Here is a 57,671-nt window from a genome sequence, read left to right on the forward strand (position 1 = left end):
AAGGGAATCTCAAAAATAAAGTTTAAAATTAATTTGGAGTTGTAGAAATAAGTTCAGAATTTTGCACCCCGATTGATTGAGAGAGTAAGAAAAGAGAGTTGAAGAGAAAGCATGAGGCGAAAATAAAAATCGAAAAAAATTAGGAGTTGTAAAAATAAGTTCAGAATTTTGCACCCCGATTGATTGAGAGAGTAAGAGAAGTAAAAGAAAGAGGAGTTACGAAGAGCGACTGAGGAGATAAGGAGAGTGAAAAAAAATATGAAAAAATATTTTTTTAAATTCAAAAAGAGTCGTAACTTTGCAGTCCGTTTCGCCTTATAAAAAAGAAGGAGAACGGAAAAAGTAGAAAGGATAAAGTAATTAAAAGTAAAACAGTAAAACGGATTAAGTTGTTCAAAAAGAGTTTAAAATTTTTAGGAGCTTAGTTTTAGTTTTAACAAGTCGGAAGGTTTTAGGACTGGATGAATAAAGTTCATTAACTTGTTGAGAATGCAAATGCGAGACCAAAGTGGTCAGGCAAACAAATTCATTTACAATGGAGAGTTTGATCCTGGCTCAGGATGAACGCTAGCGGCGGGCTTAATACATGCAAGTCGAGGGGTAGCAATACACCGGCGCACGGGTGCGTAACGCGTATGCAACCTACCTGTATCAGGGGGATAGCCCGGGGAAACCCGGATTAATACCGCATAAGTAAGTAGATTGGCATCAATCAGCTTTGAAAGATTTATCGGATACAGATGGGCATGCGTAAGATTAGATAGTTGGCGAGGTAACGGCTCACCAAGTCTACGATCTTTAGGGGCTCTGAGAGGAGAATCCCCCACACTGGCACTGAGATACGGGCCAGACTCCTACGGGAGGCAGCAGTAGGGAATATTGGGCAATGGACGCAAGTCTGACCCAGCCACGCCGCGTGCAGGAAGAAGGCCCTCTGGGTTGTAAACTGCTTTTGACTGGGAAGAAAAGATCTCTTGCGAGAGAAGTTGACGGTACCAGTGGAATAAGCCACGGCTAACTACGTGCCAGCAGCCGCGGTAATACGTAGGTGGCGAGCGTTATCCGGATTTATTGGGTTTAAAGGGTGCGTAGGCGGCTGATTAAGTCAGCGGTGAAAGGTAGCAGCTTAACTGTTTTACATGCCGTTGATACTGGTTAGCTTGAGTTAACAGAAGGCAGATAGAATTTCTGGTGTAGCGGTGAAATGCTTAGATACCAGGAGGAATACCGATTGCGAAGGCAGTCTGCTGCAGTTACACTGACGCTGAGGCACGAAAGTGCGGGGATCAAACAGGATTAGATACCCTGGTAGTCCGCACAGTAAACGATGATTACTAGTTGTTGGCGCAAGTCAGTGACCAAGGGAAACCGATAAGTAATCCACCTGGGGAGTACGCCGGCAACGGTGAAACTCAAAGGAATTGACGGGGGTCCGCACAAGCGGTGGAGCATGTGGTTTAATTCGATGATACGCGAGGAACCTTACCTGGACTAGAATGTGAGGGAATTATTCAGAAATGGATAAGCCAGCAATGGCCCAAAACAAGGTGCTGCATGGCTGTCGTCAGTTCGTGCCGTGAGGTGTTGGGTTAAGTCCCGCAACGAACGCAACCCCTGTTGTCTGTTGCCATCAAGTTAAGTTGGGGACTCAGACAAGACTGCCTACGCAAGTAGAGAGGAAGGAGGGGACGACGTCAAGTCATCATGGCCCTTACGTCCAGGGCAACACACGTGCTACAATGGGCGATACAGAGTGTTGCGAGCCAGCAATGGCAAGCCAATCACAAAAAGTCGTTCACAGTTCGGATTGGGGTCTGCAACTCGACCCTATGAAGCTGGAATCGCTAGTAATCGGGTATCAGCTATGACCCGGTGAATACGTTCCCGGACCTTGTACACACCGCCCGTCAAGCCATGGAAGTTGGGTAGACCTGAAGCGGAAGGTAAAAGATTTCGTTAGGGTAGAACCAGTAACTGGGGCTAAGTCGTAACAAGGTAGCCGTACCGGAAGGTGCGGCTGGAACACCTCCTTTTTAGAGATACTTATCTTAAACAGATAAAGAATCAAAAACGACTGACACAAGGATTGAGCATTTGTATTCTCACAAACAAGTTATGTAGAAGTGAAGGAACGGAAGTTTACAGAGTGTAGTGGTTGTAGAGAGCAAGACTACAACAGACTAAGCTGACTGCGAACTCCTGAAAAAAGGGGCTTGTAGCTCAGGTGGTTAGAGCGTTACACTGATAATGTAAAGGTCCGTGGTTCGAGTCCACGCAGGCCCACCAAGGTTGAATGGCGAATGAGTGAATGACGAATGAGTGAATAATATTCACGATTGACCATTAACTAATTCACGATTAAAATAAATGGGGGTTTAGCTCAGCTGGCTAGAGCACCTGCTTTGCAAGCAGGGGGTCAACGGTTCGAATCCGTTATCCTCCACAGAAACTAATAGCGAATGAAGAATGAGCGAATTAGTGAATAGTAAAAAGAGTAAAAATAAAGAAATCGGCTTCGAGTCGGATATAGTTCTTTAAAACAGGTATTTTAATACCACTATTCTAAGGATAAACAAATAAATTACCTTAACAAACTAGCACAGCTTGGTAGTTATTAAGGATTTGTTTTGAACTGGGTAAAGTTATTTGACATGATGGAAGAGAGAAGAAAAGAGATAAAGTAGGAGCTACATAAGGGCGTACGGAGGATGCCTAGGGTCTCAGAGGCGAAGAAGGACGTGATAAGCTGCGATAAGCTACGGGGAGAAGCACATTTTCTGTGATCCGTAGATTTCCGAATGGGGCAACCCAATAGTTTGAAGAACTATTACCATACTAAGTATGGAGCTAACTCGGTGAACTGAAACATCTAAGTAACCGAAGGAAAATAAAACAACAGTGATTCCGCAAGTAGTGGCGAGCGAACGCGGAGAAGCCCAAACCATCCTTGTTACGGCAAGAGTGGGGTTATAGGACTGCATTTAGGAGTATTATCTAAGTTGAATGATTTGGGAAAGTCATCCAGAGAGTGTGAGAGACACGTAAACGTACCGATAATACAACGAGCAGTATCCTGAGTAGGTGGGGACCGGTGGAATCCCCTCTGAATTCGGCGGCACCATCCGCCAAGGCTAAATACTCCTGAGACACCGATAGTGAACGAGTACTGTGAAGGAAAGGTGAAAAGCACGGGGAGTACCCGGGTGAAATAGAACCTGAAACCGTACGCTTACAAGCGGTCGGAGCAACTTCGTGTTGTGACGGCGTGCCTTTTGCATAATGACCCTACGAGTTACGGTCACCGGCAAGATTAAGTATTTCAGATACGTAGTCGAAGCGAAAGCAAGTCTGAATAGGGCGAATAGTCGGTGGCTGTAGACGCGAAACCTTGTGATCTACCCATGGTCAGGTTGAAGGTTGGGTAAAACCAACTGGAGGACCGAACCAGTTAACGTTGAAAAGTTTTTGGATGAACTGTGGGTAGGGGTGAAAGGCTAATCAAACTGGGAAATAGCTCGTACTCTCCGAAATGTATTTAGGTACAGCGTCGAGGTTGAGTTATATCGAGGTAGAGCTACCAATAGGATGCGGGGGAGTCAAATCCTACCAAATTCTGATAAACTCCGAATGCGATATAATATACTCGGCAGTGAGGGCTTGGGTGCTAAGGTCCGAGTCCAAAAGGGAAAGAACCCAGAACTACAACTAAGGTCTCTAAATCTATACTAAGTTGAACTAAGGAAGTCTGATTGCAGAGACAGCCAGGATGTTTGCTTGGAAGCAGCAATCATTTAAAGAGTGCGTAACAGCTCACTGGTCGAGCGAGGCGGGCATCGATAATAAACGGGCATCAAGTATAGTACCGAAGTTTAGTCAAGAATTTATTCTTGGGTAGGAGAGCATTCTGTTCGCGGCGAAGGTGTACTGTGAGGTATGCTGGAGCGGATAGAAAAGCAAATGTAGGGATAAGTAGCGATAATGTATGTGAGAACCATACACACCGAAAGACTAAGGATTCCTCAGCTACGTCAATCAACTGAGGGTTAGTCGGGTCCTAAGGATCATGCGAAAGCAGAAGCCGATGGCAAACAGGTTAATATTCCTGTACTGGTGATGGTGCGATGCGGGGACGGAGTGTGGGAGTTTGTACGTCCTGACGGAATAGGGCGTTGAGGGGAGGCTTAGGCTGAACCGAACAAGTGAACATGCTTCCAAGAAAAGCCGCTAAGCTTCAGCCATTTACCACCCGTACCGTAAACCGACACAGGTAGTCGAGGCGAGAAGCCTCAGGTGCTCGAGTGAGTCACAGCTAAGGAACTCGGCAAATTAACCCTGTAACTTCGGGAGAAGGGGAGCCTCAGCAATGAGGCCGCAGAGAAATGGCCCAGGCGACTGTTTAACAAAAACACATGGCTTTGCTAAGTTTAATGACAAAGTATAAGGCCTGACACCTGCCCGGTGCTGGAAGGTTAAGAGGGGATGTCATCGCAAGAGAAGCATTGAATCGAAGCCCCAGTAAACGGCGGCCGTAACTATAACGGTCCTAAGGTAGCGAAATTCCTTGTCGGGTAAGTTCCGACCTGCACGAATGGTGTAACGATCTGGGCACTGTCTCAGCTGTGAGCTCGGCGAAATTGTAGTAGCGGTGAAGATGCCGCTTACCCGCCACGGGACGGAAAGACCCCGTGAACCTTTACTATAGCTTAACGTTGAATTCGGGTAACTGATGTGTAGGATAGGTGGGAGGCTGTGAGCCGGTGTCGCTAGGCATCGGGGAGCCAACGTTGAAATACCACCCTTTGGTTATTTGGATTCTAACTCGCGCTGCGAGGACACCGTTTGGTGGGTAGTTTGACTGGGGTGGTCGCCTCCAAAAGAGTAACGGAGGCTTCCAAAGGTAGTCTCAGCACGCTTGGTAACCGTGCGTTGAGTGCAATAGCAAAAGACTGCTTGACAGTGAGACCAACAAGTCGAGCTGGCTGGAAACAGGGGTATAGTGATCCGGTGGTTCTGTATGGAAGGGCCATCGCTCAAAGGATAAAAGGTACTCCGGGGATAACAGGCTGATCTCCCCCAAGAGCTCACATCGACGGGGAGGTTTGGCACCTCGATGTCGGCTCGTCACATCCTGGGGCTGGAGAAGGTCCCAAGGGTTCGGCTGTTCGCCGATTAAAGTGGCACGCGAGCTGGGTTCAGAACGTCGTGAGACAGTTCGGTCCCTATCTGTGGTGGGCGTTGGAAGATTGAGAGGGTCTGACTTTAGTACGAGAGGACCGAGTTGGACGTACCGCTGGTGCATCTGTTGTCCTGCCAAGGGCATGGCAGAGTAGCCAAGTACGGACGGGATAAACGCTGAAAGCATCTAAGTGTGAAACCCTCCTCAAGATGAGTCTTCCATTGAGATTCGTCATAGACGATGACGTTGATAGGCTACAGGTCTAAAAGTGGTAACACCCAGCCGAGTAGTACTAATGAATCGAGGGCTCCTATATTTTTTCATCTCTTTTTTTCTCTCTCCATTTAAGTCATAACATATAACTTAACATTAAAGATATTAGTTGTAAAAGTTCTGAAAAGAATCAAACAACACAAGAAATTCATGGCGTCCATTGGACGGGGCCGGGGTTGCGTACAACTTCAGTTCTTCTCATCGAGAACCAGTAAAGATTTCATGGCGTCCATTGGGCGGGTGTTCACCTCTTCCCATCTCGAACAGAGTAGTTAAGCCCCGCACCGCTGATGGTACTGAGTTCATCCTCGGGAGAGTAAGTAGATGCCAGGATTTTATTACAAAAGCCTCTAAGAGCAATCTTAGAGGCTTTTTTTATGACCAAAAATCCAACAAACGGCCTTCTTGGCGTCCATTGGGTGGGACCGAGGTCGTGCACGACCGAGACGCGTAGTCTTCACCTCTTCCCATCTCGAACAGAGCAGTTAAGCCCGGGGACGCCTAGTCCGCACCGCGACTACGCGTCCCGTGATGTTACTGACAGTGCGACTGCCGGTTTATCCTCGGGAGAGTATCATTCCATGATGGAGTAGATGGACTGGCCGTCCGCCCAGGATTTTATTATAAAAGCTCCAGATAGCAATATTTGGAGCTTTTTTTGTGGTCAAAAATCCAACAAAACGGCTGTTTGGAGAGCCGACTCTACACAATCATTCTCTATTTTTTCTCAGCGATTGCTTTAATAAGCTAATGATATAGTCAATATCTTCTAAGTCAGACAATTTTATTTCATACGAGCCATTACCCCAATGCCCAACATTTGATACGTCTCTTGCGATTTGCTTTTGGTCTTGCAAGTCACCACTTTTAAGATTCAAGTAAATTTTTAAGCCTTTGCCCTGCAAAACTATATCACAGAAAATGTTATTGTCAATTTTGAAACCAATTGTCTGTTTTTTAGGCTGGGTTGTAACATTGTCTTCAAGTGCAATGAGCCTTTCTTTTATTTGTTCGTATAGTTCTCTTGTTTCAAAATCAACTTTTTGCAAATGATCTTGTTCTGTAAACACCTTTACTTCTTTATTAACAGCTTCAACTGTTTGGTCATTCCTTGAAATGGTCTTAATGCTCTCCTTTGCTGAAGTTTTTTGAATTTGCTCAAATGAGATAGTATCATTCTCAAAACGTTTAATTTCCCAGAGTTCAATTGGTAAATCTTTGAAGTTTATCGCTTCTCTTTGATAATTTGTAAATTGTGGAGAAACAAAAATTACTTTTGATTACGACCAGTCTACATCTGTCCGTTTAAGAATTGTTTGCTGGGTTTCGTTAAATTCAAGGATAAAGTCAGCTTTGTTGTTAAGCATTAGCGACAAGTAGGCATATCCTTGGTCTATTACACTAAAATTCTTATCTCGTTTGTATTCGATAATTACAAAGGCTTTAGTTTCTCTATCAAATGCTAAAGTATCTATGCGAAAATTATTAAGTGAAAATTCAGAACGAATAAAGTCTAATTGCAAAAGTGATTTTAAGTTTTTCTCAACTAATGTCTGAATGTCTTTCTCAAACTTGAAAGAAAGTTCTTTAATAAAATCCAGTCTTTGTCCTATTTTATAAAGTGGCATTTATATTATTGATTATATTGCTTTTTTTAAGTACTTTTATTAAACAATCTGCAAACGATTTACAAAATCGTTATACATTAAGCAACCGGATACTCATCAATCCCCAAAGTAGTCAGTTTAGGATTGATAGTTTTAGGGCAGATGATGACCTGAAAGAATTTGGTTCTCATGGCATCAAAATCGCAGACAAACTTGTTTTTTATTTTTAAGGTGCGATAGACTGCCGTATAATTCACCTTTTTTTGCTCCCAACCATTAATGGCAAGATTCGTCTGTACACATTCAATCGCTCTCTTTAAGTTAGAGAAGTAAACTGTAAAGGGTTCCCGCTTCCGCACATCATTCAATGAACCGATATAATGAATGGTTACTTCGTAGATAATTGCCTGCCGCATGAAATACTAATTTTAAACCTTAATAATTACTCTGAATAGAGCCAATTTTTAAATTTATTCAATAAAACGCTTTTTGTGAAAAATTATCTAATAATTTTTCTGAACCACAATAACACCCCATAATTGGCGTTATTTATTTGTATTTCATTTAGTTATAGAGAAAAAGCCCGAACATTTGGATTTGTTGGGCTTTTTCTTTTTTAGGACGATTTACAGCGCCTATATTCTACTTCGTTTGATTTCTATTAATCTAACTCTTCAATAAATATCTCCTGCTTTATCAATAAATTCCCGACTTATCCACATATTCACATATTTATCCACAAATGTTGATTAACTCTTACCCATGGCATAGGCACTTATATTCTTTTAAATTTATACCCATTTTTTGCTAATAAATTGAGAACTTTGCTGCCTCATTTTAAAACGGCTTTTATTGAGCCATTTTTTAACAAAACCAATTACAAATGACGCTTTTTAATGTGTATCCCCTTTACGACATTGAGCCCGTTAAAGCTCAGGGTTCTTATCTATGGGATAAGAACGGACAACAGTATTTAGATTTATATGGTGGTCATGCCGTTATTTCAATCGGCCATACCCATCCTGTTTATGTCCGAAGGCTTACACAACAATTAAAGAACATTGGTTTTTATTCTAATTCGGTAAAAATTCCTTCACAAGAAGAATTAGCCGACAAATTAGGCAAAATATCGGGTCTGAAAGATTATTATTTATTTCTCGTCAATTCGGGAGCAGAAGCCAATGAGAATGCTTTAAAATTAGCTTCTTTTTATAATGGACGGAAGAAAGTGATTGCTTTTACGAAAGGCTTTCATGGACGTACATCGGCGGCCGTAGCAGCTACAGATAATCCGGCGATTAAAGCACCAATTAATTTTGACGACCACGTGCAGATTCTACCTTTCAATGATGTAGAAGCAGTAAAAAGAGCCATTGATACCAATACCTGTGCGGTAATTGTAGAAGGTATTCAAGGCGTAGGGGGTATTCAGGTAGCAAGCGATGAATTTCTGAAAACTATCCGTAAGGCTTGTGATAAAACCGGAGCTATCTTTATTCATGATAGTGTACAATGTGGATATGGGCGTTCGGGTAAGTTTTTCAGTTTCCAGCATAGTGGCGTGAAACCCGATATTATCTCTACAGCTAAAGGCATGGGTAATGGTTTCCCGATTGGTTCTATTCTGATTTCTCCAAGATTTCAGGCGAAACATGGGATGTTAGGTACTACTTTCGGAGGTAACCACCTGGCCTGTACAGCTGCTAATGCGGTTTTAGATGTAATCAAGAAAGAAAAACTGGTGCAGAACGCAGCCACAGTAGGCGATTATTTCTTTGAAAATCTGAAAGGTTTCAGCGGTATCAAAGAATTGCGTGGTAAAGGATTAATGATAGGCATTGAGTTTGAACAACCCGTTGAGCCTATCAGAAATGCCTTATTGTTTGATCAGAAAATATTTACAGGCGTGGCCGGGAAGCATACTATGCGTTTGCTCCCAAGCCTTGCCCTTACAACCAAAGAAGCAGACATCTTTTTAGATGCCTTAAAAAAAGTATTGGCTAAGGTTTAATAGCCTCAATTGCCAATAAATAGAGCTTCATGGTTTGTGCGTCGCTGGCAATCCAGGCATTATACTCCTGGATTGCCTTCAGACGTAATTCTTCGGTGCAAAATCCATCTTTTACTACCTGATTCCCACGTGTTTCAGCTACCACACTCCAGATTCCGGCATCACCGCTAAAACTATCTTCTTCCCGTCTGCTTACTTCATGCTGTTCTACTATATTTATTAATTGTAAATCGAGCTCTTTATAAATAGCCACAAGATTATCAGCAATTGCATTATCATAGCCTGCATCTTTTCTCCAATTCAGAAAAGCCTCATAAAAATCTGACATCGATTGCGGAGGCTGCGGTGTCCACTCTATTTTTGTATGGTTATAATCTAAAATAGAAATCATTCCACCCGGTTTTACCAGATTCTGCATTTGCGCTACTACTTCCGCAGGATTATTCACCCATTGCAGCGTACGGGCGGCAATTACCAGATCAAATTTTTGTTCAGCATCATAGCTATTAATATCTGCTACTTCAAACGACAGATTGCTCAGATAGGCGTAGTTCTTCTGTGCCAGTGCTATCAGGTGTTCGCTAAAGTCGATACCCACTACACGTCCGCTTACACCTACCCGCTCGGCAACGCCTGCGGTAATTGAGCCGGAGCCACAACCTACATCGAGTACCGACATTCCTTCTTTCAGCAGGTTTAGCAGCGACGAATAGCTGTTTTGGACTGTCCGGCGATCAAGCACTTTGTGTGCACCTTGCGGCATTTCTGCTCTTGTTTGAGATGTCTGATTCATGAGTTATTTGATAAATGGTTGATAATGCTGATTGAAATACGAGGTATCATTTCAAAAATGAATACATTTGTTCATTCAAATACCCTTAAAATTTATGGATATTGTTCTGCTGATTGTTGCTATTATTTGTCTCATAGTTGGCTTAATAGGAGCTGTATTGCCCTTACCGGGGCCTCCTTTAAGCTTTGTCGGTATATTAGTTTTACATTTTACCAAATTTGCTCAATTCAGCGAAACCCTTCTCTGGACCTTAGGTATCCTTACTTTAGTTGTTACTATTTTAGATTACCTTGTGCCTATCTGGGGTACTAAAAAATTTGGCGGTTCCAAATACGGTACATGGGGTAGCATGATTGGGCTTATTATTGGACTGTTTTTCGGTCCTTTTGGTATTTTTATCGGTGCTTTTTTAGGTGCCTTGGCTGGTGAACTTATCGGAGGTTCTACCTCACAACAAGCTACTAAAGCAGCTTTTGGCTCTTTTTTAGGTTTCCTGATAGGTATTGTTATGAAAATCGCTCTTTGCGTGGTCATGATTTGGTATGCAGGCAAAGAATTGTGGCATTATTTCGGGTAAATATCGGGAACGCACCGAAGGATGTTCCCGATAAATCTATCATTCACCACGCCTCAACTCCCATAGCATCAATCCCTCCTTAGCCTCTACATACTGAAAACCAGCTTTTTGTAGTACTTTCTGCGAACTAAGGCCATCAATGAATGTATGAGCAATAATGGCTTTAAGGTCAGGATTCTTAAAAGCCCATTGTGCCAGACACGCTAATGCTTCGGTAGCATAGCCTTTTCCTCTATGGCTCAAATCCATTCCGTATCCTGTTTCACATTCGCCTTTTTCGTTAGGTAGGCCACTTACACCAATACCTCCTACGGCGATATTTTCTTCTTTCTGCACAATTAGCCAGTTGGTAAACCATACATAATTGTCAGGATTTTTCTCAACAAGGGGAGTCCAATGATTTTGCAGTGCCTCATCAAATTCATTTTGGAAGAGCGGCTCTGTTTCTACTTTAGCAGCTTTTAGTCCAAGATTTTCAGCCAATACTTCGGGCTGCGTGTAAATACGTAATTGATGTATATTTAATGGAATGAGTCTTAAACGCTCAGATTCGATATAAAACATGATTTGGATAGTCTTTTTATTTGAAAAAAATAAATTAACAGAACAAGTGAAGACTTGTCTTGATGATTGCCGATTTGTTTGTCTTAAACAATATCAGGCAGTCGACTATCCAGAAGTGAAGTACTAAATTTCAGAGGCAAATAGTTAGGCTACAAATATAGTAAAATTTTACCATTACCTAAATAACTGAAAAATAAGTTGTATAACTGAAAAATACGTTATATATTTGATTCATGGAAGAATTAACAAAAACCGAAGAACGCATCATGCACATAATCTGGGATTTAGGCAGGTGCTTTGTAAAAGATATTATAGAGAAAATAGATGATGAGCCTAAACCGCCTTATAATACTATTTCCTCGGTGGTTCGTATTTTAGAGAAAAAAGCCTATGTGGGTTTCAAAGCCTATGGCAAAACCTATGAGTATTGCCCGATTATCAGTAAAGATGATTATGGTAAATTTTCGTTTAAGAAAGTCTTTGCCAATTACTTCAATAATTCGGCTGAAAGCCTATTGTCTTTTATGGTAAAGGAAGAAAAACTAAACGATGCAGAAATTGAAAAACTCAAGCAATTTATAGACAAACAATAAATTCCTATCAACCTTTATTCCAAAATGCTATGCTGTTTCTGATTTATCTTCTGAAAGTATCAGCCTGTCTGGCTGTTTTTTATGGATTATATTTTTTTGCATTCCGCAAATTTACTTTCCATACCCTGAACCGCTTTTATTTGCTTAGTACGCTTTGTGTGGGCTTCCTAATTCCTCTTATTTCTTTTGAAACTACCAAGGTAGTAAAGGCAACGCCCGTTACAATTGTTGAAAACATTCCACTTGCCAGTGCACCTGTTTATTCTCCTGCCTATGCACCGGATTATGATAGCCAAAAAATAGCAACTGTTAAGCCTGAAAAAAAAACCGATTGGCGTTTTTATATACTATCTGGCTATATAATGGTTGCTATGGTATTGCTGTTATTCTTCTGCACGAAGCTATTTAAAATCTATCAACTTAGCCGAAAGGCTGTAAAAGCAGCTAATTTAAGGATTGTTCAAAGTGACGGACAATTAACCAACGCCTCATTTTTCAATCTGATTTTTCTGAATACCAATGGACTCTCAGCTAATGAAAAAGCACAGATAATTGCTCATGAATGTGTACACGTCCGGCAGTTACACTCCATAGATGTTTTATTGGTAGAACTGTGTAAAATTGCTTTATGGTTCAACCCTATCATTTATTTCTATAAAAAATCATTGATAGAGATACATGAATTTGAGGCTGATTTGAATACCATTCAGCAGTTTGACAGTAAGAATTATGCACAATTGTTGCTTAAATTGGGTATCAACCATCAGGTTGATTTAACCAACCAATTTAGTTTACGTCCCTTATCTACACGCATTCAGTTTATATTTAGAAAACGCACAGGTGGAGTAAAAAAAGTATTTTATATGCTTGGTTTGCCTTTATTGGCCTTAGGTATTTTCTCTTTTGCCCAACGCCATGAAAAACTGATTTATAAAGCAACAAACAAAGCGGCGGAGAAAATAAATAGTAAAATAGAACGCTTAACAGAAGAGTTACAATCAACAGAAAGTGATACCATACTTACTCAGCCAGAAATAAAGCCTCTGGCATCAACTGCGCCAGTTGATTCTGTCGGTTACAAATTAATCATTAACCCTTTTTTACTAAAAATCCCGGAAGTTCAGTTTCCTGATTATGCGAAAAACCCTATGATAAGTGGTGTGGTAACCCTTACGGCACAATTAGAGCGTACTCCGGCATATTATTCTTTTGATTTTTTCAAAAATGGAAAATACATTACAGCCGGAGTTTCAGCCGATAGTATTCAATTTTTCCAGAATGAAAAAGAATTACGCAATGGTCAGGATTTTGAATTGATCTATGAAAAAGGAACTATCACAGGTGTTAATTTTAAAGAACATACCAGAAGCGAGACTTTAGGTATTACTATTAAGATAACAAAGAATGACCCATATAAGCCTTTAAAACAAGGCGGAATTCCATTACAAATCAGGCCAGCACCCGATTTGAAAAGCCCCTGGCGATATAGGATAAATCTTGCCACTCAGCAGGATTTTAAAACCGATACGCTAAGAACCTATATGCCTGCCAATTTCCTGGGGAAAGAACCATTGGTAATTATTAATGGTCAGGAGTATCCTTCAAGTATATTACACAAAATCAATCCCAAATCTTTTGGTTGGTCTTATTTAGCCACGCCGAATGAAGCACATGCTTTAGAAAAATACGGTGAAAAAGCACGAGATGGCGTGTTAGAAGTTAGAACTACAGATGACTTTTTATTTAAACCAGAAAAAGAGAATCAATTGGCACTTGAGAATATTAAACGGGAAATGGATGCACGTAGAATTTATAAAAATGACAAGATAGTGAGAGTGCGTCTATTAGACGACGAAGGTAATGAATTTGAAAGAGTTATCATTAAAGGTTTTTTTGAGGATAAAAATATATCAGTTGATATTCCGATAAATGGTAAAATACACTATGAAATTGATGGCAGAACCGTTAGCGAATCAGATGTCATTAATTATAATGGTCTTTTTCAGGGAAGTGGTATAAGGTATGGCAAAATACCTGATAAGAATGGTTATCATGCAAACATCAGTTTAAAAACAAAAAGATAGAACATTGTAGAAATTTTTCCCATATCTGTGCAAAATGCTCTAATTTTCAATACTTATTTAATTTGTAGTTGCTAATTTGCAAATGGGTGATTATCAATTAATTACCAATAGATGATATTTAGACTGGTATATTTCTTTGATTGATTATTGAAAGTTTTTAACATTAAAATTTTCAAAGTCATGAATACGACTCAATCATCTATCAAAAAAATTATAACATTGTCGGTTTGCGGAGCGATGTTAATGAGTGCCACAACTTCCTGTAATTCATTCAAGAAATTAACTAATGAACAAAAAGGGGCTATTATAGGCGTAGGTGCCGGGGCTGCCGCAGGTGCGGCCATTGGTAGCAAAAGCAAAAACCCTGCTGTATATGCCATTGTAGGCTCTGCGGTGGGTGGGGTAGCAGGGGTGTTTATCGGAAAATATATGGATAAACAGGCTGCTAAAATGAAGAAAGACCTGGAGGGTGTAGCAGAAGTAGAACGTGTCGGGGAAGGTATCAAACTTACGATGGAATCAGGTATTCTTTTTGGCGTTGATTCTTATTCTTTAAATCAGATGTCTAAAGAAAATCTGGCAAAGCTGGCAGCGACATTGAAAGAATATGAAGATACCAATATTTTAGTGGCCGGGCATACCGATAATACAGGTAGTGAGGATTATAATATGAAACTATCTGAAAGACGTGCTGATGCTGTTGCCAGTTTGCTCAATAACCTGGGTGTAAAACGTAGTAGAATGTCAGTAATCGGTTATGGGGAATCAGCACCGATAGTGGATAATACGACCGATGCAGGACGAGACAAAAACCGCCGTGTAGAGTTAGCGATTGTAGCTAACGAAGATTTGAAGAAAGAAGCGGCCAAAGGCAATTCAAATGCTGTAGCTAACAATAATAAGTAATACATAGGTAAATTTATTTGGCGTACGTTTGTGACGCCGAGAGCAGAGCAGTATACTTAATAATAGGCTACACAGGCATAAATTGTGTAGCCTATTTTGCATTCAGCGTCATAGAGAAACAACTGGAATAGGTTTTTAACATTTTATAAGTAACTTGAATTATAAACCATATTTCCATGCTTCCAGAACGTTTACCATTTAACATCAAGCTGCCCCTTGCGCTTATTTCCATTACTGTGATTGTATATTGGCTGAGTATTCTTGAATCAGTACTTGTGCCATTTGTTATTTCAATCATTCTTTCCATTTTACTATTTCCTCTATGCGACTGGTTAGAGAAAAAACGAATAGGTAGAGTATTGGCTATTACTATTACATTGGTTTTGTTTACTGCTTTAATAGGTGTCATTATCTATCTGGCTTCTACACAGATTTCAGGCTTTTCTGAAATGATTCCTCAGTTACTTGATAAATTAGAAAAAGCCTATAATAATCTTCAGAAGTGGATGGCTGAAAAATTCGATCTATCAGTCGAAACCCAGACCAACCAGTTGAACACTTATGCCAATCAACTACTTGAGAGGGGAGGCTCTGTGGTAGGTACAGCCTTAACCACTACTTCAAATATGTTGGGTAATTTGTCTATTATGCCTGTATATATGTTCTTTCTGCTGCTTTATCGTGATTTTTTCAAAGATTTCTTTTACCGCGTATTCAAGAGTATAGAAAAAGAAAAGGTAGATGAAGTACTCGGCAAAATTTATGATGTTATTCATAGTTATCTGTCGGGTGTTATAATTGTAACTATTATAGTAGGCACACTCAATACCATTAGCCTGCTTTTGTTAGGTATCGATTACGCCATATTCTTCGGTTTTCTTGCTTCTGTATTACTTATAATTCCTTATATAGGTATTCTTATAGGGTCGCTTTTACCTATCATTATCGCTTTGGTTACTAAAGACTCTCCGATGTATGCCGTAGGCGTAGCGGCCTCTTTTTTTGTGATACAGATGTTAGAAGGCAATTTTATCACACCCAATATTGTAGGCTCAAAAGTCAGTATTAATCCTTTAGCGGCCATTTTAGGATTATTAATGGGAGCAACGCTATGGGGCTTGGCCGGAATGGCTTTATGTTTACCTTGTATAGCTATTATAAAAGTAATTTTTGATTCTGTACCAACACTACAACCTTACGGTTTTGTCATGGGAGAGCCTGCCATTTCAAAAGATAGTACAGAAGAAAAACGCAAAAGAGTCCATAAAATTGAGAAAAATATTGTAGATACTATTAGCGGGAAAAAGACTCTTTTTAAGAAAAGTAGTTCGTCTAAAGATAAAAAACAGGTATAAGCAATATCCGGAATAATAAATATCTTTTCCCAAGTTGTAGAAAGATTTCCTCACGTAAAATAAATATTTTTTCGTAAAACGTTGATTATGAGGATGTTATAAATTTGGCATGTTAATTTTTCATTTATAATCAGAAATAAATTAATAAAGTACACACAACATGAAAAAGATTATCATAGTAGCAATTGCTTCTCTTATCAGTACAACAACCTTTGCACAAACAAAGGGATTTACAGCAGGGCTAAGATTAGGGACGAATTTATCGCAGGTTAGAGGAAACGACTTATCATTTACCTCAGGCAATACAGTATTTAATTTCAGAAATAACGAGAATAGAGCATTTGGTTTTGTAGGCGGGTTATTTATGAGATTTGGAAAAACAGTTTTCTTACAACCCGAAATTCTGGTTTCTCAAAAAGGAGGTAAATACGATTTGATTACTGATAACGGCAATACTACTAAGACCATAGACTTTCGAATGACTAATCTTGATTTACCTTTATTAGTTGGTGTAAAGATTGGAGATGTACTAAGAATTAATGCCGGCCCAATAGCTACTTTTAACATAGGTGATAACGGACGCCTGGGAGATGCAATTGAAGATGCAAGAGGCGAAAGTGCCGAACGAGTGTACAAAAAAGCAGTATTCGGGTATCAGGCCGGGGTTGGTTTTGATATTGGTCAGCTTAATTTCGACGTACGCTACGAAGGCAACGTAAATGATATAATTGATGTAAAATATAAAAACGCTGAAACCGCCAGTAAGTTTGCTGCTAAAGGAAACTCTTTTCAGGCAACTATCGGGTTTCATTTTTAAGAACAATCTAAACTGCAACAATCCTGTAGAGGGTTGATATATAAATCAGGTAATACAAAACAACCATTTAAATTATTATTGTAATGAAAAGAAAAGTAATATTCGCTTATGCGTTAATAGCAATCGGAACATTAAGTTTTACTTCATGTTCGAGAGAAGAAAAAAGAAATGCCGCAGATGGTGTACAAGATGCACAGGATAAAGTAGAAGCAACTGCCGATAATGTAGCGAGTGATATTAAAGACGGTGCTAACCAGACGGCCGAAGATATTAAGCGTGAAAAAGATGAGATGGCTGTAAAATTGGAAGAACAGCGAAAAGAATTGAAGAGAGAGATAGAAGAGGCAGAAGACAACATTAAAACAGCAAGTGCTAAAGAAAAAGACCGTTGGGAAGAAAGACGTCAAAAATTGAAATCACAACTGAATGATATTGATGATGATATAAAAGATATAAGAAGCGATATGAAAGAGGACTGGAAAGATTTCAAGAAAAGAGTCAATCAGAAAATAGATGAGATTCAGAAAGATATTGAATAATAATAATAGGTGGTTTAGATTAGTAGCAATGGTTAGAAAAGCAGCGGATTTTATCTGCTGCTTTTTTTCTTTATAGGAATGTTAATGAGGCTATTTTTGAATGAAAGTAATCCTTGCTTTCGGAGCCTGAGCGAAGCAGCCGCTTCGCTCAGACAATGGATAGTGCATCTCAATCAGGGATAAGACTTCTATCCACTATTTTCAATAAACAATACCTATAAAATGCCGTAGTTAATGATTAATTAGAGTATTTAATGGTCAAATCACCTTGCCTGGGGTTTAAGTGAAACGGCTGCTGCGTAGTTGAAGGCCTGTGGTAAGAAATGTATAAAGATTAAATAATTATCCAATATCGCTGAAAAAAATAGAACGAACGAAAAAATACGCAGTTTGTAAGAGTAGCTCATAATAACCTATTCATATAAATACACACAAGAAATAAGCGAGAATGATAACTTTTATCATTCTCGCTTATTAATATATAATAGTAATGAGCTAAGCCCTTCGTATTAGCCCGACTATAAACAGTACTACCAGAGCACCTATAACAGCAGTAATAATCTGGCCAATAACACCTGCGCCTAAAGAAACTCCTAAAGCACCAAATAGCCAGCTACCTACTAAAGCTCCGACTATACCAACAATAATGTTACCGATAAGACCGAAACCAAAGCCTCGTTTGATTTCTCCAGCCAGCCAGCCGGCAATAGCACCAATAATGATTGCGTACAATAATCCTTGTCCTTCCATTTTTATTTGTGTTAAAAGGGTTTAAAATAAATTGTGTATAAAACAATTAGATTTACTGGATTTGGACACTTTATATACAAAGAAAGGTCACAAATTTGTGTGGATTTAGTAAATCAATGAATTGAATTCCTATAAATGATAAGTTTATAATGAACTGTCTATTGACGCATACGATAAAGGCTTTTCAATAAAATTATGCGCACCAATTTCTAATGCTTTATCTTTTAATTTTCCTATCGCAGTAATCATCACAATTTTACTATTTGGAAATTGTTTTCTGAATTCAGGCAATTTTTCAATGCCTAAACCATCAGGAAGGTTATTATCTAAAAAAATCCATTGCGGTTGCGGGGTAAGAGTACTTGCTTTCTCAAATCCATCTTGCAATGTATGTGCATGAAAAGATTCAATTCCTTTCTTTTTCAAATACATTTTTATCAATAAGCAGGTATCTATTTCGTCATCTACTATCAGGGCAGATAATCCATTTTCTTCTGAGCTTTTCATTTTTGCACCATTTGCATCATAATATATTCAATATATAATAAAAAACCATGCCAGCAGATTTTTCATGGGTTTTTTGTTGCACGTCCTGCGAGTCCCACAATATGGGCAAAAAGTTCTACAATTCAATGAGGATAATAAGCTAATCTATCCCTTAAACGCTTGGAATAAGATTTTTAACTACTATAACATATTGAAAACTATTTAAACATTGAACTATTATGAAAAGTACTTCAAAAATCTTATTAGGAGTTATCACAGCAGCAGCGGCTGGAGCAGTAATCGGAATGTTGTTTGCTCCGGATAAAGGAAATGAAATTCGCTCAAAAGTGAAGAAGACAGCCAACGAATTAGCAGATGAACTATTAAGTGCCATTCGTCGTGGAAAAAGCCAGTATCAAGATGCAAAAGACGACTTACGTAATAAGGCATACGAATTGAAAGGAAAGGCTCAACAAAAGTTCGATGAGGTGGCTGACGAAGCAGATGAGCAATACAACGCTACTAAAAAGAAGCTACAAGTAAGCTAAATCCCGAAGCCATTTTTATCTGATGAGTCAGGGCTACATTGAGTCCCTGACTCATCTTTCACTTTCAAAAAAGTACTTACTGCTATGGAAATCTACGACGACATCAAAGAAAAAACAGGAGATATATTCGATGATTTAACCAATCATCTGGAAGCACGCTGGAATTTAGGTGTGCTTAATGCTGCTGAAAAAACTGCTGAAGCTGTTTCATCTGCCGCTTCTGCCATCATCATAGGTGTAATTACCATATTTGTACTTTTCTTTTTGAGTTTAGGATTAGCCTGGATAATAGGCCAGAGCTTGAATAACCTTGCTTATGGTTTATTTATTGTAGCAGGTTTTTATGCTATTGTAGGGTTTATTGTATATGCTCTAAGAGATACGTTTATTAAGATTCCGGTTATTAATTCTTTAATTCATAAATTTTACTATGAAGACTAAAATCAAAAATATTAATGACCTGAGAGCCGAACGAGCAAGACTCAAAAATGAAATTGAGTTATCGAAGACCAAAATGAGAAGCAGTATTGATGCTATCAAAGAAGAGTTGAGTCCGGCTCGTCATGTGGTCGATTTTCTGGGTAATTTTCTGACAAACCGTAACAAAGGCCTGCTGAATGTAGGTGTAGGGCTTGGGGTAGATACAGTAATCAGAAACGGGATATTAAGAAGTGCACCGTGGCCATTAAAAGTATTGGTGCCTTTCTTTCTGAAGAATTTTGCCGGTAACATGATTCATAATAATAAAGACACTATTATGAAAAAAGGCATAGAGTGGGTGAGAGATATAACCACAGAAACCCCTAAGCCCATTCTGACAGAAGTAAAAGGCGTATATATAGAAGATAAACCTTCTTTGGTTGAGAAAGCCCTGCTATGGGTAAAAGACGTAACCGAAGAAAAACCCAAGGAGGTCAGAGAAGAGCCTAAGGTAGATAAACCTTCTTTTGTTGAAAGAGCTTTACTGTGGGTGAAAGATGTAACCGAAGAGAAACCTGCACCCGTTCAGGTAATTCATGTAAATGGGCATACCCCTGCTAAAGTTTTGTCGGAATAGAAGCGATATTAAACCAGAACTTGTTTAATTCGCCGATAACTTTCATCAGACCCTCAAATGTTGAGGGTTTTGTTATGAAACAGTTTGCCCCCAGAAAATAGCAGTTTTTTATATCTTCAGGTGAATTAGAGGTGGTTAATATCAGAATAGGAATACTTCTGAATTTCGGATTTTCTTTAATTTCTTTCAGTGCCTCTCTTCCGTCCTTTTTAGGCATATTCAAATCTAACAGAATAATACTCGGCAATTTTTTTGTTGTATGCAAAAAGTCGAGTAGTTCTTGTCCGTTATCAACAAATGATAATGGCGCATCTATTCCGCTCTCTTCAAAAGCCGATTTCAACAAAAATTTGTCATCTTCATCGTCGTCAGCGATGAGGATTGATAATACGCTCATTTTAAGGTTTGTTATTTTGTAGGGAAATATAATATAAATCTGGCACCTTCGCCCAATTGGCTTTCAGCAAAAATAAAACCGTTATGATTGCTCATAATTCTACGGCAAATGGCCAATCCGACTCCGGTACCTTCATAATGGTTTCTTGCATGAAGGCGCTGGAAAATAACAAATATTTTTTCAGCGTATTCTTCTTCAAAGCCAATTCCATTATCACTAATTACTATTTTATGGTAATCAAGTTCTTTTCTTATTTTTTCAATACCTTTTATTTCACCACCTTTTACCAGACTATAGCTGATATCTACCACAGGTGTTCTATCCTGGGCTGAAAATTTTAACGCATTGCTGATGAGGTTCAGAAATAACTGGTTTAACTGAAAAGAAACGCCCCAAATATACGGCAATTTTTCTACATTTATCTGCGCTTTTTTCTCTTCAATTTTCACTGATAAATCGTTGACTACCCTGCCGACAGTTTCCTGCAGATTCACTTCCTGGAAACCTATTTCCTTCCGGTTTACCAGTCTTGAAAAATCAAGCAGGTCATTAATGAGTGTTTGCATTCTTTCGGCCGAATACGTAATCTTTTCAAGGGTTTCCTTTCCATCTTCATTCAACGAATCACTATGTTTTCTTACCAACCGGTCGCTGAATGCCCTGATTTTTCTGAGAGGTTCCTGTAAATCATGTGAAGATACATACGCAAACTGCTCCAGATCTGCATTCGAACGATTCAATTCGTCAATCTTATTTTCTAACTGGTGCTGGAATTTTAATCTTCTCTGAAGCTCAAGGAATATCAATAAAAAGCACACAATTAATAAAGCAAAAGAGAAAACAGATAGTAAGAGTAGAAAAGAGGTAGTTTGCTTATTAGTTTTATTTTTCAGGGCTTTTCTTTGTTCTAATAATTGTTTTTCAGTAGCCTGAAAACGATTGACTATAACCCTGATTTTATCCATTTCTTGTTTACCTGCCAGAAATGTTTCTTTATCTAATTGATTATTCTGCTCTGCCTCTCTGACATTAAGTCTTAATAAACGGATTTTTGTTAGTATGGCAACTCTTAAAGTATCCAGCCTTTTTACTTGTAAAGGATTATCTCTTATCTGAAACTGCAATGTTCGGTAAACCTGATTTATCCGGCTTTCAGCTCTATAGTATGGTTCTAAAAAAACTCTTTCTCTGGTTAAGATATAGCCTCTTTGCCCGGTTTCAAAATCTTTCAGAATAGAAATAAGTTCTTCACTTTTTCTTAATATCTCATGGGTATTTTCTACTGATACAGCATAGGTAGTTGAGTCTTTGATTTTCTGATAGGAAGTCCAGCTTAATATAGCTAATAGCACAATGCAGACGATAAACGAAGAAAAAATAAACTGTAGACTTTTTTTCATGATAGAGTGGTATTGTGCCTGGTAAAGGGGTTAAATTAAAAAATATGTAGAATTTAATCTACACATTGTGGATTTTTTTACATTCTTTGCAGTTATAAAACTTTAAGAAATATAATTAGAAAAAAATATTGATTTTCTAATGTGTTGATAATCAAAATATTATAATTAGTTTTTTTGTTTTTTTCTGACTTCTCTATATGTGGGCTATAAATTGATATATATACGCTTATATAAAACAGTATGCCATGCTAAATCTCAGCCAGACCCAGAAACAGACTTTAAGAATTTCTCCGTCTCAGATACAACTGCTTAATTTTTTGCAGCTTTCCACTTTGGAACTTGAAGAGCATATAAAAACGGAGTTAGAGGAGAATCCTATGTTAGAAGAAGCAACTGCCAGCGATGATAGTGCTGATTCTGACGATTTTGACAGAGATGAAAAAGACCTGCTTCAAGGCAATAACTCTGATTATCTTGATTGGGACGAGTATGATGATGATACGCCCAACTACAAAACCCAACTCAATAACTTTAGTAGCGACGATGATTTTTATTCTGCTCCCATTGTGCAGCAAATATCATGGCGTGATGATTTGAAAGAACAATTGCATGTGTTAGCTTTGAACGAACGCCAGTTGTTAATAGGTGATTTTATTATTGATTCTTTAGACGAAAACGGTTTTCTGAAATATGATTCAGAAGCCATAGCAGATGATGTTTCGTTTACTAATAATATTTTTGTTGATACACCTGATGTAGATGCCATGATTAAGGTTATCCGTCAGTTAGATCCTATTGGTATAGGCGCCTCAAATCTGCAGGAATGTTTGTTGATACAGCTAAATCATAAAAGAGAAGAAGGACATGATGTAGATCTGGCTTATGAGATAGTAATGAATAACCTTGATGATCTGGCTGTACGCAACTACGAGAAAATCATGCGCTCACGTGAGATATGCACCGAGAAACTGAAAGAGGCCATGAACATTATTACTTCTTTAAATGCCAAGCCTATTTCAGAAGAAAACACCAGTTCTATCCTTGTTAAAGATAATATCATACCTGATTACCTGGTCTACTACGAAGACAACAAAATAGAAGTGTCATTAAACAGCAATCAGATTCCGCCATTAAAAGTCAATAATTCTTTTCAGGATTTATTACAGGGTAGTACAGATAAAGCCGCAACACACTATATCCACACCAAGGTTTCGGCAGCTAACTGGTTGATTGATGCGATTCAGCAAAGAGAAACTACTATGCTCAAAACCATGCGGACATTGGTAAAATTACAGGAAGAATTTTTTAAATCCGGAAATGTTCAGAAACTGAAGCCTATGACACTGAAAGACGTGGCAGAAATCATTAATATGGATATTTCGACTGTATCAAGAGTAACCAGCGGAAAATATGCACAAACGCCTTTCGGTACTATCCATCTAAAAGATTTATTCTCGGGGGGGATTTTCACAGAATCAGGCACTGAGGTATCCAACCGTGAAATTCAACAGACATTGGCTACTTTAATTTCAAATGAAGATAAGAATACGCCGCTTAATGATTTTCAGTTAGCCGATTTGCTGGCAGCAAAAGGATATCCTATTGCCCGTCGTACTGTAGCAAAATACCGCGACCATCTGGGTATCCAGTCGGCGCAATTAAGAAGAATTTTATAAGACTATTTTATTCAGAACGTACATACTAAAACAACCATATATTATTTATGCAACGTATCCTTGTTATTGATGATGACACTGATATTTGTCTTTTGCTTCGCCGTTTTTTAAGCAAAAACGGTTATGAAGTAGCTATAGCCCAGAATGGACAAACCGGATTAAGTTTATTGGAAGACTTTTCGCCGGATTTAGTGATGACAGATTTTCGTTTAGGAGATTTAGACGGAGGGCAAATTTTAAGAAAAATCAAAGAGCGGTTCCCCGAGGTACCTGTGCTGATTATAACCGGCTACTCTGATATCAAGATTGCCATTGATGTAATGAAACAAGGGGCTTTTGATTATATTACCAAACCGCTTTTCCCTGATGAAATCCTGCTTACAATTAAGAAAGCATTAAGTGGAGAAAAACCAGACGGCAGCATGCAAACTACTGCTGAAAAAGAAAATGGCGCTACTAAGTCCACTAATAAATCCACACGATCAAAACCGGATTCAAATTACATTTTTGGCAACGGTCCTGAGTCTAAAAACCTGTATCGCCAGATAGACCTGGTAGCACCTACTAACTATAGTGTAATTATCTATGGTGAGAGCGGTTCAGGAAAAGAGTCTATAGCACAGGAAATCCACAAAAGAAGCAAAAGAGCCAATGGCCCTTTTATAGCCATGGACTGTGGAGCCATCTCAAAAGAATTAGCTGCCAGTGAAATGTTCGGGCATGAAAAAGGCTCATTTACTGGTGCTTTAAACCAGAAAATCGGGCATTTTGAAATGGCTAATGGCGGTACGCTTTTCCTGGATGAGGTAGCCAACCTACCCTATGATGTACAGGTAGCCTTACTCCGTGTGGTGCAAGAGAGAAAACTACGCCGCATAGGTGGTAATAAAGAAATTTCGGTAGATGTAAGAATACTGGTGGCTTCAAATGAACGTTTGATGGAATCGTGCCGTAAAGGAAAATTCAGAGAAGACCTCTATCATCGTTTCAATGAATTCAGTCTCGATGTGCCACCATTAAGAGACCGTAAGGCTGATATTTTAGAGTTTGCACAGTTTTTCCTTGAAACTACTAATGCCGAATTAGGGAAAGATATAAAAGGTTTTGACGAAGACGTGAAAGCCGCCTTTTTAAGCTATCCGTGGTATGGCAACTTACGAGAAATGCGTAATGTAGTAAAAAGGTCAACGTTGCTTTCTGACGGAGATTATATTGAGTCGAAGTCTTTGCCATTTGAAATTATTAACTATTCAAGACTATTATTCTCAGAGCCCACGCAGCCTGTTATTAGTGAAGATATAGTTCCAAAACAGGAAGAACCCGCTAAACCTAATCTGAAATCGGCAGCATTGGATGCCGAATATGAAATGATTTTGCAGGTGCTAAAGCAGGTGAATTATAATAAAAGTAAAGCCGCACAGGTACTGAGTATTGATAGAAAAACGCTTTATAATAAAATGAAGAGCTATAACCTTTAGGTAAAATGAAGATATAACGATAGCTTAATTATAATACTAAAACTTTTAACCCAAACTCTCTAAAATTTAGTAATAATGATTCAAATACAAAAAGACAGAAAGAGTATAGTGATTTTGATGGCTGATGATGACCCGGATGACAGAAGCATGACTAAAGAAGCCTTAGAAGAGAATTTTTTATTGAATGAACTCCGATTTACAGAAGATGGTGCAGAGTTGATGGACTATCTGAAACGAAGAGGAAAATATAGTGACCCTGAAAGTTCACCACGTCCTGGAGTAATATTGCTCGATTTGAACATGCCAAAAAAAGATGGACGTGAGTGTTTAAGAGAAATAAAATCCGATGACGACTTAAGAAGTATCCCTGTAATTGTTTTAACTACCTCAAAAGCTGAAGAAGACATTTTGCGTACCTATGATTTAGGCGTAAATAGTTTTGTTACCAAGCCGGTTACGTTTGTTGAACTGGTAGAGGTAATGAAAAATTTAGGCAATTACTGGTTTGATATTGTTCAATTACCAAAATATAACACATGAAAGATTTCGACATAATCAGGGTGTTAATCGTGGATGATGATGAAGATGACTTTTTCCTGACAAGCGATTATCTAAATGACATAAGAGGCAAAAAATTTTCCATTGATTGGGCAAAAAATTTTGATGATGCTGTTGGTAAAGTAAAATCGTGCGAGTATGACATTTGCTTTTTTGACTTCCTTCTTGGTGCAAAAACCGGGCTTGATTTATTAAAGCGAGCCATTCAGGAAGGATGTCAGAGCCCCATTATCTTACTTACCGGCAAGGGCGACCATAAAATAGATATGGAAGCCATGAGACTCGGGGCGGTAGATTATCTGATTAAAAGTGAATTAGACTCTGAAAAACTTGAGCGTTGTATCAGATATTCGCTTGAACGTGCCGAAACTCTTAAAACACTTCAGGAAAGCGAGCAGCAATACCGCACTATATTTAATCATGTCAGGCAAGGTATTATTGTTACGCAACCCAAAGATGGTAGCTTTATTTATTATAACCCGGCCACTTTAGAAATGCTTGGTTATGAAGCTGAAGAGCTTAATAATATGAGTACGGCTAAAATCTTTGAAAAGCCTGAAATATGGCATTTGTTTAACGAAAAACTTGAGGAGAAAGGGAATATAGACAAATTTGAAGCTATTTTTATTACTAAGAAAAACGAAAGGAAAATTTGCCTGATTGATGCCCAGAAACAAAAAAACAGCGAGGGGAAAGAGTCTTTTTTAAGTATCATACATGATGTAACAGCCCAACGAAAAGCCGAACGTGAAGCCATGATGATGGAAAAAATGGCGGCAACAGGGCGTTTGGTGCGTACATTAGCGCATGAAGTTCGTAATCCACTCACTAACATTCATTTATCGGTAGAGCAACTGGAAGGTGAGCTTCAGGATGAAGATTCTAAGTTGTTCTTAGGTATTATCAAACGAAACGGTCAGCGAATCAGTGATTTGATAACTGAATTACTCAATAACTCAAAACCATCTGAACTGGCATTCAGTAAAATGTCGGCGCATAAAATTCTTGATGAAACTCTTGAGCAGGCAATAGACCGTATTAATCTGAAAAATATTAAGTTAGAGAAACAATATGGTGAAGATGCGTTATTGAACCTTGACGCCAATAAGATAAAAATTGCATTGCTGAATATTATCATTAATGCAGTAGAAGCGATGGACGAGGGTAAAGGGCAATTAACAATCAAGAGCTATATTGCTAACAATTACTATTATGTTTCTATCAAAGATAATGGTACGGGTATCAGCCCTGAAAATATGAGCCGTTTATTTGAACCATACTTTACAGCTAAAAACAATGGCATTGGCTTGGGGCTTGCTGCTACACTCAATATTATTCAATCGCATAAAGCTACTGTTGATGTTAATTCGGAGGTAGGAAAAGGTACAGAATTTATTATAACTTTCTCTTTAAATTAATCAAATGGTTATCTGATAACCATTTGATTAATTCATTTATGTTTACATATGATCATGTACCAGTGGCTGTCTTTTTCTGAATGTGCCTCTGAATAACTCAATAAATACGCTGATGGCTACCATAATAATTCCGGCCCAGGCACTTAACACAATGTATTCATAATATATGCTATCACTTTTGCGTTCAACAATAATTCCGCTTAATGCCCAGATAACCGCCAGACCAATATAGAAGTTGTTAAAACGTAAGATAGCAACTACTCCTATCAGCGAACCTATCAATACCATCATAGAAGCCCACGATTCTTCGCTCATGCCAAATCCTCGCCAGCCGTAGTTTACCAATAAGGCCGTGATATTGGCAATAGTAGCAATACAAATCCAGCCTAAATATAGTCCGAAAGGAGCTTTTATAATAAAACTCTGAGTATTGGTCAGATAAGGTTCTAATAACCTTATCTGGGTATCTATGTATATCAATCGGCTTAGTAGCAGAAGCATTAATAGCACACTTACTACAAGCAGGTCGTAATGCCACGCTACTATCCAGGTCATGTTAATAATACAAGTCAGAATAAACGCAACATTGATTTTTCTTACAATCTCACCTACATAAGGGTCTATCTTCGATTTAAACAAAGAGGTCATCTGATAAATACAGAAAACAAATAGCAATAAGTAAATCACGCTCCAGATAGAAAATGTGAGCCCTGCCGGAACAAATAAATTGGGATATTGGTCTGATACCTCGCCTGTATTTTTGCCATTAATCGGTAAAAAGTTGGCCAGAAAGTTTACAAATATCATTCCTAAAAAAAACAGAAAATTGAGTATTTGTAATGTTCTGATTTTAGTTGCATTGAATTTAGTTTCCATAGTTCTAATGAATTTTTGGTTGTTTTACTTCTATTTCCTTTTTTTCTAATAAAACAGCGTTCCTGTTCGGTTGTATGGGTGTTCCGTAATGACGCGTATAGACTTTGGTAAATTCTGCCCCTAAGAAGAGTATAGTTGATGAATAATATACCCAGAGCAGAATAATAATTACAGAACCTGCCGCACCAAACGTAGTAGTGATGCTCGACTGACCCAGATAATAACCAATCAGAAATTTACCTATCATAAACAGTATAGCTGTTACACCTGCGCCTAAAAACGCATCTTTCCAGGCTATTTTTCCATCAGGCAATACTTTGAATATGGTGGCAAACAAGATGGTGATAACAGAGAATACAATTACCAGATTGATGAACATAAACAGATATACTGTTATGTTTTCAAAAAATAACTGCAAGCGTTGGCTGAAAATATCTAAGAATGTATTTACTAATAAAGAAACTATTAATAAAAAACCTAAAGAGAGTATCAATGAAAACGACAGAAGCCTGTTAAAGAGATATTTCAATATACCGGATTTTGGCTTGGCTTTTAGAGACCAGATAAAGTTGATGGAGTCTTGTATCTCTGCAAAAACCCCGGTTGCCCCAATGAGAAGAGTTACAGTACCTATAATAGCCGCAATGCCGGATTTTTGTGAAAGCCTGGCGTTTTTAATGAGTTCTTCTACCTGTGCAGCAGCAGCTTTACCAATCAGCCAGTTAATTTGTCCATACAACTGACCCTGTATGGCTTCTCTGCCATAAAATATACCCGCTACCGAAATAATAACTACTAACATAGGCGCCAGTGAAAAAATAGTATAATAAGATAAGGAGGCACTCAGTTTGGTTGCGTTATCGGTGCTGAATTCAGAGAATACTTCTTCGGCAAAAGAATAATATTCTTTTAGTCTTGCTTTTAACAATTTCATAAGTGGCTGTGGCTTAAATTTAAATCTGTTCTAATAATACAACTGCACTATAATTGGTATAGTATTACTTATAAATAATATATACCATCTGTCAATCTTATAGTGAAAACCACAATTGGGGTGTAAATTCCACACTAATTTTCCCAAAATGCCACATTTTCCACACTTTTTATTGAAAAAATATATTTTTTTGCTCGAAAAAATATATGGTACAAACTTTTTAACTATTAAGACATAAGAATCGTTTCATCAAATTATTGAAATCATGACACCCATCATCTTCATAATCGGAATAATTACCATGTTCAGTATGGCGGTGGTTTTGCTCAGAATTGTGAATAACAATACGCAAAACTGGGATGGCAGAACAACAGGTTCTCGAAACCATGAATTCAATAATTTCATGAAACGAGTGAAGTTTACTTCATCAAAAATGAAGCAGGCTTAATTAAGATACACACAACTTTATAGTCATGAAAGCGCACATTGGTTTACCCGAGAGCGATATTAAAAAAATTGTTGATTTATTACAGGTTATTTTAGCAGACGAACACGTGATTTTGACAAAAACCCGTAATTATCATTGGAATATCAAGGGTCCTCGTTTTATGGAGTTACATAAATTTTACGAAGATCAATATAAAGTTTTAAGAGATATAATAGACCAGATTGCAGAGAGAATTACCCAGTTAGGCCATCAGTCTAACGGTTCAATGAAAGATTTTCTGGCAACGACCCGATTAAAGGAGGGTCCTTACGAAGACAAACAAGATGCTCAGATAAGCAATTTGTTAGCAGACCACGAAGCGTTTATAACAAATATGCGTAAAGACATTGAAGATATAGATGAAAAACTGGGAGATGCAGTTACGACTGACTTACTCACAGGTTTCATGGGGCAGCATGAAAAAATGGCATGGATGCTCCGCGCGTTTTTAGGGTAGTGTTTAGGTTAAAAAAGGTGGTACAAAAGGGGCAATATTTGCCCCTTTTGTATTTGTAGACAGTCTGAAATATTCCTGAATATTGATATACAAAAAAGGGTGCTTACCAACTGGCAAGCACCCTTTTTTATGGATATACCTATGAATTATTACAAATGTATTACTTCGCCATAAGCTGCTGCTGCTGCTTCCATAATAGCCTCTGACATAGTTGGGTGCGGGTGAACCGATTTGATGATTTCCATTCCGGTTGTTTCCAGTTTACGGGCAACTACTGCCTCTCCAATCATTTCAGTTACGTTTGCCCCAATCATGTGGCAACCTAACCATTCACCGTATTTGGCATCGAAAATTACTTTTACAAAGCCTTCAGGGCTACCTGCTGCTTTGGCTTTACCCGATGCCGAGAATGGGAATTTACCCACTTTTACTTCGTATCCGGCTTCTTTAGCTGCTTTCTCTGTATAACCTACTGAGGCAATCTCAGGCGTACAGTAAGTACAACCCGGAATATTTTTGTAGTCCATTGGTTGTGGGTGGTGTCCGGCTATTTTCTCAACACAGATAATACCCTCTGCCGATGCTTTATGTGCTAATGCAGGGCCTGGTGTTACGTCCCCAATGGCATAGTAGCCCGGTACATTAGTTTCTGACCATTGGTTAACTGTAATTTTACCTTTTTCAGTAGCAATGCCTACTTCTTCCAGGCCAATGTTTTCAATATTGGCTACAATTCCGGCTGCTGACAATACCATGTCTGTTTCAATTTTGATTTCTCCGTTAGGCGTCTTTACTGTCGAAACACAACCATTGCCGCTTGTATCTACTTTCTCAACACTTGAATTGGTATAAATTTCAATGCCTGCTTTTTTGTAAGCCTTAGCTAATTCTTTAGAAATATCTTCGTCCTCAACCGGAACAATGTTTGGCATAAACTCTACAATGGTTACTTTGGTACCCATGCTTGCATATACATACGCAAACTCAACCCCAATAGCCCCTGAGCCTACTACCAATAACGAATCCGGTTTTTTCTCAAGGCTCATCGCCTTGCGGTATTCGATGATTTTTTTGCCATCAATCGGAATATTCGGTAATTGACGAGCCCTTGCACCAGTAGCAATAATGATGTATTTACCTTCTACATCAGATTTTTTACCTTCGGCATCGGTTACTTCTACTTTTTTACCAGCCTTTACTTTGCCTGTTCCGTAGATAACATCAATTTTATTTTTCTTCATCAGAAACTGAACCCCTTTGCTCATGCCATCAGCTACGCCACGAGAACGTTTGATAACTGCTTCAAAATTGGCATTCGATTCGCCTACTTCAATTCCATAATCTTTTGCGTGTTTAATATATTCAAACACCTGGGCAGACTTCAACAATGCCTTTGTTGGAATACAACCCCAGTTAAGGCAGATACCCCCAAGGTTTTCTTTCTCAACAATGGCAGTTTTCATGCCTAATTGTGAAGCACGGATAGCGGTAACATAGCCGCCCGGCCCACTCCCAAGTACTACAACATCATACTGTGCCATAATATATAATTTTCTGGTTATTATAAATTTTGATGCAAAATTAGACAAAATAGCTTATCCGCAAAACCCTTTTTGATTATCTTCATCAAGCCCAAAGCCCTATAAAAGATTCAATCTCAGTGCTCAGAATTACTATTTCGTTTATAGCAGAACAAACAAAAATGTGTATTAAATCCCACTTAATTATAAATAAATTTGAGAATATAGCCTTTCTTCTCATCACCCTCCGAAGAGATATATAAATCGCCTGATGGTGTAAAACAAATACCTTCCGGTTGAAAAAACATTTTGTCATTCAATGCTATCAAATCTTTCTTCGTTCCTTCCTTGTCCAGAATCAATAGTTTTTTGCCTTGCGAAGCAATTATATAAATATCTCCGTTCAATGGGTGCACAGCTATACCCGATGGATGAAAATCTGTATCCCCATTTTTGCTCTTTACCATGTCTTTTGTAATGACAAATCTGACACTTAGTTGTTCTCTGGCTAAATCATAACTATAGATACGCTTCACCTTATCTTTGGCTTTTATATGTTCTTTGGTAGCTAAAAGCAGACTATTGGTTGAAGCATCGTAGCTTAAGCCCTCATATTCTACCACGTCAGCATTGCTACAATCAATTTCTCTTTCTGCATGAGTAGTCATAGCAAAAACCTTAATCTTACCATTGCTTTTCATGACAAACACCTCATTGCCGACAAACTCTATGCCTTCATAATCTCCGGCTTTTCCAAAATCTATTTTATTAACAATATCTTCTTTGCTTAGGTCATAGATAAATATTTTGCCTTGCTCATCATTCACACATATCAGTTGATTGTCTTTATAGTAAGATAAACCTGATATTTCTTTCAGACTCCTGGGTAGTTTCTTCTTTTGTACAGGGTTAGTAAAATCATAGCTTTTTGAGGCCTCTGTTTCAGTTGCTTTTTCTTCATTGGCTTGTTTTTTTGATGGGCCACAGGCATTTAACAAGAGTATGGCAAGCGCAATGATGATAAGTGTAATAAAGAATAACTTAGTCATAGAAATTTTATGGAGAGAAAAGTGAGTTTTTCAGAAAATCTTCTCAAATTTAAACCAAAGATTTTCTATCATTTTCATTCAATCTTTTTTAATTTATGCAAGCTATTACTACGCCTAAATTTTTATTATCAGGCATTTTATTGGTTTCGGGTATTTATCTCATCTCTTGTCAATCAAATTCCTCTGAATCTGCCCAAAGAGATATTCTCAAAGAAGTAGTAGATACAACGGTATCGCCTAAAGATGATTTTTTCAAATATGCTGTCGGCACTTGGTTGAAACAGAACCCTATTCCCGCTTCAGAAAGTAGTTGGGGTATAGGTAGTATGGTACAGGAAGAGACTTATGCACGTTTAAGAAGTATCAGCGAAGAGTCGGCTAAGAAATCGGGTAGTGCGGGTTCAAACGAGCAGAAAATCGGAGATTTCTGGTTTATGGGTATGGATACCGTAGGCATAGAAAAGCAAGGTATTACCCATATAAAAGGCGATTTAGACCGTATTGCTGCTATTACTGATTTACAAGGGGTTCTGAATGAAGTAGCGCTTCAACAAACCTATGCCATAGGTACTTTATTTGGTGCTTATGTATTTCAGGACGAGAAAAATAGTGAAGAACAATCCCTGCATTTATACCAGGGAGGCATAAGACTACCCGACAGAGATTATTATTTCAACACTGATAGTCGTAATACCAATATCCGCAAAGAGTATAAAGCGCATGTACAGCGTATGTTTAAGCTATTGGGGAATGACGAGGCCACTGCTACTAAAAACATGACTAATGTATATGCCCTGGAAGAAACTTTAGCCAAGAACTCTCGTAAAATAGAAGATTTGAGAGACCCTTACAAAAACTACAATAAGATGGATCTGGCTGCATTAGATAAACTGGCACCCTCTATGAAGTTTAAGGATTTATTTGTGAAAATGAAAATGCCACAGGTAAAAACTGCCATTGTAGGTCAGCCCGAGTTTTATACAGCGGTTGATAAATTGCTGAAAACTACACCGATAGAGACATGGAAGGCATACCTGACCTGGAATTTTGTCAGCAACTATGCGAGTGAATTAAGCAGCCCATTTGCCAAAGAAGATTTTTATTTCTATAGAACAGTATTGCGTGGAGTAAAAGAAATGAAACCTCGCTGGAAACGGGTATTAGATTTAGAAGAGAATTTATTAGGAGACGCTTTAGGACAGCTTTTCGTTAAGAATTATTATTCTGATAAAACCAAAAAACGTTATGAAGAACTGGTGAAGAATATTTTCAGTACCTATGAAGAGCGTATCAAAAAATTAGACTGGATGTCAGACAGTACCAAGAAAAAAGCATTACTAAAACTATCAACGGTGATGCCTAAAGTGAGTTATCCTGATAAATGGAAAGATTTCTCAAACTTAGAAATTAAAAGAGATTCATACGTACAGAATATTATGAGAGCCAGCCAATGGTGGTATCTGTATAATATCAATAAAATTGGTAAGCCTGTTGACAAAACAGAATGGGGTATGACACCACAGACTTATAACGCTTACTACAACCCATCGAATAACGAAATTGTATTGCCTGCGGCTATTTTCTTTGTGGCTGGTTTTACAGATGAGCAATTAGACGATGCCATTATTTATGCCTATGCCGGAGGCTCGACAATTGGCCATGAAATTACGCATGGTTTTGATGACCAGGGTCGCCAATTTGATGAAAAAGGTAACCTGACTGACTGGTGGACTAAAAAAGATGGCGATGAATATAATAAACGTGCCAAAGGAATTATAGCGCAATACAATGATTTCGTAGTATTAGATTCGCTTCATGTAAGAGGGGAGGCTACTCAAGGCGAAAACATTGCAGATTTAGGAGGACTTATTTTAGGGTTAGAAGCTTTCAAAAAAACAGAACAATACAAATCAGGTAAGAAAATAAATGGTTTTACGCCACTTCAACGCTTTTTCCTGGGTTGGGCGCTGGCATGGATGGGCCAATCAAGAGACGAGGCATTGGCTAATAAAATCATGACTGACGTGCATGCACCCAGTTTCCTTCGGGTAAACGGGCCTGTGGTAAATATTGATGAATTTTATGAGGCTTTTGATATAAAACCAGGCGATAAGATGTATCGTGCGCCTGAAAAAAGGGTGAGAATCTGGTAATAATCCTCACCCCAACCCCTCTCCTTGAAAAAGGAGAGGGGCTAAAAAAGCCTCTCTCCGCATGGTGAATTTAACAATTTTCTCCACCTATTTCGCAGGCATCCCCTGATACTGCTACTGGTTTTGTTTCTTCTATTAATTTTTGCAAGGCATCCTGAAAAACTTCTGTTGGTTGCGCTCCGCTTAAACCATATTTATTATTCAGAATAAAAAATGGTACTCCCGATACCCCCAGATTCTGGAAGTGTTTAATTTCCTGCGTTACCCAATAGCTAATCTGGTCGTCGGCCAGAATATCTTCTGTTTTTTCACGTGCCCAACCAAAGTCTTCCATAAAGGCAATGATATTTTCTTTATCAGAGAAATCAACACCGTCAGTAAAATACGCTTTGAAGATTTTTTCTTCCAGGTCATTTTGTGTCCCTTCTTCTCTGGCTACATGCAATATTTTATGTAAAGGAATGGTATTAATCACCTTTGGCATTTTTTCAAATTCAAACTGAATCCCTGCTTTTTCGCCTACCCCTTCTACTCTCTGGTGCATTTGCTGAATGCGTTCCGGGCTTCCGAATTTATTGGCAAAATATTCTTCACGAGGCAAACCTTCCTGCGGAATAGTTGGGTCTAACTGAAAAGGATGCCAGGTAACCTGAAAATTCTGACCTTCTATGCCAGCCAAGGCCTTTTCTAAGTGCTTTTTACCAATGTAGCACCAAGGACACGCTACATCAGAAACTATATCTATCTGAATTGGTTTGTTTGTCATTACATTGTTTGTTTTAACAATTAAACTATACACACAAAAGAATAGTTCAAATTGTATTTTGCTGTGAAATGTATCCGTTTGATAATATTTTTTATGCTTTTTTATTAAAATAACAGATAAAAAATGGCCTAAAACGCTGAAACTAAAAAATTATGGTTTAAATTGGTATGTTTTTGCTTTTCTAACCAAATCATTCTTACAGACCCCCCATGAAAAAATGCTTACTTTTAAGCTTGCTATGCGTTTTTGTTACCCACATCACTTTAGCAAAAGCCGGAATGCCATGCGATAATACAATTGTATTGAAAACACCGAAATTTTTACAGCCTGCCAAGCAAACAAAAAAGTCCGCCTCCTTTCTTACGCCTTTTTCTCCGCAACGTTTTTCAGCTCCTCCTGCATCACTTGCTTTAACAAGCACAATGATTTTAAAAGATGAAATTGAGCCCAATAATGATGTAATAACTGCCATGCCCTTAGGAGGGAATGATGTAAAGGTAAAAGGATACATTAATCCGAATGCAGATATTGATTTTTATACTTTTACTGCCAATGCAGGCGATAAAGTGTATGTGGCTACCCAGACAGCTTTTTCTTCACCGGGTAGTACGGATAGTATTTTAGATATTATTTCAAGCGATGGTTTTCAGGTATTAGAAACCGATGATAACGATGGTTCTTTTGGTTCTAATTCATCAAGTATTGCAGGCACTGTTATTCCTGCTACCGGAACTTATTATATCAGGGTGAGGCATATTTCTACCAGTATTAAATTACTTCCTTATTACCTGTATTTTCGTTTACAAAGCGGTACTCCGGTAGCCGAGACTGAGCCAAATAACAGCACTTCTACAGCCAATGTTTTTCCAAATTCAGGATGGGTAAGTGGCGCTTTAAGTTCAGATCAGGATTCTGATTATTATTCTATTTCTCTAAATGCAGGCGATACTATTTTCATAAGTCTTGATTTTAACCCTGAAAGAGATGCTACTACGTGGAATGGCCAAATTGGTTTTGGAGAGTTCAGCCTTTTTTACCTGACGGCCGCTGACCCGAATACACAATCACCCAATTCGGAAGGTTTTTTTCTTACTGTAAAAATAAGTGGTACCTACTATATTGTAGTAGCTCCTGATGGGAATACTTTTGGTACTTATCAGTTAAGCGCAAGTGTATTGCCAGCGTCTAATACAGCTGTTTCAGTGTATAGCAATACTACTGTTAAAGCCATTCCTTCGGGTCCGGCTTCCATTACGTCAACTATTAATATTCCTGCCAATAAACGGATTGAATCTTTAAAGGTTTCATTGAATTTATTTCATGGAAATATAGCGGATTTAGATGTGCGCCTGACTTCTCCTTCCGGAAATACAGTGATTCTGTTTACTGATATAGCGGCTTTTTCACCAATGGATATAAAGTTAGATGATAATGCCGCAATTCCATTAGGTAGTTTTCCGATAGTGAATAATATTGTTTATCAACCACCTAAGGAATATCGACTGGAATGGTTTAAGGGACAACTAACACAAGGTACCTGGACCTTGACTATTGCTGATGATACGGCTGATAATGCAGGACAATTGAATAGTTGGGGGATTGAAATAGAAGAACAAGAACCTGTTATTGGCACACTAACAAGTATTTATACGAATGATTTTGAAACCAATGACGGAGGTTTCATTCACTCTGGTGCGCAAGATGAATGGGAACGAGGAACACCAACATTTGCACCTATCACTACCGCCAATAGTGGAACCAAGTGCTGGAAAACAGATTTAGATAATACCTATAATTTCAATGCTAATTTCGACCTTATTTCGCCTAATATTTATATTCCGGCTATAGGAAACAACAATGCCTATTTATCATGGGCGCAGAAATTTCAGTTTGCAGGCACTGATAATGCAGATACCCATGCTTATGCTTATGTAGAAATACAGGAGGTTGGTACCGTTAACAGAAAAAGAGTCTGGGAATGGTTAGGGCCAACTATGGTTGGAAATGTAGGGAGTCCGAGCGTTACTATCAATGAGGCCGCAGGTTGGGGGTTAAGCAGAGTTAATATTAATGATTTTGCTACTAAAACTATCCGGGTTATTTTTCATTTTGAGTCAGACGCCTCAAATACCCGTCTTGCCGGATGGGCTATTGATGATGTAGATATATTTAAGACCTTTTGTCCGAATAACTTGACTCTTACAGATACAAATAATTATTCAGGGGTTTATAGTAGGGTAGTTGCAAGTGAGGTTATTACTGCCACCAATGAAGTTACAACTAATACTACCATTCAAAATCCGTCAAACCTTGTTTATCAGGCTACGAAAGCTATTGTTCTATTGCCGAATTTTAAGGCTGATGGTGTTGGAGGTACTGTTTTCAGTGCACAGATAGGAGGATGTAACTGATGCGTTTCATATACAAAAAATGCGAGGTTTAGAGCCTCGCATTTTTTATTTATAGCGTATGAATAACCCTTAGTTAATCATATCAAATCCACAATAAGGTACCAGTACTTTCGGGATTTTAATACCTTCCGGTGTCTGGTTATTTTCTAAAATGGCGGCTAAAATACGTGGTAAAGCTAAGGCAGAACCATTAAGTGTATGCAATAACTGTGTTTTACCTTCTACTTTATAGCGCAATTTCAGACGGTTGGCCTGATAGGCTTCGAAGTTTGACACTGAACTACACTCTAACCATCTTTTTTGTGCGGCAGAATATACCTCAAAATCGAAAGTAAGCGCAGAGGTAAAACTCATGTCGCCCCCACATAAATGCAGAATACGATAAGGTAATTCAAGCTTATTCAGCAAACCTTTTACATGTTCTACCATTTCATTTAATGCCTCATACGATTCTTCGGGTTTGCGAATCTGTACAATCTCTACTTTATCAAATTGATGCAAACGGTTCAAACCCCTTACATGAGCCCCCCAGCTACCCGCTTCACGACGGAAACATGGAGTATAACCTACGTTCTTCACTGGCAAATCTCCATCGGCTAAAATCGTATCACGATAGATATTAGTAATAGGCACTTCAGCTGTAGGAATCAGGTATAAATCATCTGCCGTGGCATGATACATTTGCCCTTCTTTATCAGGCAACTGGCCTGTACCAAAACCTGATTCTTTATTAATAAGAATAGGGGGTTGTATTTCACCATAGCCTGCGGCTAAGGCTTCATCTAAAAAGAAGTTAATCATGGCTCGCTGAATACGAGCACCTTTGCCTTTATAGACAGGGAAACCTGCTCCGGTAATCTTGTTACCCAAATCAAAATCAATGATATTGTATTGCTTGATTAGCTCCCAGTGCGGTAGTGCATTGTCAGGCAGGTTCGGAATCGTACCCGTCTCGAATATATTTACATTTTCCTCAGGCGTACGTCCTTCCGGAACACTGGCATGAGGGAGATTAGGCATGGTTACCAAGACCTCATATAAATCATTCTCTAAACCTTTCAGGTTTTCTTCCAATACTTTTGACTGGGCTTTGAGTTCGGCAGTCTGAGCTTTGGCTGTTTCTGCTTCTGCCTTTTTGCCTTCTTTCATCAAGCCTCCAATCTCTTTAGCCAAAGCATTTGATTTTGCCAGCGTACCGTCTAATTCTGCCTGGGTTTCACGACGTTTCTGGTCTATACCCAACAGTGTTTCAACGGTTTCTTCGGCATTCTTGAAATACTTTCGCTTCAGGCCATCAATAGTAGCCTGTTTATTCTCTTTTATATAATTCAGTTGTAACATAGTAGTCTTATGTGATTAAGGGAAATTTCCTTACCCCGCGCGGCGTCCGCTCTAAATCTCCCTCTCCTGCAGGAGAGGGGTTGGGATGAGGAGAAATATATCATTCAAAAGTAAATAAGCCTTCGTTTAATGCTTCTAAGGCAGCATTTTTATCTTTGGTATCAACCAATAAAGAAATATTATGCTCTGAAGCACCGTAGGCAATCATTCTGATTGGAATATTTTTCATGGCTTCCATTACTTTCAGGGCAATACCTGCTTTATCAGCCTTGAAATCCCCTACAATACAGATAATACTCTGGTTACGGTCATGCTCTTCCAGGTCGGCTATCTGGCGTAATTCTGCTGTTATTTTGTCCAGATTCTCGGCGTTATCAATGGTTACTGCTACCGATACTTCGGAAGTGGTAATCATATCGACAGGTGTTTTATATTTCTCAAAAATCTCAAACACCTTTGTCAGGAATCCGTAAGCATTCAGCATACGGGTTGAGTGAATATAAATAGCTGTAATGCCATCTTTTGCGGCAATAGCTTTAATTTCAGACTCGGTTGTTTTGTGCGCAATCAGCGTTCCGTATGCATTAGGCTCCATGGTATTTTTTAAACGAACTGGTACACCTCTCATTTTTGCCGGGGTAATGGTACTTGGATGTAAAATTTTAGCTCCGAAATAGGCCAATTCAGCCGCTTCTTCAAAAGTTAGTTCACGTACAGGAAAAGTTCTTTTCACAATACGGGGGTCGTTATTATGCATCCCATCAATATCTGTCCAGATTTGAATTTCTTCAGCACGGATAGCTCCACCTATCAAAGACGCTGTATAATCAGAACCACCACGTTTCAGATTATCGATTTCCCCACGAGGATTTCTACATATAAAACCTTGTGTAATGAATAAATCTTTGTTTGGCAATTGCTCCAGCATGGCTGAGAGTTTTTCTTCTGTAAAACTCAAAACCGGCTCATTGTCAGCATCAATCAGCATAAAATCCAGCGCAGGTAAAAGAGCGGAATTGATACCCTCTTCTTGCAGATAGGCTTCAAACATTTGTGTAGAAAGCAATTCACCTTCGGCCACAATTTCTTTGTCCTGTTTTAACGTAAATGGCTTAATGCTTACCAGAGAACGAATAAAACTAAACTCTTTGTCAACAATGGCTCTGCCTGCCTTATATCCTGCTTCGGTTTTATACAAATCCTTAATAAACGACTGATAATGGGCATATAAAGCATTTATTTTTTCGGTGGCTTCGGCATCATTATTAGCTTTCAGAGACTCACCGATAGAGATAAGGGAGTTTGTTGTACCGGAAAGTGCCGATAAAACAACAATCTTACGTTGACTATCTTCTGTAATCAGCTTACGAATTGAGTGCATACGCTCCGGTTTCCCTACGGAAGTACCGCCAAATTTCCAAACTTGCATTTTCTGTGGTTCTGGTTTTGTTTTACTATGAATAAAATATTTAATCTTTTCTCCTACCCAATATTTCTCTCCACTTACCCGATTCTGCCATTTCTTTAATACACTGGTTTCTTTCTGTCAGAAACCCTTTCATATAATTTTCTAATACCAATTTATCAGCTATTTTACCTAAAACTCCTAAAGGCGACTCAAACATAAAAATATCTTTCATCAACACGCCTTCATTGGTTGGTATAAAATGATGTTCGTGCCGCATATATTTGAAAGCACCTTTCTGCATTTCATCAACAAAATACTCTGGCTTTCGAGCTTCTGTGATTTTGGTAGTTAATTCTTGCCAAATACCAAAATGTTTTGCCCGCCATGTAACCGTTTCTCCCAACTTCATCACTCCTTTCCTCACACCATCAACAATATGCTCCTGTGTTTTAGCTGTGGACAATTGGTGCAAATCTACACTCAACGATAAATCATAACAGATTTCAGCAGGGGCTTGTATTGGGGTTTCAAGAGTTATTACTGGCATTTATAAACTTTCAATTACCGAACTGATTTTAAATAACTCTGGACTTCCGACTTGATTGCCTTTTTTACATCTTCCCAACTCGTCGGAACTATCATATTTAAGTCGATATCATTATCCGCATCTTCAAAATAGACTAAACTTTGAAGTAACATAAATATTTCAGCATCATATTTTTGTTGATACCATTCTATAATCTGCTTCAATGAATAGTGTTTCAACAGAAAATATAAGTCGATAAAATCTCTCTTTCTTCCTCTATTCGTAATTGCTGCCATTTTCATACTTGCAATATCAGCCAGTACAATCATTCTTATTCCTTCTATCTCAATAAGGTCATTCAAGGGTTTATAAGGATATTTTAAAATATCAACTTTTATATCTTTTATCTGACCTTGTAAGAAATAACCTCTATTAAGGTTTTCTTTAAAATCATATTTTTCTTTCAATTCCGCTGAAAGTATGATAGAATCGAAAGGGGTATTAGTAAATAAATCAATATCAACCGAAATCCTGTGCCCAATCTGCAAGGCAAAAGCAGTTCCACCTACTAAATAAAATTCATTTAATGATGGTTCTTTCATTAACTCCTTTAAAACTCCCAAAGTTTCGGGATAGACTGACTGAGTTTGTAACATCTGAATTCTTCTTTAGGTATATCATAATAGAAGCTACAAAAATTTAATGCAAGGTCTGATAAATACCGCATTTGCACAATCTCCTCCTTTATCTTTTCAATACCATAATACTTATTCATTTCCACCCAATCAGACAACTTTCCATTCATCAAAATACGATTGATAACATCACGCGTATTTTTCTCAAAATCAATCTCCTCAAAATTGACATCCCAGAAAGCGGCTTTTGATATGTTTGGTTTTGCCTTTTGCATCTCCTTACTGTAATCCTAACATTTTAATAGCAGTAATTGCAGCTTCATCACCTTTGTTGCCATGTATACCACCTGCTCTATCTAATGCCTGTTGTTGATTATTTGGTGTCAACACACCAAAAATAACAGGTTTATTATATTTCAAGGCTACTTCGGTTAAACCACCAGCCACGGCATGATTGATATAATCGTTATGCTTGGTTTCGCCCTGAATCACACAGCCAATGGCAATGACAGCAGCTATCTCCGGTTTTTGAGCAAATACCTGTGAGCCGAAACTTAATTCGAAACTACCAGGCACATTGGCTCTGATAATATTTTCTGCTTTAGCTCCATTATCAACTAAGGTTTGATAAGCCCCTTCAAAAAGTGCTTCTGTAATTTCACTATTCCATTCGGCAACGATGATGGCAAATTTTTTCTGACTTATATCAGGTAAACCTGTGGTACTGAATACACTCAAATTTTTGTGTGCTGACGACATTTTTTATTCGGGTAAAGAAATAGACTTTATAGAACAATATTTATTAAAAAAGGGACAAACCAGATTCGGCTTATCCCTTTGATTATGACTGTATAACCAAATTTTACTCGCCGACTGTGCCTTCGAGTTTGGACTTATATTTCTTTGCGTTAGTTATTTCGCCTGAATCAGGATATTTTTCAATAATCTGATTATAGGCGTCTAATGCTGACTTGTTGTCTTTTGCAGTTTCGTAAGCAGTAGCTAACTTCATCAGATATAATGGCGTAAAAAACTTGTTAGGTTTATATTCAGCTGCTTTTTTGTAATAGCTGATAGCCTCTTCGGTATTCTTTTTTTCCATATAAGCATCACCTATCAATGCGTAAGCACGGCCTTGCACAAGTAAATCATTTGAGCTAAAGCTTTTTAAGTGCTCTATACCCTCATCATATTTACCTTGTTTTACCAAAGCAACACCTGCCATAAAGTTTGCCAGATTTCCGGCATCAGTAGAACCGTAGTTAGAGGCCACACTTAGTAAACCTTCGTTACCACCGGTGCCATTCAATGCTTGTTTCAAAGAATCTGCTTCAAAAGCATAAACAGCATTAAACATGGCTACCTGTGCTTCTTCATCCTGTGATTTTGACCAATAATTATAGCCTACAATACCTAAAATTATTGCCAGAATCCCACCACCCACATAGGTAAGCAACGTCTGATTCTTTTTCAAAAAACCTTCTGCTTTTCCAAACTCTTGTTTTAAAGCATCTGCACTTTCAAGAATCTCAATTCCTGTTTTTTCTTTTTTCGCCATTGTTTAGAACTCTTGTTTGATTGTCTGAAAACAGAGCAGTATCATACAATCAAGAAATTTTTATTAATACTTTTGAATGTCCGCAATTTTCGGACTGCAAAGTTATAAAAATGATTCCGAACTTGTTGTATTCTTTTATAAAAAATCTGCTAATTCTTCTGTTTTTAGTGAACTTTCTTTCTTTTTCGAAGAATTAATGGGGTTCAATAGAAGAAATTTGTTTTTTTCGGTGGCAAAAATTGGGTATTAAGTGCTATAAGTGCCTGAAAAACAGCATAAAAGACTTAATAAAAAAAGTCGGGAATAGGACATTCCCGACTTCTGATATGATGTGATTTTCTAAGCTGCCATAAAAAAATCCTGAATCTCATGTGGCTGTACTTTAATGACATTGGCCAACACTAAAACGATTAAGGTACGAGACGCTATTTTTCGGGGAATATTGGCAATGTTAGCATAAGTATCAACTGTAATCCGCTCATTATCTGCCAGATACTTCAGCAGGGTTCTCTCTTTATCGCCATAATGAAATCGGATATTATTTGCTTTGCGTTCGCCTTTCAATATCTCACGCATTTCACGGCTGGCCTGAACCGAACGATCTTCGACCCGTACATAGGCTTTTCGGTTTTCAATTATTCCGTCGAGGTCAACATAGTGGGGCTTAAAAGGGCTTTTAGGAATAGTATATATCAGCACCTCTCGATCGCCTTCTACTGTTACATGCCTGACGTCGTAGTCAATGGCCGGATAAATGTGTCGCTCAATGGCTCGTTGAAGAATAAACTCATCTTCATCGGCAAACTTCAGCCCTTTAATGCTTTTATCGTCACCGACACCGATAATGAGCTTTCCTCCGTCTGAATTAGCGAAAGCAACAATTTCACGGATAATCTTTTCGGGATGATTAGTCTTAAGCTTAAACTCAACATGCTTGTTTTCTCCGTGTCTGACAAGCTCCTTGAGCTCCCGCAAATCAGATCTTGATTGTTGGGTAAATTGATAATCCAATATCATTTCCAGAATGACTTTGGTTTCTTAAAGATAAACAAAACAATTCGATTTTACAAGAACTGTTTTCTACGTAAACGAATATTCTCTATAAAAGTTTATACAATCGTATTAAACCTACAAAAATATTTCTTTACCTATTTGGATGCTAAGTCTAATTAAAGATGAAAGGTATTCATTAATAAATTATTGTCTTAATCCCCCTTCATGGGTTAGGGGTGTTTTACACATGAAACGCATTCATCATCAAAGCAGCGATTACGCCTCCTATGATAGGTCCAACAATCGGAATCCAGGCATAACCCCAGTCATTGGTGCCTTTGCCTGAAATCGGTAAAAGTGCATGAGCAATGCGAGGGCCTAAATCACGGGCAGGGTTAATGGCATACCCCGTTGGCCCACCTAAAGATAAGCCGATTGACCAGACCAGAAAACCAACTAATAATGGGCCATAGCCTGATTCAGGCATACTATAGAATGAAGAAGAAGCTAATATTAATACCATAGTACCTATTACTTCTGAAAGAATATTGCCAGTAGTATGACGAACAGCAGGAGCCGTAGCAAAGATACCTAATTTAGCACCTTTGTCTTCAGTAATACTCCAATGCGGCAGATAGACCAACCAAACCAAAACAGCTCCTATGAAAGAACCTATTAATTGCGCTCCAATAAAAGGAACAACATTTGACCAGTCACCTGTTTTTACGGCCATGGCTACAGTTACCGCAGGATTCAGATGAGCAGCAGAACTACCGAATTTCTGGGCAACAAAAATGCCCGACATTACGGCGAAAGCCCATCCGGCAGTAATAGCAATCCAGCCTGCGTTTTCACCTTTAGAGCCTTTTAGCAATACATTAGCTACGACACCATCGCCTAAAAGAATCAATACGGCTGTGCCTATCAATTCTCCGATAAAATTAGAAGTTTCCATTAATGGGTTTTGTTGGTTTAGGTTGAAAAGAGTAGCAATTTAATTTTTTTTTTGATAGAACAATTAATCCATTGGCATTAAAGCATTAAATTTGTAGGCGATTAAGCAAACACACAAGTGCGGCTAAAGTAAAAGCCTTACATATGCGCCTGTATCAGCTTAATTTTATAGATTAGGCATCGGTTGAATGTCATCGATCTATTAATAAATTTGTCCACCTCATAAAAATACACTTACTATTGATGTAGCTGTCTCAACATAATTTTTAAATCTCTGCCATAAGAGAATTGGCTACACATTAAACTATAATTTTATGATTTTAAATACCCTTTCTGCTATTTCTCCTGTTGATGGTCGATACCGTAAACAAGTGGAAGACTTAGCGAAATATTTTTCAGAGTTTGGGTTGATTTATTACCGTGTTCGGGTAGAAATTGAATATTTCATTGCTTTAGTCGAGCTTCCGGTGCCTCAACTTTCTACTTTTCAGAAATCACTTTATTACGATTTAAGAGCCATTTATCAGAATTTTTCAGAAGAAGATGCGCTTAAAATTAAGGAAATAGAAAAAACGACCAATCATGATGTAAAAGCGGTTGAGTATTTTATTAAAGAAGCATTTGAAAAGTTAGGTATCAGCCAATACTCAGAATTTATTCATTTTGGCCTTACCTCGCAGGATATTAACAACACTGCCATTCCTCTTTCATTGAAAGAAGCCGTTGACAATAATGTATTGCCGGTTTTTAAACAGATTTTAGAAAAACTCTATGCTTTGGCCGACCAATGGAAAGATATTTCTTTATTGGCTCATACACACGGGCAACCTGCTTCACCTACACGTTTAGGCAAAGAGATTCTGGTTTTTTGTGAGCGTATCGAAAAACAAATCGAATTAATACAAACAATTCCATACGCCGCCAAGTTTGGTGGTGCCACCGGTAATTTCAATGCCCATCATGTAGCCTATTCGCAAATAGACTGGGTTGCCTTTGGTAATACTTTTGTGAACGAACAGTTAGGCTTGTATCGCAGCCAGAAAACCACACAGATAGAGCATTATGATATGCTGGCGGCATTAAGCGATAATATCAAGCGTATCAATACTATCCTGATTGATTTTTCACGTGATGTATGGACTTATGTATCGATGGGTTATTTCAAACAGAAAATAAAAGCAGGAGAAATCGGCTCTTCGGCCATGCCGCATAAAGTGAATCCGATTGATTTTGAAAATGCCGAAGGAAACTTAGGAGTGGCCAATGCCTTGTTTGAGCATTTTTCGGCTAAACTACCCATCTCACGTTTGCAAAGAGACTTAACAGATTCTACCGTTTTAAGAAATTTAGGTGTGCCAGTCGCTCATACAGTGATTGCTCTGAAATCGCTATTAAAAGGATTAGACAAACTGGAATTGAATAAAGAGGCTATTGACCACCATCTGGAAGAAAACTGGGCAGTAGTAGCAGAAGGGATACAGACTATACTGAGAAGAGAGGGTTTCCCGAAACCTTATGAGGCGCTTAAAGCACTGACCCGTACGAACGAGAAAATTACAGAAAAGAAAATAAAGGAGTTTATTGACACGCTCGACATAGGCGAAAAAGTAAAATACGAGCTTCGCCGGATTACTCCGTTTAACTATACAGGTATATAGTATTGTAAGAATCAACCTCATCTTTCTTCCCTTTACCCGTAGCAGCATGAGCAATCGTGTTGCTACATTTTTTATAGGGAGTTTCCTTGCAAATCAACTAATCTATCGTCATTTTTGTAGTTCGTACTACCGCCAAAGTCTAAGCCATGATACAGATAAGAAAAGTTTCTCCCAAACATCCTACTGGCAGGGCTTCATATTTTGTAAACATGAAAGTATCTACTCAACAACCATTTGAAATTGTCTATTCATTGTTTGAGCATGAATATTTAGGCTTTTTATTCGAGTCATTCATTATTCAACTCAATGGAAAGGGCGAACTTACCTTACTCAATCAGAACGTTTCCTCAAAAAATATACGTGAGTTCTCCGAACGTTTAGATACCACAGATTTTGAATTGGTGAAACTCATCGATGCGATTCAGCAGGAAGCTATTCTTAAAAAATTTAATACAAGAAAAATAAGTCCGCTGGATTTTTTTCTGAAAGTATATGATGCCGATAAGGGCGATAAGCTACTACAGGAAACGATTCATAGCTATATGGAAAAACATCGTTCCCAGATTTTAGATAAACTGCTGACCAAGCAGGTTTTTATTATGGGAAGCGATGGCGAACCTACCTGGAAGTCGGTAAAGATGATACAGGAAGGCGCAAGGGTCTATTTTAATTTTATCCGCAACGAAGAAAATACCCATTATTTTCCGACCATTAAATGTGAAGGGGAGCGGGTACAGTTTCAGTTCAAAAACGCCAGTGTTTTATGCGAGGAGCCTGCCTGGCTCTTGATTGAGAATAAACTATATCATTTCGAGAAACATGTTGATGGCAAAAAATTACGGCCATTTCTGAATAAGAACCATATCATTATTCCTCGTAATATCGAAGAAACATACTATCAGAAATTCATCGCACCCCTCATTGCTCAATTTGATGTTTTTGCCCAAGGCTTTGAAATACGTTTTGAGAAACATACTTCAAGACCTATCTTAACTATTGCCGAAGCAGTAAATAGTAACCAGAAAGTAATGGCAACACTTTTTGAACAAGATGAGGAAGAAAAGGAAGAAAAAGAAAGTAAAATAGTGTTTGATTTAGCTTTTCAGTACGGTCAATTCACTTTTCGCTTTGATAGTTTTTCGGCAGAGGCATATGTAAATGTTGAAAAGAATGGGAACGACTGGGTTTTTCATAAAATAAAACGTGATTTAGTTTATGAGCGTTTTCAGATTAACCTCCTGAAAGAATGGGGCTTAGATTTACGCCAAGGCCGATTGTCTTTTCCAAAAGCACAGGCATTTTCGTGGTTGCAAAGCCATGCTACTCTATTAGAAGAGAAAAATTTTGAAGTTAAGCAAGAAGAAAATAGCCTGAGTCAGAAACAGTATTTTTTAGGGTATTCGGCCATAGAGATAAATATTGAAGAAAAAAACGATTGGTTTGATATTCAGGCAAAAGTACGTTTCGGAGAGTATGAAATCCCTTTTCTGAAACTCCGTAACCTGATTATGTCTAATAAGCGAGAGTTTACTTTACCAAACGGGCAGATTGCGGTAATTCCTGAAGAGTGGTTTACACGTTATTCAGAACTTTTCAGCTTTGTGGAAAAAACTGATGATGAAGGTATTATTCTTAAAAAACATCATCTGGTTTTAGTGCAGGATTTAACCAACGAAGGTCTGGCTCATTCAGTAATTACTCGTAAGCTTGAAAAATTGCGAGATTTTGAGAAAATTAACCAATATCCTACACCTCAGGGTTTATTAGCTACCTTACGTCCTTATCAGAAAGCCGGATATGATTGGTTAAGGTTTTTGTCTGAATATAAGTTTGGTGGTTGTCTTGCCGACGATATGGGATTAGGAAAAACCATTCAGACACTGGCATTTTTACAATCGCAAAAGGAGTTAGGTCTTGCCCAGCACCCAAGCCTGCTGATTATGCCAACCTCACTGGTTTATAACTGGTTGAAAGAAATTGAGAAATTTGCACCTGACCTGAAAGTGTTTGTTTATACAGGAACTTATCGGGAGAAAAATACAGAACAATTTGATAATTATGATTTGATTCTGACTTCCTATGGTATTGTCAGGATTGATATTGATTTCATCAAAGATTATCGGTTTCATTATGTAATCTTAGACGAATCGCAATCTATCAAAAACCCTACGTCATTTATTTCAAAAGCAGTAATGCAATTGAATAGTGCTAACCGATTAATTTTGACAGGTACGCCTTTAGAAAATAGCATAATGGATTTGTGGACACAAATGACATTTATTAATCCGGGGCTTTTGGGTACACAAAGTTTCTTCAAGAATGAATATCAGATTCCTATTGAAAAGCATCAGGACGAAAAGCAGACAAAGCACTTATATAGCCTGATAAAGCCGTTTATGCTTCGCAGACACAAGTCGCAGGTAGCTACCGAGCTTCCGCCTAAAGTAGAAAGTGTGCATTATTGTGATATGACCGAAGAGCAGGAAAAAACCTATGAAGAGGCTAAATCGTACTACCGCAACATTATTTTAGAACAGATTGAGCAGGATGGACTGGCAAAATCGCAGATGGTAGTTTTACAGGGGTTGACAAAACTGCGACAACTGGCAAATAATCCGGTGATGATTGATAAAGAGTATGAAGGTAATTCGGGGAAAGACGAAGAGGTTTTGCAGAAATTAGAGACCATTATTGAAGAAAACCATAAGGTATTGGTTTTCAGTCAGTTTGTGAAACACCTGGCAATTTTCAGACATTATTTAGATGAAAACCATATTCCTTATTGCTATTTAGATGGTTCAACTATTAATAGACAAGACCAAGTTGACCGTTTTCAGACTGATAAAACAATCAAGATATTCCTGATTTCATTAAAAGCCGGAGGTTTAGGGTTGAATCTGACAGCCGCCGAATACGTTTTTCTATTGGACCCGTGGTGGAATCCGGCCATTGAAGCACAAGCGGTTGACCGGGCGCATAGAATAGGCCAGCAGAACACAGTTTTTACCTATAAATTCATTACCCGTAATTCGGTAGAAGAGAAAATTCTGGCTTTGCAACAAAACAAAAGAAAGCTATTTGATAACCTGATTACTACGGAGGAGACATTTGTGAAATCATTGTCGAAAGAAGATATTATTAAGTTGTTGGAGTAAGATAATTCAGGAATAAGACGTTTTGAATAGAGTAAAAAAACAACTATTTTCGATTCATAAATCTACAGGTATGGTAAGTATAAACAAGAATCCGAAGAGAGGTAAAGCCAAGCATATACCAGAAAGTCTTATTTATGAGATAATTGAAGGTAAGCCTTTTTATTACGAAGGCTATAAAGATGTTTTGTCCAATAAAAAAACTACTGAAGAAATCATAGGTTCAAGTGGTATACAATCTTATATTATTTACTATCTATTGAAAGTATTGTATGCTAAGTTAGATGGTATTAAATATGTTTTCCTCACTAATGAAATAGGCGCACATTTAGATACTAATAACAATCTTTCAGGTGACATTTATATTTATGAAAAATCAAAACTTTCTCCGGAGAAAATCAATATTTACTATGTAGATGTAGCTCCTAAAATAGCTATAGAAATAGATATCAGAGTAGATTTATCAGATGAAAAAGATTTCGGCTATGTCTTTACGAAGACCCATAAATTACTTGATTTTGGTGTAGAGAAGGTATTCTGGATTTTTACAAAGCATCAAAAAGTGATGATAGCAGTAAAAGACCAAGACTGGATTACTAAAGACTGGAATCAGGAAATTGAATTATTAGATAATGAATTTTTTAATATCGGTCAGTTCCTTGCTGAAGAAGGCGTAAAACCTTAATTTTTCATCAACCTTACAACAATCCTAATGAAAATAGTTTACCTTGACGCCTACACTATTAATGCCCTCGGAGATTTAGATTTATCTATACTCTATACTTTAGGAGACGTTACGCTTTATGACCGCACATCTAAGGAGCAGATAGTAGAACGTGCCAAAGACGCAGAAGTGATATTGACTAATAAATGTCAGTTGAATCGTGAGATTATCAGTCAGTTACCTAACCTGAAATATATTGGTGTTACTGCTACCGGCTATAATATTATTGATGTAGCTGCTGCTAAAGAGCATGGTATCATAGTTACTAATGTGAAAGGTTATAGTTCTGCATCAGTAGCCCAGTTGACTTTTTCTCTCATGCTAAGTTTTACCAATCGGGTAGCAAAACATGCTGAAAATATAGATAAAACATGGCCATCATCTGCCGACTGGTGTTTTTATTTTAATCCTTTGGTTGAATTAGAGGGTAAAACTTTGGGAATAATTGGTTTTGGAGACATTGGCAAAAAAGTGGCTAATATAGGCTTAGGCTTTGGTATGAAGATTCTGGCCAATAAAAGAGACCTGAATAGCGGTGATATGGAAGGGGTAGAATTATGCGAAGTAGAAAAAGTGTTAAAAGAAAGTGATTTTGTAAGCCTGCATTGCCCGCTGACTGCCGATAATCAGGGCTTTATTAACAAAGATTCTTTAGCACAGATGAAATCATCAGTCATACTAATTAATACTTCTCGTGGGGGATTGATTAATGAAGCCGACTTAGCAGAAGCTCTGAATGTGAGCCGCATTGCAGGAGCAGGGTTAGATGTACTTTCTTCTGAACCTCCCGCAAATGATAATCCGCTCTTAACCGCTCAGAATTGCATCATTACCCCTCATATCGCCTGGGCTGGCGTGGAAGCACGAAAGCTATTGTTGAAAGGTACCATTGAAAACATCAAGGCCTATCAGAAAGGTACTCCTATCAATGTGGTTTCGTAATATTTCTGGCAGAATTGCAACTTTTTTAACTGCACACATGTAGTAAGAAGTACTATCCGTATTATTAATTTTTTTATGAAAAAACTTTACGCTACCATAGGAGCCATCCTATGCGTAATGAGTAGTCTATCAGCACAAGACAACAAAACTTCAAACGAAGAAAAGTACAGTATCCACATTAAAAAATCTGCCAATCCAATCAAATTAGATGGTCTTTTAGAAGAAGAAAGCTGGAAGACTGCCGATATTGCCAAAGATTTTTTTCTCGGTCGCCCTTATGATACTTCCTTTGCTCAGTTACAAACCGAGGTTCGAGTAGCCTTTGATGATAATTTTCTATATGTAGGGGCTATTTGTTATCAACCCCGAAACAGTTATACCATAGCTTCATTAAAGAGAGATTTTGAGCAAGGTACAAGCGATGTGTTTATCATCAATTTAGATACATTCAAAGATCGTTTGAACGCCTTCCAGTTTGTTGTCAATCCTTATGGTGTACAACGTGAGGGTCTGGTTTTCAATGGTGAAGAGGTCTCGAACTACTGGGATAATAAATGGTATTCACAGGTACGGAATTATGACGATTATTGGGTAGTGGAAATGGCTATTCCGTTTAAAACGCTTCGGTATAAAGTAGCTGATGAGCAGAATACCTGGCGGGTAAACTTTACGAGAAATGTATTAAAAAAAAAATGAGCGGTCAAGCTGGAGACCCGTTCCCCGTAATTTTGCTCCGGCGAATCTGGCATTTACAGGTTTAATGATATGGGATGAGAAACCTCCTAAGCCGGGAGCTAATGTGTCGGTTATTCCCTATGTTTCATTAGCGGCTCAAAAAGATTTTCCGAGAAACGAAGAAGATTTAAGCCCTTTAGCTATTAATGCGGCTTATCCTAAAGGTATTGGCTTAGATGCCAAAGTAGCTGTTACACCCTCTTTGAATTTAGATTTAACCCTTAACCCTGATTTCTCGCAGGTTGAGGTTGATAAACAGGTAACTAATTTAAGCCGTTTTGAGTTGTTTTTCCCGGAAAGACGTCAATTCTTTTTAGAAAACAACGACCTTTTCGGTAATTTTGGTTTTCCTGATACCCGACCATTCTTCTCACGCCGCATTGGTATTACCCGTAACCCTAATACAGGGCTGAATCAGCAGGTACCTATTTTAGCAGGTGCTCGGTTGAGTGGAAAACTGAATGACAAATGGCGGATTGGTTTGATGAATATGCAAACAAAAAAAGTGAATTTTGGAAACGATGCCTATTTACCTGCGACTAATTATTCAGTAGCCACACTCCAGAGAAAAATATTCACTCGCTCAACCATAGGCGGTATCTTTACTAACAAAGAAAACCTGTTTGGTGATTTAAGCGAACAGCAAACAAGAAATTATCGGAAATATAACAGGGTAGGAGGGCTGGAATTTAATTATTATTCAAAAGACAGCCGTTTTGAGATTGAAACCTACTACCATCAGTCATTTTCGCCCGATGGAAAAAAAGATGCGGCAAGTGCCGCTCATTTTATGGGTTATCATCACCCGAATATTGACCTGAATTTTGGTGTGCAACGCATTGGGGAAAATTACCGGGCCGATATAGGTTTTGTGCCTCGTACGGGTATATGGCAATTATACCGTCCTGCCACCTTCATATTAAACCCTAAATCTGCATCTGTTGCGAAGTATATTAATGCCTATGGTATCGGTACAGAAGGAAGTGATGTATTTGATTTGAGAGGAAAACGATTAGATAGTGAGTCGAATATTTTTATTTTTGCTAATAGTCCGGCAGGTGATGAAGCCTATATAGCCTATAGTTGGAGTTTTACTCATCTCTTTGATAGTTTTGACCCTACCAATGCCAGCGACAACCCAAACCCTGATACTTACAAAAATGTAATAGAATTACCCGTAGGCGACTATCGTTCAAGGTCTTTTAATATTGGCTATGAGAGTAGTCAACGATATAGCCTGACAGGTACTTTTGATTTTAGCACCGGGAAGTATTTTAACGGAAAAGCAAATATATTAGAGGGTAGTATTGCCTATCGTTTCCAGCCTTATGGAATTTTTACGATAGATTATAATTATGCTAAAATTGACTTGCCCACCCCTTATAATAGTGTGCAATACTGGTTATTAGGCCCAAGGGCAGAGTTGGCGGTATCAAAGAGCTTATTCTTTAGTACATTTTTCCAGTATAATACCCAGACCAATAATATCAATATCAACTCTCGTCTGCAATGGCGATTCCGCCCGGTCAGTGATATTTTTCTGGTATATACCGATAATTATTTTGCCGAGAATATCACCAGATACTATGTCAATGCCTGGGCTCCTAAAAACAGAGCATTGATTCTGAAAATGACCTATTGGCTGAATATTTAGGTATCCGGCAATGGTTGGGAATCTGCTTTTAAAACACCTAAAGAAATAGGGGTAAAGTCCGTTTCGTTTGTCTTTGTTAAAAATTCTTACGTATGCAACCTTTGTATAGGTAAAAGCATCATTAACAAAAATGAACAATACTATGAAACGTAACGCCTTTGCCATTCTTGTTTTGTTTTGCTTGCTTTTTGTTACCGAAACCAACGCCCAGCGGCGTGGATACAGGTATCGTTATGCGCCGCCTCGTCCTTATGTGCGTGTTTTGCCTCGTGTAATTGTTCCGAGAATAGTGGTACCGCCTCCGGTTATCGGTTTTTCCTGGGGCTATAGGCCAAGAGTGTATGTAGTACCACCACCCATCATTATCGGAGGTGGAAGGGGTTGGCGTCATTATCATCGTCATGGATATGATTGTAATGACCGTTGCCATCGCTGGAGTGATGACCGTTATTATCGTGACAGAGAACGCAGCTATTACGATGACAAAAGAGATAGAAATTATGATGATAGAAGACGGTATTACGACGACAGAGACCGAAGATATAATGATGAAGATAGAAACCGTCGCTACAATGATAATGACCGCTACTACAATAATCGTTTAGAAAATAACCCGCAGTCCTCACCAAAGACTTATAATACCGACGAAGATTCGTACGAAGAAGAAACCGATACTGTTTAATTTAAATAAATGAGAGTATGTAAAAAGGGTAGGAAAGTAATTTTTCTGCCCTTTTTTTATGGCTGAATCAAAATAAAAAATTATTCCTATTATTGCTTGTTTATTATACCGAATCGTCAACTATATTGAGATATAAAGAGCCAGTATAAATTTTGTTTAATTTTTTTTAAACAAAATTAAACAAACTATGTTTATACAATTAAAAGATAAAAGAGAGTTTTTTGCCCATATATGAATAAAGCAATTGTAATAGGAGCAGGTTTTGCAGGACTCTCAGCAGCAACCAAGTTAGCAGAGGCTGGCTATGAGGTAACTATTCTTGAAAAAAATTCAATGCCCGGCGGGCGAGCCCGGGTTTTTGAAGAAAAGGGGTTTACATTTGATATGGGTCCCAGCTGGTACTGGATGCCTGATGTTTTTGAGCGATATTTTGCTGAGTTCGGAAAGAAAGTAACAGATTACTATGAATTGGTAAGATTGAATCCTTCTTATAAGGTTATTTTCAGTCCGACTGAAGCCATTGATTTACCCGCAAATCTGGAAGAATTGAAAGTCCTTTTTGAAAGCATAGAAAAAGGAAGCAGTAAGAAATTAGAAGATTTTTTAGAAGAATCGAAATATAAATATGAAGTAGGCATAGGCGAGTTTGTCTGGAAACCAAGTTTATCAATTACTGAGTTTTTCGATTATCGGCTGGTATCAAAAGCATTGAGCTTAGATTTGTTCGCTTCATTTGGCAAGTATATCCGAAAGTTTTTTTCAAACAGAAGATTATTGCAATTAATGGAGTTTCCGATTTTGTTTTTAGGAGCTACTCCTCGCAATACACCGGCTTTGTATAGTTTAATGAACTATGCCGAAATAGCTTTAGGTACCTGGTATCCGATGGGAGGTATGCACGAAATAGTAAAAGCAATGGTACTATTGGCAGAGGAAAAAGGTGTAAATATCAGGCTTAATGAAGCGGTAAAACATATTGTAGTACAAGATTCTATAGCTAATAAGGTAATAACTGACATAGATGAGTATGAGGCAGATATAGTAATTGGCGGAGCAGATTATCACCATATAGAAAGCCGTTTATTGAAGCAGGAACATAGAAATTATAGCGAAAGCTATTGGGAAAATCGTACAATGGCACCTTCATCTTTATTATTTTATGTAGGTGTTAATCGCAAAGTAGATAAATTAATACATCATAATTTGTTTTTCGATGAAGATTTCGATGTGCATGCTGATGAAATCTATACGCATCCACAATGGCCTTCAAAACCACTCTTTTACGTATCGGCACCCTCTAAGACAGATGAGAGTGTAGCGCCACAGGGTGCCGAAAACCTTTTTATACTGATACCTATTGCGCCTGATTTGGCTGATGAAGAAGAAGTAAGAGAAAAGTACTACCAAATGGTAATGGAGCGACTGGAAAAGTATGTGGGACATGGTATCCGAAAACATGTTATCTATAAAAAGAGTTTTGCTGTTAGTGATTTTAAGAATGACTATCATTCGTTTCGTGGAAATGCCTATGGTCTGGCTAACACTCTGATGCAGACAGCATTTCTGAAGCCGGCTCTGAAAAACAAGAAAGTTAAAAACCTGTATTATACAGGCCAGTTGACAGTACCGGGCCCGGGAGTACCACCTTCACTGATTTCAGGATTAGTGGTTGCCAATCAGGTACTCAAAGAATTTGGAAACGTAAAGAAACAAGTAACGATTGCTTAAAAAATGCCCAACCATTAAAATGAAAAAGAATGTTTGAATTGTTTGAAAAAACTACTTTCGGTTGTAGTAAGCTCATAACCAGGAGTTACAGTACCTCTTTTACATTGGGGATACAAACACTTGACCGTAAATTTCATGACCCTATATATGGCATTTATGGCTTTGTGAGATACGCCGACGAAATTGTGGATACTTTTCATGATTTCGATAAAAAAACGCTGCTTGAACGTTATGGAGCAGAAACCTATAAAGCCATAGAAGAAGGTATCAGCCTGAATCCGGTCTTACATTCGTTTCAGAAAGTGGTGAAACAATATAAAATCGAACATGAACTAATAGAGGCATTTCTGGAGAGCATGGAAATGGATTTGGAAAATCGGGTATATGATAGAAATGGCTATGATAAATATATCTTTGGGTCGGCCGAGGTAGTAGGTTTAATGTGTCTGAGGGTTTTTTGTGAAGGAGATGAGAAACTATTTGACCAACTGAAAACTTATGCGCAAAGCCTTGGAGCGGCTTTTCAGAAAGTGAATTTTCTGAGAGATATACAAAGTGATTTTCTGGAAAGAGGTAGAGTCTATTTCCCGAATGTTGATTTTAATGATTTTAGTTTTGATAGTAAAAAACAGATAGAGTCAGATATTCAGAAAGACTTTGATAATGCTTATATCGGTATTCTCGGATTGCCGGGTGGTGCGAGAAAAGGCGTTTACTTAGCTTACTGTTATTACCTGAAACTTTTTGACAGAATAAAAAGAATTTCAGCTACCCGGATACAGCAGGAGCGTATTCGGGTACCAGATGCAGTTAAGCTCGCTTTACTTGCTAAAACGTGGGTACAAAGGGGCTTAAACACCATCTGATTTTAACTTAAATGCGGGGCTTGCTGTTTGAAAAATCAGCAAGCTTTTTGTTGTTTTCTACTTGTAAAACAGGAGATTTTTTGCTATTTTTGCTGACTTATCCTCTGCCAAACCGATTGGCATAAGTTTTGAGGGTAAGTGTTTGATACTCAGATATTTACAAGAAATCTCATATACACATGAAGTTTGTCGTTTCGTCATCCGCCCTACTTAAACATCTTTCTACCATTAACGGTGTGATTGCCAGTAACCCTATCGTTCCTATTCTTGAGAACTTTTTATTCCAATTAAATAAAGGTAACCTAACTGTAACGGCTTCTGATATGCAAACGGTTATGATTACTGAATTTGATGTTGATTCACGTGATAGCGGTTCTTTTGCCGTGCCTGCCCGCTTAT

Annotated in this window: 53 protein-coding genes, 2 tRNA genes and 3 rRNA genes (1 of these 58 running past the window's edge); 34 read left to right on the forward strand and 24 right to left on the reverse strand. The window is 38.2% G+C overall.

Going from position 1 to position 57,671, the window contains the following annotated elements; all coding sequences use genetic code 11:
- The first annotated feature begins 532 nt into the window (after positions 1–532).
- From EWM59_RS18260 to rrf, 5 genes are all read left to right on the forward strand, one after another.
- Positions 533–2,033: ribosomal RNA gene (locus EWM59_RS18260) — 16S ribosomal RNA — on the forward strand.
- Between the two features lie 176 nt (positions 2,034–2,209).
- Positions 2,210–2,286, forward strand: a tRNA-Ile gene (locus tag EWM59_RS18265).
- Between the two features lie 83 nt (positions 2,287–2,369).
- Positions 2,370–2,443: transfer RNA gene (locus EWM59_RS18270), tRNA-Ala, on the forward strand.
- 237 nt (positions 2,444–2,680) lie between these two features.
- Positions 2,681–5,492, forward strand: a 23S ribosomal RNA gene (locus tag EWM59_RS18275).
- A gap of 178 nt (positions 5,493–5,670) precedes the next feature.
- A 5S ribosomal RNA gene (gene rrf / locus EWM59_RS18280) occupies positions 5,671–5,782 on the forward strand.
- The 16S, 23S and 5S rRNA genes sit together here with 2 tRNA genes alongside, the layout of an rRNA operon.
- A gap of 377 nt (positions 5,783–6,159) precedes the next feature.
- Here rrf and EWM59_RS28435 read toward each other — a convergent pair.
- The 3 genes from EWM59_RS28435 to EWM59_RS18290 form a co-directional block, all read right to left on the reverse strand.
- Positions 6,160–6,519, reverse strand: coding sequence for a DUF5655 domain-containing protein (locus EWM59_RS28435; protein WP_229239387.1), 360 nt, complete (start codon positions 6,517–6,519; stop codon positions 6,160–6,162).
- Between the two features lie 210 nt (positions 6,520–6,729).
- Positions 6,730–7,077, reverse strand: a complete 348-nt coding sequence (locus EWM59_RS28440) for a PDDEXK family nuclease (RefSeq protein ID WP_229239388.1) — start codon at positions 7,075–7,077, stop codon at positions 6,730–6,732.
- Positions 7,078–7,154: 77 nt separating this feature from the next.
- Positions 7,155–7,472, reverse strand: a complete 318-nt coding sequence (locus EWM59_RS18290) for a hypothetical protein (protein ID WP_130022699.1) — start codon at positions 7,470–7,472, stop codon at positions 7,155–7,157.
- 467 nt (positions 7,473–7,939) lie between these two features.
- Between EWM59_RS18290 and EWM59_RS18295 the strand changes: the two genes are divergently transcribed.
- Positions 7,940–9,067, forward strand: coding sequence for an aspartate aminotransferase family protein (locus tag EWM59_RS18295; RefSeq protein ID WP_130022700.1), 1,128 nt, complete (start codon positions 7,940–7,942; stop codon positions 9,065–9,067).
- Here the strand turns inward: EWM59_RS18295 and EWM59_RS18300 are convergent.
- Complete coding sequence (locus tag EWM59_RS18300) at positions 9,057–9,860, reverse strand: class I SAM-dependent methyltransferase (protein WP_130022701.1); 804 nt, start codon at positions 9,858–9,860, stop codon at positions 9,057–9,059. The genes EWM59_RS18295 and EWM59_RS18300 overlap by 11 nt on opposite strands.
- 94 nt (positions 9,861–9,954) lie before the next feature.
- Here EWM59_RS18300 and EWM59_RS18305 point away from each other — a divergent pair, with 94 nt between their 5' ends.
- Positions 9,955–10,437 carry a DUF456 domain-containing protein gene (locus EWM59_RS18305; protein WP_130022702.1) on the forward strand — a complete coding sequence of 161 codons (483 nt, stop codon included), beginning with the start codon at positions 9,955–9,957 and terminating at the stop codon, positions 10,435–10,437.
- 39 nt (positions 10,438–10,476) lie between these two features.
- Here EWM59_RS18305 and EWM59_RS18310 read toward each other — a convergent pair whose 3' ends face one another.
- Positions 10,477–11,001, reverse strand: a complete 525-nt coding sequence (locus tag EWM59_RS18310) for a GNAT family N-acetyltransferase (RefSeq protein WP_130022703.1) — start codon at positions 10,999–11,001, stop codon at positions 10,477–10,479.
- A 233-nt stretch (positions 11,002–11,234) separates the two neighbouring features.
- Between EWM59_RS18310 and EWM59_RS18315 the strand changes: the two genes are divergently transcribed.
- From EWM59_RS18315 to EWM59_RS18340, 6 genes are all read left to right on the forward strand, one after another.
- On the forward strand, positions 11,235–11,594 hold the full coding sequence (locus tag EWM59_RS18315; RefSeq protein WP_130022704.1) for a BlaI/MecI/CopY family transcriptional regulator: 360 nt from the start codon (positions 11,235–11,237) through the stop codon (positions 11,592–11,594).
- Between the two features lie 29 nt (positions 11,595–11,623).
- Complete coding sequence (locus tag EWM59_RS18320) at positions 11,624–13,678, forward strand: M56 family metallopeptidase (protein ID WP_130022705.1); 2,055 nt, start codon at positions 11,624–11,626, stop codon at positions 13,676–13,678.
- A gap of 180 nt (positions 13,679–13,858) precedes the next feature.
- Complete coding sequence (locus EWM59_RS18325) at positions 13,859–14,584, forward strand: YiaD family glycine zipper/OmpA-like lipoprotein (RefSeq protein ID WP_130022706.1); 726 nt, start codon at positions 13,859–13,861, stop codon at positions 14,582–14,584.
- 176 nt (positions 14,585–14,760) lie between these two features.
- Complete coding sequence (locus EWM59_RS18330; RefSeq protein WP_229239389.1) at positions 14,761–15,939, forward strand: AI-2E family transporter; 1,179 nt, start codon at positions 14,761–14,763, stop codon at positions 15,937–15,939.
- A gap of 160 nt (positions 15,940–16,099) precedes the next feature.
- Entirely contained in the window at positions 16,100–16,756 is a 657-nt protein-coding gene (locus EWM59_RS18335) for a porin family protein (RefSeq protein ID WP_130022708.1), read from the forward strand.
- Between the two features lie 83 nt (positions 16,757–16,839).
- Complete coding sequence (locus EWM59_RS18340) at positions 16,840–17,295, forward strand: hypothetical protein (protein WP_130022709.1); 456 nt, start codon at positions 16,840–16,842, stop codon at positions 17,293–17,295.
- Positions 17,296–17,790: 495 nt separating this feature from the next.
- Here the strand turns inward: EWM59_RS18340 and EWM59_RS18345 are convergent, their stop codons facing one another.
- The gene (locus EWM59_RS18345) at positions 17,791–18,045 is read right to left on the reverse strand and encodes a GlsB/YeaQ/YmgE family stress response membrane protein (RefSeq protein ID WP_130022710.1); all 255 of its coding nucleotides are present in this window, start codon (positions 18,043–18,045) and stop codon (positions 17,791–17,793) included.
- A gap of 144 nt (positions 18,046–18,189) precedes the next feature.
- Positions 18,190–18,552, reverse strand: coding sequence for a response regulator (locus tag EWM59_RS18350; protein ID WP_130022711.1), 363 nt, complete (start codon positions 18,550–18,552; stop codon positions 18,190–18,192).
- A 218-nt stretch (positions 18,553–18,770) separates the two neighbouring features.
- Here EWM59_RS18350 and EWM59_RS18355 point away from each other — a divergent pair, with 218 nt between their 5' ends.
- The 3 genes from EWM59_RS18355 to EWM59_RS18365 all read left to right on the forward strand — a co-directional run bounded on the left by EWM59_RS18355 (position 18,771) and on the right by EWM59_RS18365 (position 20,136).
- Positions 18,771–19,079 carry a YtxH domain-containing protein gene (locus tag EWM59_RS18355; RefSeq protein ID WP_130022712.1) on the forward strand — a complete coding sequence of 103 codons (309 nt, stop codon included), beginning with the start codon at positions 18,771–18,773 and terminating at the stop codon, positions 19,077–19,079.
- Between the two features lie 84 nt (positions 19,080–19,163).
- The gene (locus EWM59_RS18360) at positions 19,164–19,520 is read left to right on the forward strand and encodes a phage holin family protein (protein WP_130022713.1); all 357 of its coding nucleotides are present in this window, start codon (positions 19,164–19,166) and stop codon (positions 19,518–19,520) included.
- Positions 19,510–20,136 (forward strand): hypothetical protein, encoded by a 627-nt coding sequence (locus EWM59_RS18365; RefSeq protein ID WP_130022714.1) that lies wholly within the window; start codon positions 19,510–19,512, stop codon positions 20,134–20,136. The genes EWM59_RS18360 and EWM59_RS18365 overlap by 11 nt, the downstream gene beginning before the upstream one ends.
- Here EWM59_RS18365 and EWM59_RS18370 read toward each other — a convergent pair.
- Positions 20,117–20,533 (reverse strand): response regulator, encoded by a 417-nt coding sequence (locus EWM59_RS18370; protein WP_207220019.1) that lies wholly within the window; start codon positions 20,531–20,533, stop codon positions 20,117–20,119. The two genes, EWM59_RS18365 and EWM59_RS18370, sit on opposite strands and share 20 nt — an antisense overlap.
- Positions 20,534–20,544: 11 nt before the next feature.
- On the reverse strand, positions 20,545–21,933 hold the full coding sequence (locus tag EWM59_RS18375; RefSeq protein WP_130022716.1) for a sensor histidine kinase: 1,389 nt from the start codon (positions 21,931–21,933) through the stop codon (positions 20,545–20,547).
- Between the two features lie 245 nt (positions 21,934–22,178).
- Here EWM59_RS18375 and rpoN point away from each other — a divergent pair, with 245 nt between their 5' ends.
- From rpoN to EWM59_RS18395, 4 genes are all read left to right on the forward strand, one after another.
- The gene (gene rpoN / locus EWM59_RS18380) at positions 22,179–23,609 is read left to right on the forward strand and encodes an RNA polymerase factor sigma-54 (protein WP_130022717.1); all 1,431 of its coding nucleotides are present in this window, start codon (positions 22,179–22,181) and stop codon (positions 23,607–23,609) included.
- A gap of 47 nt (positions 23,610–23,656) precedes the next feature.
- Entirely contained in the window at positions 23,657–25,087 is a 1,431-nt protein-coding gene (locus EWM59_RS18385; RefSeq protein WP_130022718.1) for a sigma-54-dependent transcriptional regulator, read from the forward strand.
- A gap of 75 nt (positions 25,088–25,162) precedes the next feature.
- On the forward strand, positions 25,163–25,627 hold the full coding sequence (locus EWM59_RS18390; protein WP_130022719.1) for a response regulator: 465 nt from the start codon (positions 25,163–25,165) through the stop codon (positions 25,625–25,627).
- On the forward strand, positions 25,624–27,063 hold the full coding sequence (locus EWM59_RS18395; protein ID WP_130022720.1) for an ATP-binding response regulator: 1,440 nt from the start codon (positions 25,624–25,626) through the stop codon (positions 27,061–27,063). Before EWM59_RS18390 ends, EWM59_RS18395 begins: the two co-directional genes overlap by 4 nt.
- A gap of 42 nt (positions 27,064–27,105) precedes the next feature.
- On the opposite strand, the gene EWM59_RS18400 is transcribed toward EWM59_RS18395, so the two are convergent.
- Positions 27,106–27,939: a TspO-related membrane protein gene (locus EWM59_RS18400; RefSeq protein WP_207220020.1), complete on the reverse strand. Its 834-nt coding sequence runs from the start codon at positions 27,937–27,939 to the stop codon at positions 27,106–27,108.
- 4 nt (positions 27,940–27,943) lie between these two features.
- Positions 27,944–28,873, reverse strand: coding sequence for a YihY/virulence factor BrkB family protein (locus EWM59_RS18405; protein ID WP_130022721.1), 930 nt, complete (start codon positions 28,871–28,873; stop codon positions 27,944–27,946).
- A gap of 265 nt (positions 28,874–29,138) precedes the next feature.
- Here EWM59_RS18405 and EWM59_RS18410 point away from each other — a divergent pair, with 265 nt between their 5' ends.
- Complete coding sequence (locus tag EWM59_RS18410) at positions 29,139–29,321, forward strand: hypothetical protein (protein WP_130022722.1); 183 nt, start codon at positions 29,139–29,141, stop codon at positions 29,319–29,321.
- Between the two features lie 25 nt (positions 29,322–29,346).
- On the forward strand, positions 29,347–29,817 hold the full coding sequence (locus tag EWM59_RS18415; RefSeq protein WP_130022723.1) for a Dps family protein: 471 nt from the start codon (positions 29,347–29,349) through the stop codon (positions 29,815–29,817).
- A gap of 149 nt (positions 29,818–29,966) precedes the next feature.
- On the opposite strand, the gene lpdA is transcribed toward EWM59_RS18415, so the two are convergent.
- Together lpdA and EWM59_RS18425 are read right to left on the reverse strand one after the other, a co-directional pair.
- A complete protein-coding gene (gene lpdA, locus EWM59_RS18420; protein WP_130022724.1) occupies positions 29,967–31,358 on the reverse strand; it encodes a dihydrolipoyl dehydrogenase in 1,392 nt (463 codons plus the stop codon).
- A 179-nt stretch (positions 31,359–31,537) separates the two neighbouring features.
- Complete coding sequence (locus EWM59_RS18425; RefSeq protein ID WP_130022725.1) at positions 31,538–32,386, reverse strand: SdiA-regulated domain-containing protein; 849 nt, start codon at positions 32,384–32,386, stop codon at positions 31,538–31,540.
- Between the two features lie 95 nt (positions 32,387–32,481).
- On the opposite strand from EWM59_RS18425, the gene EWM59_RS18430 reads away from it, so the two are divergent.
- Positions 32,482–34,539: a M13 family metallopeptidase gene (locus EWM59_RS18430; RefSeq protein WP_130022726.1), complete on the forward strand. Its 2,058-nt coding sequence runs from the start codon at positions 32,482–32,484 to the stop codon at positions 34,537–34,539.
- A 70-nt stretch (positions 34,540–34,609) separates the two neighbouring features.
- Here EWM59_RS18430 and EWM59_RS18435 read toward each other — a convergent pair whose 3' ends face one another.
- Positions 34,610–35,305, reverse strand: a complete 696-nt coding sequence (locus EWM59_RS18435) for a DsbA family oxidoreductase (protein ID WP_130022727.1) — start codon at positions 35,303–35,305, stop codon at positions 34,610–34,612.
- Between the two features lie 196 nt (positions 35,306–35,501).
- A complete protein-coding gene (locus EWM59_RS27690; RefSeq protein ID WP_165372218.1) occupies positions 35,502–35,726 on the reverse strand; it encodes a hypothetical protein in 225 nt (74 codons plus the stop codon).
- A gap of 1 nt (position 35,727) precedes the next feature.
- On the opposite strand from EWM59_RS27690, the gene EWM59_RS18440 reads away from it, so the two are divergent.
- Positions 35,728–37,716 carry a pre-peptidase C-terminal domain-containing protein gene (locus EWM59_RS18440; RefSeq protein WP_165372219.1) on the forward strand — a complete coding sequence of 663 codons (1,989 nt, stop codon included), beginning with the start codon at positions 35,728–35,730 and terminating at the stop codon, positions 37,714–37,716.
- A 69-nt stretch (positions 37,717–37,785) separates the two neighbouring features.
- On the opposite strand, the gene serS is transcribed toward EWM59_RS18440, so the two are convergent.
- The 9 genes from serS to EWM59_RS18485 all read right to left on the reverse strand — a co-directional run bounded on the left by serS (position 37,786) and on the right by EWM59_RS18485 (position 45,132).
- The gene (gene serS, locus EWM59_RS18445; protein WP_130022729.1) at positions 37,786–39,057 is read right to left on the reverse strand and encodes a serine--tRNA ligase; all 1,272 of its coding nucleotides are present in this window, start codon (positions 39,055–39,057) and stop codon (positions 37,786–37,788) included.
- Positions 39,058–39,157: 100 nt separating this feature from the next.
- Positions 39,158–40,486: an aspartate kinase gene (locus EWM59_RS18450; RefSeq protein WP_130022730.1), complete on the reverse strand. Its 1,329-nt coding sequence runs from the start codon at positions 40,484–40,486 to the stop codon at positions 39,158–39,160.
- Between the two features lie 40 nt (positions 40,487–40,526).
- On the reverse strand, positions 40,527–41,012 hold the full coding sequence (locus tag EWM59_RS18455; RefSeq protein ID WP_130022731.1) for an SRPBCC family protein: 486 nt from the start codon (positions 41,010–41,012) through the stop codon (positions 40,527–40,529).
- 14 nt (positions 41,013–41,026) lie between these two features.
- Positions 41,027–41,647 carry a nucleotidyl transferase AbiEii/AbiGii toxin family protein gene (locus EWM59_RS18460; protein ID WP_130022732.1) on the reverse strand — a complete coding sequence of 207 codons (621 nt, stop codon included), beginning with the start codon at positions 41,645–41,647 and terminating at the stop codon, positions 41,027–41,029.
- Positions 41,602–41,901 (reverse strand): DUF6922 domain-containing protein, encoded by a 300-nt coding sequence (locus tag EWM59_RS18465; RefSeq protein ID WP_130022733.1) that lies wholly within the window; start codon positions 41,899–41,901, stop codon positions 41,602–41,604. The genes EWM59_RS18460 and EWM59_RS18465 overlap by 46 nt, the downstream gene beginning before the upstream one ends.
- Positions 41,902–41,905: 4 nt before the next feature.
- The gene (ribH, locus tag EWM59_RS18470; protein WP_130022734.1) at positions 41,906–42,385 is read right to left on the reverse strand and encodes a 6,7-dimethyl-8-ribityllumazine synthase; all 480 of its coding nucleotides are present in this window, start codon (positions 42,383–42,385) and stop codon (positions 41,906–41,908) included.
- 103 nt (positions 42,386–42,488) lie between these two features.
- Entirely contained in the window at positions 42,489–43,184 is a 696-nt protein-coding gene (locus EWM59_RS18475) for a tetratricopeptide repeat protein (RefSeq protein WP_130022735.1), read from the reverse strand.
- Positions 43,185–43,523: 339 nt separating this feature from the next.
- On the reverse strand, positions 43,524–44,201 hold the full coding sequence (locus EWM59_RS18480) for an AlbA family DNA-binding domain-containing protein (RefSeq protein ID WP_130022736.1): 678 nt from the start codon (positions 44,199–44,201) through the stop codon (positions 43,524–43,526).
- A 217-nt stretch (positions 44,202–44,418) separates the two neighbouring features.
- Positions 44,419–45,132, reverse strand: coding sequence for an MIP/aquaporin family protein (locus EWM59_RS18485; protein ID WP_130022737.1), 714 nt, complete (start codon positions 45,130–45,132; stop codon positions 44,419–44,421).
- 313 nt (positions 45,133–45,445) lie between these two features.
- Between EWM59_RS18485 and purB the strand changes: the two genes are divergently transcribed.
- The 10 genes from purB to dnaN all read left to right on the forward strand — a co-directional run.
- Positions 45,446–46,789, forward strand: coding sequence for an adenylosuccinate lyase (purB, locus tag EWM59_RS18490; RefSeq protein WP_130022738.1), 1,344 nt, complete (start codon positions 45,446–45,448; stop codon positions 46,787–46,789).
- A gap of 209 nt (positions 46,790–46,998) precedes the next feature.
- On the forward strand, positions 46,999–49,944 hold the full coding sequence (locus EWM59_RS18495) for a DEAD/DEAH box helicase (protein ID WP_130022756.1): 2,946 nt from the start codon (positions 46,999–47,001) through the stop codon (positions 49,942–49,944).
- 70 nt (positions 49,945–50,014) lie between these two features.
- Positions 50,015–50,626: a Uma2 family endonuclease gene (locus tag EWM59_RS18500; RefSeq protein ID WP_130022739.1), complete on the forward strand. Its 612-nt coding sequence runs from the start codon at positions 50,015–50,017 to the stop codon at positions 50,624–50,626.
- A 27-nt stretch (positions 50,627–50,653) separates the two neighbouring features.
- Entirely contained in the window at positions 50,654–51,607 is a 954-nt protein-coding gene (locus EWM59_RS18505; protein ID WP_130022740.1) for a D-2-hydroxyacid dehydrogenase, read from the forward strand.
- A 75-nt stretch (positions 51,608–51,682) separates the two neighbouring features.
- Positions 51,683–52,303 (forward strand): carbohydrate binding family 9 domain-containing protein, encoded by a 621-nt coding sequence (locus EWM59_RS18510; protein WP_130022741.1) that lies wholly within the window; start codon positions 51,683–51,685, stop codon positions 52,301–52,303.
- Between the two features lie 64 nt (positions 52,304–52,367).
- Entirely contained in the window at positions 52,368–53,996 is a 1,629-nt protein-coding gene (locus EWM59_RS18515; protein ID WP_130022742.1) for a DUF5916 domain-containing protein, read from the forward strand.
- A 142-nt stretch (positions 53,997–54,138) separates the two neighbouring features.
- On the forward strand, positions 54,139–54,678 hold the full coding sequence (locus tag EWM59_RS18520; RefSeq protein ID WP_130022743.1) for a hypothetical protein: 540 nt from the start codon (positions 54,139–54,141) through the stop codon (positions 54,676–54,678).
- Positions 54,679–54,909: 231 nt separating this feature from the next.
- Positions 54,910–56,406, forward strand: a complete 1,497-nt coding sequence (gene crtID / locus EWM59_RS18525; protein ID WP_130022744.1) for a bifunctional phytoene desaturase/3,4-desaturase — start codon at positions 54,910–54,912, stop codon at positions 56,404–56,406.
- Positions 56,407–56,435: 29 nt separating this feature from the next.
- Positions 56,436–57,272, forward strand: coding sequence for a phytoene/squalene synthase family protein (locus tag EWM59_RS18530; protein ID WP_130022745.1), 837 nt, complete (start codon positions 56,436–56,438; stop codon positions 57,270–57,272).
- Between the two features lie 179 nt (positions 57,273–57,451).
- On the forward strand, positions 57,452–57,671 hold the 5' end (the start) of the coding sequence (gene dnaN, locus EWM59_RS18535; protein ID WP_130022746.1) for a DNA polymerase III subunit beta. The gene runs 905 nt beyond the window's last position; 220 of the gene's 1,125 nt are visible here — the first part of the coding sequence; its start codon is at positions 57,452–57,454; its stop codon lies beyond the right edge, outside the window.

Source organism: Emticicia agri (genome assembly GCF_004168285.1).
Lineage (GTDB): Bacteria > Bacteroidota > Bacteroidia > Cytophagales > Spirosomataceae > Emticicia > Emticicia agri.

Excerpts from the sequence above, each read along its gene's own strand:
- EWM59_RS18310 (WP_130022703.1), bottom strand. The coding sequence starts at position 11,001 with ATGTTTTATATCGAATCTGAGCGTTTAAGACTCATTCCATTAAATATA.
- EWM59_RS18410 (WP_130022722.1), top strand. The coding sequence starts at position 29,139 with ATGACACCCATCATCTTCATAATCGGAATAATTACCATGTTCAGTATG.
- EWM59_RS18390 (WP_130022719.1), top strand. The coding sequence starts at position 25,163 with ATGATTCAAATACAAAAAGACAGAAAGAGTATAGTGATTTTGATGGCT.
- EWM59_RS18500 (WP_130022739.1), top strand. The coding sequence starts at position 50,015 with ATGGTAAGTATAAACAAGAATCCGAAGAGAGGTAAAGCCAAGCATATA.
- ribH (WP_130022734.1), bottom strand. The coding sequence starts at position 42,385 with ATGTCGTCAGCACACAAAAATTTGAGTGTATTCAGTACCACAGGTTTA.
- EWM59_RS18485 (WP_130022737.1), bottom strand. The coding sequence starts at position 45,132 with ATGGAAACTTCTAATTTTATCGGAGAATTGATAGGCACAGCCGTATTG.
- EWM59_RS18505 (WP_130022740.1), top strand. The coding sequence starts at position 50,654 with ATGAAAATAGTTTACCTTGACGCCTACACTATTAATGCCCTCGGAGAT.
- purB (WP_130022738.1), top strand. The coding sequence starts at position 45,446 with ATGATTTTAAATACCCTTTCTGCTATTTCTCCTGTTGATGGTCGATAC.
- EWM59_RS18290 (WP_130022699.1), bottom strand. The coding sequence starts at position 7,472 with ATGCGGCAGGCAATTATCTACGAAGTAACCATTCATTATATCGGTTCA.
- EWM59_RS18345 (WP_130022710.1), bottom strand. The coding sequence starts at position 18,045 with ATGGAAGGACAAGGATTATTGTACGCAATCATTATTGGTGCTATTGCC.
- EWM59_RS18405 (WP_130022721.1), bottom strand. The coding sequence starts at position 28,873 with ATGAAATTGTTAAAAGCAAGACTAAAAGAATATTATTCTTTTGCCGAA.
- EWM59_RS18415 (WP_130022723.1), top strand. The coding sequence starts at position 29,347 with ATGAAAGCGCACATTGGTTTACCCGAGAGCGATATTAAAAAAATTGTT.
- EWM59_RS18355 (WP_130022712.1), top strand. The coding sequence starts at position 18,771 with ATGAAAAGTACTTCAAAAATCTTATTAGGAGTTATCACAGCAGCAGCG.
- EWM59_RS18460 (WP_130022732.1), bottom strand. The coding sequence starts at position 41,647 with ATGTTACAAACTCAGTCAGTCTATCCCGAAACTTTGGGAGTTTTAAAG.
- EWM59_RS18325 (WP_130022706.1), top strand. The coding sequence starts at position 13,859 with ATGAATACGACTCAATCATCTATCAAAAAAATTATAACATTGTCGGTT.
- EWM59_RS18300 (WP_130022701.1), bottom strand. The coding sequence starts at position 9,860 with ATGAATCAGACATCTCAAACAAGAGCAGAAATGCCGCAAGGTGCACAC.
- EWM59_RS18330 (WP_229239389.1), top strand. The coding sequence starts at position 14,761 with ATGCTTCCAGAACGTTTACCATTTAACATCAAGCTGCCCCTTGCGCTT.
- EWM59_RS18435 (WP_130022727.1), bottom strand. The coding sequence starts at position 35,305 with ATGACAAACAAACCAATTCAGATAGATATAGTTTCTGATGTAGCGTGT.
- serS (WP_130022729.1), bottom strand. The coding sequence starts at position 39,057 with ATGTTACAACTGAATTATATAAAAGAGAATAAACAGGCTACTATTGAT.
- EWM59_RS18360 (WP_130022713.1), top strand. The coding sequence starts at position 19,164 with ATGGAAATCTACGACGACATCAAAGAAAAAACAGGAGATATATTCGAT.
- EWM59_RS18340 (WP_130022709.1), top strand. The coding sequence starts at position 16,840 with ATGAAAAGAAAAGTAATATTCGCTTATGCGTTAATAGCAATCGGAACA.
- EWM59_RS18480 (WP_130022736.1), bottom strand. The coding sequence starts at position 44,201 with ATGATATTGGATTATCAATTTACCCAACAATCAAGATCTGATTTGCGG.
- EWM59_RS18450 (WP_130022730.1), bottom strand. The coding sequence starts at position 40,486 with ATGCAAGTTTGGAAATTTGGCGGTACTTCCGTAGGGAAACCGGAGCGT.
- EWM59_RS18455 (WP_130022731.1), bottom strand. The coding sequence starts at position 41,012 with ATGCCAGTAATAACTCTTGAAACCCCAATACAAGCCCCTGCTGAAATC.
- EWM59_RS18320 (WP_130022705.1), top strand. The coding sequence starts at position 11,624 with ATGCTGTTTCTGATTTATCTTCTGAAAGTATCAGCCTGTCTGGCTGTT.
- EWM59_RS18520 (WP_130022743.1), top strand. The coding sequence starts at position 54,139 with ATGAAACGTAACGCCTTTGCCATTCTTGTTTTGTTTTGCTTGCTTTTT.
- EWM59_RS18350 (WP_130022711.1), bottom strand. The coding sequence starts at position 18,552 with ATGAAAAGCTCAGAAGAAAATGGATTATCTGCCCTGATAGTAGATGAC.
- EWM59_RS18440 (WP_165372219.1), top strand. The coding sequence starts at position 35,728 with ATGATTTTAAAAGATGAAATTGAGCCCAATAATGATGTAATAACTGCC.
- EWM59_RS18375 (WP_130022716.1), bottom strand. The coding sequence starts at position 21,933 with ATGAAAAAAAGTCTACAGTTTATTTTTTCTTCGTTTATCGTCTGCATT.
- EWM59_RS18430 (WP_130022726.1), top strand. The coding sequence starts at position 32,482 with ATGCAAGCTATTACTACGCCTAAATTTTTATTATCAGGCATTTTATTG.
- EWM59_RS18385 (WP_130022718.1), top strand. The coding sequence starts at position 23,657 with ATGCAACGTATCCTTGTTATTGATGATGACACTGATATTTGTCTTTTG.
- EWM59_RS18425 (WP_130022725.1), bottom strand. The coding sequence starts at position 32,386 with ATGACTAAGTTATTCTTTATTACACTTATCATCATTGCGCTTGCCATA.
- EWM59_RS18315 (WP_130022704.1), top strand. The coding sequence starts at position 11,235 with ATGGAAGAATTAACAAAAACCGAAGAACGCATCATGCACATAATCTGG.
- EWM59_RS18295 (WP_130022700.1), top strand. The coding sequence starts at position 7,940 with ATGACGCTTTTTAATGTGTATCCCCTTTACGACATTGAGCCCGTTAAA.
- rpoN (WP_130022717.1), top strand. The coding sequence starts at position 22,179 with ATGCTAAATCTCAGCCAGACCCAGAAACAGACTTTAAGAATTTCTCCG.
- EWM59_RS18495 (WP_130022756.1), top strand. The coding sequence starts at position 46,999 with ATGAAAGTATCTACTCAACAACCATTTGAAATTGTCTATTCATTGTTT.
- EWM59_RS18475 (WP_130022735.1), bottom strand. The coding sequence starts at position 43,184 with ATGGCGAAAAAAGAAAAAACAGGAATTGAGATTCTTGAAAGTGCAGAT.
- EWM59_RS18400 (WP_207220020.1), bottom strand. The coding sequence starts at position 27,939 with ATGGAAACTAAATTCAATGCAACTAAAATCAGAACATTACAAATACTC.
- EWM59_RS18395 (WP_130022720.1), top strand. The coding sequence starts at position 25,624 with ATGAAAGATTTCGACATAATCAGGGTGTTAATCGTGGATGATGATGAA.
- EWM59_RS18305 (WP_130022702.1), top strand. The coding sequence starts at position 9,955 with ATGGATATTGTTCTGCTGATTGTTGCTATTATTTGTCTCATAGTTGGC.
- EWM59_RS18515 (WP_130022742.1), top strand. The coding sequence starts at position 52,368 with ATGATATGGGATGAGAAACCTCCTAAGCCGGGAGCTAATGTGTCGGTT.
- EWM59_RS18530 (WP_130022745.1), top strand. The coding sequence starts at position 56,436 with ATGTTTGAATTGTTTGAAAAAACTACTTTCGGTTGTAGTAAGCTCATA.
- lpdA (WP_130022724.1), bottom strand. The coding sequence starts at position 31,358 with ATGGCACAGTATGATGTTGTAGTACTTGGGAGTGGGCCGGGCGGCTAT.
- EWM59_RS18465 (WP_130022733.1), bottom strand. The coding sequence starts at position 41,901 with ATGCAAAAGGCAAAACCAAACATATCAAAAGCCGCTTTCTGGGATGTC.
- EWM59_RS18370 (WP_207220019.1), bottom strand. The coding sequence starts at position 20,533 with ATGAGCGTATTATCAATCCTCATCGCTGACGACGATGAAGATGACAAA.
- crtID (WP_130022744.1), top strand. The coding sequence starts at position 54,910 with ATGAATAAAGCAATTGTAATAGGAGCAGGTTTTGCAGGACTCTCAGCA.
- EWM59_RS18365 (WP_130022714.1), top strand. The coding sequence starts at position 19,510 with ATGAAGACTAAAATCAAAAATATTAATGACCTGAGAGCCGAACGAGCA.
- EWM59_RS28440 (WP_229239388.1), bottom strand. The coding sequence starts at position 7,077 with ATGCCACTTTATAAAATAGGACAAAGACTGGATTTTATTAAAGAACTT.
- EWM59_RS18510 (WP_130022741.1), top strand. The coding sequence starts at position 51,683 with ATGAAAAAACTTTACGCTACCATAGGAGCCATCCTATGCGTAATGAGT.
- EWM59_RS18335 (WP_130022708.1), top strand. The coding sequence starts at position 16,100 with ATGAAAAAGATTATCATAGTAGCAATTGCTTCTCTTATCAGTACAACA.